General features: G+C 72.3%; 51 protein-coding genes and 1 tRNA gene (1 of these 52 cut by a window edge). 24 read left to right on the top strand and 28 right to left on the bottom strand.

Features of this window, described 5'->3' with window-relative positions; genetic code table 11:
• Nucleotides 1–73: 73 nt before the first annotated feature.
• The 3 genes from ACZ601_RS32000 to ACZ601_RS31990 all read right to left on the bottom strand — a co-directional run bounded on the left by ACZ601_RS32000 (nt 74) and on the right by ACZ601_RS31990 (nt 2,285).
• Entirely contained in the window at nt 74–913 is an 840-nt protein-coding gene (locus tag ACZ601_RS32000; protein ID WP_469544548.1) for an SCO1664 family protein, read from the bottom strand.
• Nucleotides 877–1,467, bottom strand: a complete 591-nt coding sequence (locus ACZ601_RS31995) for a DUF3090 domain-containing protein (RefSeq protein WP_123528141.1) — start codon at nt 1,465–1,467, stop codon at nt 877–879. The genes ACZ601_RS32000 and ACZ601_RS31995 overlap by 37 nt, the downstream gene beginning before the upstream one ends.
• Nucleotides 1,468–1,574: 107 nt before the next feature.
• The gene (locus ACZ601_RS31990; RefSeq protein ID WP_327336116.1) at nt 1,575–2,285 is read right to left on the bottom strand and encodes a histidine phosphatase family protein; all 711 of its coding nucleotides are present in this window, start codon (nt 2,283–2,285) and stop codon (nt 1,575–1,577) included.
• Between the two features lie 59 nt (nt 2,286–2,344).
• On the opposite strand from ACZ601_RS31990, the gene corA reads away from it, so the two are divergent.
• Nucleotides 2,345–3,340 carry a magnesium/cobalt transporter CorA gene (gene corA / locus ACZ601_RS31985; protein WP_440574983.1) on the top strand — a complete coding sequence of 332 codons (996 nt, stop codon included), beginning with the start codon at nt 2,345–2,347 and terminating at the stop codon, nt 3,338–3,340.
• Between the two features lie 15 nt (nt 3,341–3,355).
• Here corA and ACZ601_RS31980 read toward each other — a convergent pair whose 3' ends face one another.
• Together ACZ601_RS31980 and ACZ601_RS31975 are read right to left on the bottom strand one after the other, a co-directional pair.
• On the bottom strand, nt 3,356–4,144 hold the full coding sequence (locus tag ACZ601_RS31980; protein ID WP_469544544.1) for a ferritin-like domain-containing protein: 789 nt from the start codon (nt 4,142–4,144) through the stop codon (nt 3,356–3,358).
• 235 nt (nt 4,145–4,379) lie between these two features.
• Complete coding sequence (locus ACZ601_RS31975; RefSeq protein WP_469544541.1) at nt 4,380–5,429, bottom strand: LLM class F420-dependent oxidoreductase; 1,050 nt, start codon at nt 5,427–5,429, stop codon at nt 4,380–4,382.
• Between the two features lie 140 nt (nt 5,430–5,569).
• On the opposite strand from ACZ601_RS31975, the gene ACZ601_RS31970 reads away from it, so the two are divergent.
• Both ACZ601_RS31970 and ACZ601_RS31965 read left to right on the top strand, forming a co-directional pair.
• Entirely contained in the window at nt 5,570–6,553 is a 984-nt protein-coding gene (locus tag ACZ601_RS31970) for an aldo/keto reductase (RefSeq protein WP_440574966.1), read from the top strand.
• On the top strand, nt 6,550–8,778 hold the full coding sequence (locus tag ACZ601_RS31965; RefSeq protein ID WP_469544538.1) for a helix-hairpin-helix domain-containing protein: 2,229 nt from the start codon (nt 6,550–6,552) through the stop codon (nt 8,776–8,778). The genes ACZ601_RS31970 and ACZ601_RS31965 overlap by 4 nt, the downstream gene beginning before the upstream one ends.
• 82 nt (nt 8,779–8,860) lie before the next feature.
• Here ACZ601_RS31965 and ACZ601_RS31960 read toward each other — a convergent pair whose 3' ends face one another.
• Nucleotides 8,861–9,532, bottom strand: coding sequence for a hypothetical protein (locus ACZ601_RS31960; protein WP_469544536.1), 672 nt, complete (start codon nt 9,530–9,532; stop codon nt 8,861–8,863).
• A gap of 47 nt (nt 9,533–9,579) precedes the next feature.
• On the opposite strand from ACZ601_RS31960, the gene ACZ601_RS31955 reads away from it, so the two are divergent.
• Nucleotides 9,580–9,768 (top strand): DUF5703 family protein, encoded by a 189-nt coding sequence (locus tag ACZ601_RS31955; RefSeq protein WP_024493806.1) that lies wholly within the window; start codon nt 9,580–9,582, stop codon nt 9,766–9,768.
• Between the two features lie 74 nt (nt 9,769–9,842).
• Here ACZ601_RS31955 and ACZ601_RS31950 read toward each other — a convergent pair whose 3' ends face one another.
• From ACZ601_RS31950 to ACZ601_RS31940, 3 genes are all read right to left on the bottom strand, one after another.
• A complete protein-coding gene (locus ACZ601_RS31950) occupies nt 9,843–10,649 on the bottom strand; it encodes a chaplin (protein WP_469544534.1) in 807 nt (268 codons plus the stop codon).
• 138 nt (nt 10,650–10,787) lie between these two features.
• Nucleotides 10,788–11,021, bottom strand: coding sequence for a chaplin ChpH (gene chpH, locus ACZ601_RS31945; RefSeq protein ID WP_024493808.1), 234 nt, complete (start codon nt 11,019–11,021; stop codon nt 10,788–10,790).
• Between the two features lie 142 nt (nt 11,022–11,163).
• Nucleotides 11,164–12,498 carry a M20/M25/M40 family metallo-hydrolase gene (locus ACZ601_RS31940; RefSeq protein ID WP_469544531.1) on the bottom strand — a complete coding sequence of 445 codons (1,335 nt, stop codon included), beginning with the start codon at nt 12,496–12,498 and terminating at the stop codon, nt 11,164–11,166.
• A gap of 184 nt (nt 12,499–12,682) precedes the next feature.
• On the opposite strand from ACZ601_RS31940, the gene ACZ601_RS31935 reads away from it, so the two are divergent.
• Nucleotides 12,683–12,770, top strand: a tRNA-Leu gene (locus ACZ601_RS31935).
• A gap of 185 nt (nt 12,771–12,955) precedes the next feature.
• On the opposite strand, the gene ACZ601_RS31930 is transcribed toward ACZ601_RS31935, so the two are convergent.
• Nucleotides 12,956–13,678, bottom strand: a complete 723-nt coding sequence (locus tag ACZ601_RS31930; protein WP_440578592.1) for a flavodoxin family protein — start codon at nt 13,676–13,678, stop codon at nt 12,956–12,958.
• A gap of 224 nt (nt 13,679–13,902) precedes the next feature.
• Between ACZ601_RS31930 and ACZ601_RS31925 the strand changes: the two genes are divergently transcribed.
• Nucleotides 13,903–14,862, top strand: coding sequence for a DUF5996 family protein (locus tag ACZ601_RS31925; protein ID WP_469544529.1), 960 nt, complete (start codon nt 13,903–13,905; stop codon nt 14,860–14,862).
• Nucleotides 14,863–14,937: 75 nt separating this feature from the next.
• Nucleotides 14,938–15,414 (top strand): VOC family protein, encoded by a 477-nt coding sequence (locus tag ACZ601_RS31920; RefSeq protein WP_469544528.1) that lies wholly within the window; start codon nt 14,938–14,940, stop codon nt 15,412–15,414.
• A 52-nt stretch (nt 15,415–15,466) separates the two neighbouring features.
• Here the strand turns inward: ACZ601_RS31920 and ACZ601_RS31915 are convergent, their stop codons facing one another.
• On the bottom strand, nt 15,467–19,429 hold the full coding sequence (locus tag ACZ601_RS31915; protein ID WP_469544526.1) for an AAA domain-containing protein: 3,963 nt from the start codon (nt 19,427–19,429) through the stop codon (nt 15,467–15,469).
• A gap of 151 nt (nt 19,430–19,580) precedes the next feature.
• Nucleotides 19,581–20,315, bottom strand: coding sequence for a dienelactone hydrolase family protein (locus ACZ601_RS31910; RefSeq protein ID WP_469544524.1), 735 nt, complete (start codon nt 20,313–20,315; stop codon nt 19,581–19,583).
• 328 nt (nt 20,316–20,643) lie between these two features.
• On the opposite strand from ACZ601_RS31910, the gene ACZ601_RS31905 reads away from it, so the two are divergent.
• The 3 genes from ACZ601_RS31905 (at nt 20,644) to ACZ601_RS31895 (ending at nt 23,970) form a co-directional block, all read left to right on the top strand.
• Nucleotides 20,644–21,711 carry a hypothetical protein gene (locus ACZ601_RS31905; protein WP_469544522.1) on the top strand — a complete coding sequence of 356 codons (1,068 nt, stop codon included), beginning with the start codon at nt 20,644–20,646 and terminating at the stop codon, nt 21,709–21,711.
• Between the two features lie 134 nt (nt 21,712–21,845).
• Nucleotides 21,846–22,931, top strand: a complete 1,086-nt coding sequence (locus tag ACZ601_RS31900; RefSeq protein WP_469544520.1) for a hypothetical protein — start codon at nt 21,846–21,848, stop codon at nt 22,929–22,931.
• A gap of 103 nt (nt 22,932–23,034) precedes the next feature.
• A complete protein-coding gene (locus ACZ601_RS31895) occupies nt 23,035–23,970 on the top strand; it encodes a pseudouridine synthase (RefSeq protein WP_469544518.1) in 936 nt (311 codons plus the stop codon).
• Nucleotides 23,971–24,012: 42 nt separating this feature from the next.
• Here ACZ601_RS31895 and ACZ601_RS31890 read toward each other — a convergent pair whose 3' ends face one another.
• From ACZ601_RS31890 to ACZ601_RS31880, 3 genes are all read right to left on the bottom strand, one after another.
• A complete protein-coding gene (locus ACZ601_RS31890) occupies nt 24,013–24,642 on the bottom strand; it encodes an MBL fold metallo-hydrolase (protein ID WP_469544516.1) in 630 nt (209 codons plus the stop codon).
• Nucleotides 24,642–25,727, bottom strand: a complete 1,086-nt coding sequence (locus tag ACZ601_RS31885; RefSeq protein WP_440573359.1) for an S-(hydroxymethyl)mycothiol dehydrogenase — start codon at nt 25,725–25,727, stop codon at nt 24,642–24,644. The genes ACZ601_RS31890 and ACZ601_RS31885 overlap by 1 nt, the downstream gene beginning before the upstream one ends.
• Nucleotides 25,728–25,812: 85 nt before the next feature.
• A complete protein-coding gene (locus ACZ601_RS31880) occupies nt 25,813–26,514 on the bottom strand; it encodes a FadR/GntR family transcriptional regulator (RefSeq protein ID WP_440573360.1) in 702 nt (233 codons plus the stop codon).
• 143 nt (nt 26,515–26,657) lie between these two features.
• Here ACZ601_RS31880 and ACZ601_RS31875 point away from each other — a divergent pair, with 143 nt between their 5' ends.
• The gene (locus ACZ601_RS31875) at nt 26,658–27,167 is read left to right on the top strand and encodes a gluconokinase (RefSeq protein ID WP_469544513.1); all 510 of its coding nucleotides are present in this window, start codon (nt 26,658–26,660) and stop codon (nt 27,165–27,167) included.
• An 11-nt stretch (nt 27,168–27,178) separates the two neighbouring features.
• Nucleotides 27,179–28,576, top strand: coding sequence for a GntP family permease (locus tag ACZ601_RS31870; protein WP_469544511.1), 1,398 nt, complete (start codon nt 27,179–27,181; stop codon nt 28,574–28,576).
• Here ACZ601_RS31870 and ACZ601_RS31865 read toward each other — a convergent pair.
• Both ACZ601_RS31865 and ACZ601_RS31860 read right to left on the bottom strand, forming a co-directional pair.
• Complete coding sequence (locus ACZ601_RS31865; protein ID WP_469544509.1) at nt 28,538–29,242, bottom strand: cytochrome b/b6 domain-containing protein; 705 nt, start codon at nt 29,240–29,242, stop codon at nt 28,538–28,540. The genes ACZ601_RS31870 and ACZ601_RS31865 overlap by 39 nt on opposite strands.
• On the bottom strand, nt 29,184–29,948 hold the full coding sequence (locus ACZ601_RS31860; protein ID WP_469544507.1) for a molybdopterin-dependent oxidoreductase: 765 nt from the start codon (nt 29,946–29,948) through the stop codon (nt 29,184–29,186). The genes ACZ601_RS31865 and ACZ601_RS31860 overlap by 59 nt, the downstream gene beginning before the upstream one ends.
• Before the next feature lie 110 nt (nt 29,949–30,058).
• On the opposite strand from ACZ601_RS31860, the gene ACZ601_RS31855 reads away from it, so the two are divergent.
• The gene (locus ACZ601_RS31855) at nt 30,059–30,502 is read left to right on the top strand and encodes an ASCH domain-containing protein (protein ID WP_469544505.1); all 444 of its coding nucleotides are present in this window, start codon (nt 30,059–30,061) and stop codon (nt 30,500–30,502) included.
• Between the two features lie 6 nt (nt 30,503–30,508).
• Here ACZ601_RS31855 and ACZ601_RS31850 read toward each other — a convergent pair whose 3' ends face one another.
• Nucleotides 30,509–31,759: an FUSC family protein gene (locus tag ACZ601_RS31850; protein ID WP_469544503.1), complete on the bottom strand. Its 1,251-nt coding sequence runs from the start codon at nt 31,757–31,759 to the stop codon at nt 30,509–30,511.
• A 102-nt stretch (nt 31,760–31,861) separates the two neighbouring features.
• On the bottom strand, nt 31,862–33,517 hold the full coding sequence (locus ACZ601_RS31845; protein ID WP_469544501.1) for an FAD-binding dehydrogenase: 1,656 nt from the start codon (nt 33,515–33,517) through the stop codon (nt 31,862–31,864).
• Between the two features lie 217 nt (nt 33,518–33,734).
• On the opposite strand from ACZ601_RS31845, the gene ACZ601_RS31840 reads away from it, so the two are divergent.
• The 6 genes from ACZ601_RS31840 (at nt 33,735) to ACZ601_RS31815 (ending at nt 37,482) form a co-directional block, all read left to right on the top strand.
• Nucleotides 33,735–34,628, top strand: coding sequence for a DMT family transporter (locus ACZ601_RS31840; protein WP_469544500.1), 894 nt, complete (start codon nt 33,735–33,737; stop codon nt 34,626–34,628).
• Between the two features lie 111 nt (nt 34,629–34,739).
• Nucleotides 34,740–35,369, top strand: coding sequence for a TetR/AcrR family transcriptional regulator (locus tag ACZ601_RS31835; protein WP_469544498.1), 630 nt, complete (start codon nt 34,740–34,742; stop codon nt 35,367–35,369).
• A gap of 45 nt (nt 35,370–35,414) precedes the next feature.
• On the top strand, nt 35,415–36,188 hold the full coding sequence (locus ACZ601_RS31830) for a glucose 1-dehydrogenase (RefSeq protein ID WP_469544496.1): 774 nt from the start codon (nt 35,415–35,417) through the stop codon (nt 36,186–36,188).
• A gap of 34 nt (nt 36,189–36,222) precedes the next feature.
• Nucleotides 36,223–36,735: an NUDIX hydrolase gene (locus ACZ601_RS31825; RefSeq protein ID WP_469544494.1), complete on the top strand. Its 513-nt coding sequence runs from the start codon at nt 36,223–36,225 to the stop codon at nt 36,733–36,735.
• Between the two features lie 43 nt (nt 36,736–36,778).
• Nucleotides 36,779–37,174 carry a YidH family protein gene (locus ACZ601_RS31820; RefSeq protein WP_123528100.1) on the top strand — a complete coding sequence of 132 codons (396 nt, stop codon included), beginning with the start codon at nt 36,779–36,781 and terminating at the stop codon, nt 37,172–37,174.
• The gene (locus ACZ601_RS31815) at nt 37,171–37,482 is read left to right on the top strand and encodes a DUF202 domain-containing protein (RefSeq protein WP_469544492.1); all 312 of its coding nucleotides are present in this window, start codon (nt 37,171–37,173) and stop codon (nt 37,480–37,482) included. Before ACZ601_RS31820 ends, ACZ601_RS31815 begins: the two co-directional genes overlap by 4 nt.
• A gap of 80 nt (nt 37,483–37,562) precedes the next feature.
• Here the strand turns inward: ACZ601_RS31815 and ACZ601_RS31810 are convergent, their stop codons facing one another.
• The gene (locus ACZ601_RS31810) at nt 37,563–38,498 is read right to left on the bottom strand and encodes an NADP-dependent oxidoreductase (protein ID WP_469544490.1); all 936 of its coding nucleotides are present in this window, start codon (nt 38,496–38,498) and stop codon (nt 37,563–37,565) included.
• Between the two features lie 36 nt (nt 38,499–38,534).
• On the bottom strand, nt 38,535–39,173 hold the full coding sequence (locus ACZ601_RS31805) for an NADPH-dependent F420 reductase (RefSeq protein WP_469544489.1): 639 nt from the start codon (nt 39,171–39,173) through the stop codon (nt 38,535–38,537).
• Nucleotides 39,174–39,283: 110 nt separating this feature from the next.
• On the opposite strand from ACZ601_RS31805, the gene ACZ601_RS31800 reads away from it, so the two are divergent.
• The gene (locus ACZ601_RS31800; protein WP_440573374.1) at nt 39,284–39,625 is read left to right on the top strand and encodes a winged helix-turn-helix transcriptional regulator; all 342 of its coding nucleotides are present in this window, start codon (nt 39,284–39,286) and stop codon (nt 39,623–39,625) included.
• A gap of 73 nt (nt 39,626–39,698) precedes the next feature.
• Here ACZ601_RS31800 and ACZ601_RS31795 read toward each other — a convergent pair whose 3' ends face one another.
• Nucleotides 39,699–40,988, bottom strand: a complete 1,290-nt coding sequence (locus ACZ601_RS31795; protein WP_469544487.1) for a glucarate dehydratase family protein — start codon at nt 40,986–40,988, stop codon at nt 39,699–39,701.
• Between the two features lie 155 nt (nt 40,989–41,143).
• Between ACZ601_RS31795 and ACZ601_RS31790 the strand changes: the two genes are divergently transcribed.
• Both ACZ601_RS31790 and ACZ601_RS31785 read left to right on the top strand, forming a co-directional pair.
• Entirely contained in the window at nt 41,144–42,172 is a 1,029-nt protein-coding gene (locus tag ACZ601_RS31790; protein WP_469544484.1) for a phosphotransferase family protein, read from the top strand.
• A gap of 8 nt (nt 42,173–42,180) precedes the next feature.
• Nucleotides 42,181–43,395 carry an acyl-CoA dehydrogenase family protein gene (locus ACZ601_RS31785; protein WP_469544482.1) on the top strand — a complete coding sequence of 405 codons (1,215 nt, stop codon included), beginning with the start codon at nt 42,181–42,183 and terminating at the stop codon, nt 43,393–43,395.
• 33 nt (nt 43,396–43,428) lie between these two features.
• Here the strand turns inward: ACZ601_RS31785 and ACZ601_RS31780 are convergent, their stop codons facing one another.
• Complete coding sequence (locus tag ACZ601_RS31780; RefSeq protein ID WP_469544480.1) at nt 43,429–48,033, bottom strand: HEAT repeat domain-containing protein; 4,605 nt, start codon at nt 48,031–48,033, stop codon at nt 43,429–43,431.
• Nucleotides 48,034–48,107: 74 nt separating this feature from the next.
• A complete protein-coding gene (locus ACZ601_RS31775) occupies nt 48,108–48,272 on the bottom strand; it encodes a hypothetical protein (RefSeq protein WP_469544478.1) in 165 nt (54 codons plus the stop codon).
• Nucleotides 48,273–48,346: 74 nt separating this feature from the next.
• Here ACZ601_RS31775 and ACZ601_RS31770 point away from each other — a divergent pair, with 74 nt between their 5' ends.
• Nucleotides 48,347–49,237 (top strand): LysR family transcriptional regulator, encoded by an 891-nt coding sequence (locus tag ACZ601_RS31770; RefSeq protein ID WP_469544476.1) that lies wholly within the window; start codon nt 48,347–48,349, stop codon nt 49,235–49,237.
• Between the two features lie 4 nt (nt 49,238–49,241).
• On the opposite strand, the gene ACZ601_RS31765 is transcribed toward ACZ601_RS31770, so the two are convergent.
• The 3 genes from ACZ601_RS31765 to ACZ601_RS31755 are packed head-to-tail and all read right to left on the bottom strand — an operon-like array spanning nt 49,242 to nt 52,296.
• Nucleotides 49,242–49,835 carry a TetR/AcrR family transcriptional regulator gene (locus tag ACZ601_RS31765; RefSeq protein WP_440573381.1) on the bottom strand — a complete coding sequence of 198 codons (594 nt, stop codon included), beginning with the start codon at nt 49,833–49,835 and terminating at the stop codon, nt 49,242–49,244.
• 41 nt (nt 49,836–49,876) lie between these two features.
• Complete coding sequence (locus ACZ601_RS31760; protein ID WP_469544473.1) at nt 49,877–51,535, bottom strand: AMP-binding protein; 1,659 nt, start codon at nt 51,533–51,535, stop codon at nt 49,877–49,879.
• The gene (locus ACZ601_RS31755) at nt 51,532–52,296 is read right to left on the bottom strand and encodes an SDR family oxidoreductase (protein WP_469544471.1); all 765 of its coding nucleotides are present in this window, start codon (nt 52,294–52,296) and stop codon (nt 51,532–51,534) included. The genes ACZ601_RS31760 and ACZ601_RS31755 overlap by 4 nt, the downstream gene beginning before the upstream one ends.
• A 184-nt stretch (nt 52,297–52,480) precedes the next feature.
• On the opposite strand from ACZ601_RS31755, the gene ACZ601_RS31750 reads away from it, so the two are divergent.
• Nucleotides 52,481–53,767, top strand: a complete 1,287-nt coding sequence (locus ACZ601_RS31750; protein ID WP_469544469.1) for an exo-beta-N-acetylmuramidase NamZ family protein — start codon at nt 52,481–52,483, stop codon at nt 53,765–53,767.
• A 125-nt stretch (nt 53,768–53,892) separates the two neighbouring features.
• Here the strand turns inward: ACZ601_RS31750 and ACZ601_RS31745 are convergent, their stop codons facing one another.
• Nucleotides 53,893–55,536, bottom strand: partial view of a penicillin acylase family protein gene (locus ACZ601_RS31745; RefSeq protein ID WP_469544467.1) — the 3' portion only. 1,197 nt of this gene lie beyond the right edge of the window; 1,644 of the gene's 2,841 nt are visible here — the last part of the coding sequence; the start codon falls outside the window, past its right edge; it ends in the stop codon at nt 53,893–53,895.

Below are 55,536 nucleotides of genomic sequence, written 5' to 3'. Positions count from 1 at the left end.
ACACGGAGACCGGACCCGCACCCGGGCGGGTGCGGGCCGGGGAGCCCGGCGGGGCCGCCCGGCCGGGCCCCGCCTACACCGGCGGCCACGGAATGGCCGGCCAGCCCCCGCTCGGCTCCCGGTGGAGCCCGGTGGACCGCAGCCCCGCGACCCGGGCCCGCAGCGCCTCGATCTCGGCCGCGGTGATCAGTTCCTCCAGCCGGGTGACCAGGGCCGCCCCCGGCTCCAGCCCGGCGGCCAGCCGGTCCAGCACCTCGACGGCCTCCGCGGGCAGCGGCTCGCCCGCCCAGCCCCAGAGCAGGGTGCGCAGCTTGTCCTCGGCGTTGAAGGTCACACCGTGGTCGATGCCGTACAGCCGGCCGTCGGGCGCGGGCAGCAGGTGCCCGCCCTTGCGGTCGCCGTTGTTGATCACCGCGTCGAGGACCGCGAGCCGCCGCAGCCGGGGATCGTCCGCGTGCACCAGCAGCGCGGTCTTCCCCTCCCCCACTTCGGCCAGCGCCACGGCCTTCCAGCCCTCGCCCGGCTCCTCGTCCTCGACGAGCGCGAGCAGCCCCGGATCGTCCTCGCCCTGCGGCGCCGCCTCGATCCACAGCTGGCACATGCCCTGGCCGTACGGACCGTCCCGCAGCACGGTCGGCGGCACCAGGCCCCAACCGGTCGCCTCGGAGACCTCGTAGGCGGCCACCTCGCGCTGGGCGAGCGTGCCGTCGGGGAAGTCCCACAGGGGCTGTTCGCCGGCGACCGGCTTGTACACGCAGTGCGCTTCCTCGCCCTCGTAGGCGACCGAGCAGTACAGCACCGCGTTGGAGGCCCCCCGAACCTGTCCGAGGACGGTGAGCTCGCCCTTGCCGAGCAGGGTCATCCGCCCGGCGTCGGTCAGGCCCCGCGGCGGTATCCGTTCTGGCGCGGGCATACGTGTCCTTCCGGATCGAGCGGGAGGCTGCACAGCGGGCACGGGGGGCGGCCCGCGTTCACGACGTCCAGGGCGCGTTTGGCGAAGGCGCGGGCCTGGGCACCGCTGAGCCGGACCCGGAGCATCGGCGGGCCGTTCTCCTCGTCCTGGAGCAGCCGCTCCTCGGCCTCCGCGAGGTCCTCGACGGATTCCGCGTCCAGCTCGACCAGGGCCTGCGCCTCGACGATCATGCGCTGTTCCTCGCCGTCCCAGGCGAGGGCCATCGTGCCGACGCGGAACTCCTCCTCGACGGGGACGTCGAGTGGAGCGGTGTCGGTGACGTCCATCGGGGCCACGGCGGGCACCGGGGAATTGCCCCCGGTGCGGCGGACCACTTCGTCGAGCAGTTCGTCCACCCGCTCTGCGAGGGCGGCGACTTGGGTCTTCTCCAGGGCCACGCTGGTGACACGTCCGCCTGAGGATGCCTGCAGGAAGAACGTACGACGTCCAGGCAGCCCGACCGTACCGGCCACGAAACGGTCCGGGGGGTCGTAGAGGAACACCTGACGGGACACGTCCTGTCTCCCTTGTGATTTGACGCGGATGGGGGGTCGGCCGGGGCCCGGGAGAGAGTTCTCCCGGAAAGGCGCCTACGGCGCGTCCACCCTACTGCGCGGAGCGATCACGGTGCTCCAGCGCCGCCCCCGACCGCGGCATCGGCCTCCGTACCGGCGGCCTTCGTCTCGTCGGGGGACGGTTCGCGCGGGGCAAGGGGGGCGAGATCGCCGGTGTCGCCCAGCCTCAGCAGGAAGGGCCGCAGCCTGGTGTAACGGATCGCGGTGACCGAGCACGGGTCGGCGTGGACCCGCTGGAAGAGGTCCAGGTGCATGCCGAGCGCGTCGGCCACGAGGGACTTGATGATGTCCCCGTGCGAGCACATCACGTAGACGGCGTTCTCACCGTGCTCCGCCTCGATCCGCGCGTTCCACTCCCGGACCGCGTCGACGGCGCGTGCCTGCATCGCCCGCATGGACTCACCGCCGGGGAAGGCCGCCGCCGACGGGTGCTGCTGCACGACCGTCATCAGCGGCTCGTCGGTGAGTTCGGCGAGCTTGCGGCCCGACCAGTCACCGTAGTCGCACTCACTGATGCGCTCCTCGGTGTGCAGCGGCAGTTCCGGCCGGGCGTCGAGCAGGGGGCGCAGTGTCTCGCGGCAGCGCTGCAGGGGGCTGCTGACGGCCGCGACGAGCGGCAGCGCAGCCAGCCGTGCGGGGAGCGCCGCGGCCTGCTCCGCGCCGCGCTCGTCGAGTGCGACGCCGGGGGTCCGGCCCGCGAGGACCCCGGCCGTGTTGGCGGTGGAGCGTCCGTGGCGTACGAGGATCAGGGTGGGCATACCGGCCAGGGTAGGCCGACGCCCCGGCAAAGGTGCGCCCGGGACCTGGGCAGGGCACAATACGCGCCGTGATTGTGGACTGCGCCATCTACCGGGACGGGCGCCGCACCGACGGCCCCGCCGACTTCTCCGACGCCCTCGAAGAGGCCCGGTCCACCGGTGACGCCTTCTTGTGGATCGGTCTGCACGAGCCGACGGAGAAGGAGTTCGAGCTGGTCAGCAGCGAGTTCGGACTGCACCCGCTGGCGGTGGAGGACGCGCTGGCCGCGCACCAGCGGCCGAAGCTGGAGGTGTACGACGACTCGCTGTTCGCGGTGATCAAGCCGGTCGTGTACGACCACGAGAGCGACACGGTCAGCGCGGACGAACTGATGGTGTTCATAGGCGACTCGTTCGTCGTGACGGTCCGGCACGGCGAGGGTGCTCCGCTCGCCGCCGTGCGCCGCCGGCTGGAGGCCGAGACCGATGTGCTCAAGCACGGGCCCACCGCGGTGCTGTACGCGATCAGCGACGCGATCGTGGACCACTACATCGATGTCGCGGGCGAGCTCCAGGTCGACCTGGAGGAGCTGGAGACCGAGGTCTTCGCCCCGGCCGCGACCGGCGACTCGAAGAACACCGCGGCCCGCATCTACACGTTCAAGCGCCAGGTGCTGGAGTTCCGCAGGGCGACCGTTCCGCTGGGCGCCCCGCTGGCCCGGCTGGCGAGCGCGGGGGTGCCCTTCGTCCATGAACAGTCGCAGCCGTTCTTCCGGGACGTCCAGGACCATCTGACGCGCGCCAACGAGCAGGTGGAGGGCCTGGACCGGCTGCTCTCCGACATCCTGTCCGCGCACCTCGCGCAGATGGGGGTGCGGCAGAACGACGACATGCGCAAGATCTCGGCCTGGGCGGCGATGGCGGCGGTGCCGACCATGGTCGCCGGGATCTACGGCATGAACTTCGATCACATGCCGGAGCTGAAGTGGGTGTGGGCGTACCCGGCGGTGATCGTGCTGATGGCGGGCGTGGTCCTCGGCCTGTACCGCCAGTTCAAGCGGCGCGGCTGGCTCTGACCCGGGCCTCTCCGCTCAGCCGTACTCGGGCGCCGGGACGGCCGGACCGCCCAGCGCGTCGCGCCGCTCCGGCGGCGCCAGGCTGACCATGCGCCGCCAGCCCACCAGGCGCTCGTACGCGTAGACGGCGTGGATTCCCGCCGCCAGTACCGCGGCCTTGGCCCTCGGCCAGCCCAGGATGCGGCCCATGTGGTCCATCACGGCGAGGCTGACGTCGCGGTAGACCCGGATCTCACCGAGCGCGCACTCGCGCAGGACGCTCTGGATCGTGCGGCCGTGTCCGGACCGGGCGAAGCGCAGCAGTTCCTCGTGGCAGTACGCCAGGTGGTTGTCCTCGTCGTTCGAGATCATCCTGACCGCGCGGCCCAGCTCCGGGTGGTCCGCGAAGTACTTCCGCAGCAGCCGCATCTGCTCGGAGGCGCGCTGTTCGGTCACCCGGCTGTGCGCGAGGTAGGTGATGATGTCGCGCTCGGCGAGCGGCTCGTCACGCCCCAGCAGCTCATGGGCGAGGCCGATGCCGTCCTTCTCCAGGAGCATCGTGTAGTCGGTCTCGTGGGGGACCTCCACAGGCGCCAGACCGCGCTTCCTCAGGAGGGCGTTGAAGATCCTGCCGTGCTTGTCCTCATCGGCTCCGTGCCGGGCGATCTTGGGGGCCAGGGCGCGCTGGCTCGCGGGGACGAGAGCCGCGATACGGCCGTTCTCCCAGCCTCCCTGGGACTCCCCGCCGGCGGCGATGGAGCAGAACAGCCGGAACGACTCGTCGTCGTCGAGAATCTCCTGGAACAGGTTCTTTGCCGAGAGCATCACTGCCACCTCCGTGCCGGCGTCCGCCGAGCGACAGTCAAATGCGCCCGGCCCCGGCGGGCAACAGGAAGGCTCACGAACTGGGCCGAACGTGCGAGCCGCGCAGCGCCCGGCGAACCGTTTCCGCACAGGCCCCGTAACCCGACCGCCCCGGCCGCGTTGTTCCGCGTGACGGCCGTGGCGGGGAGCCCCCGAGCCCCCACCACGGCCGTAGTGCTGCCCGGGGGCGGGTTCGCTACGCGAGTCCGGAGCGCTCCAGCGCGTCCGTGCCGGCGCGCAGCGCGGCGATCCGCTCGTCGAGCGTGAAGCCGGCCGGGGCCAGGGTCAGGGTGGTGACGCCCGCGGCCGCGTAGGCCTGCATCCGGTCGGAGATCCGCTCCACCGGGCCGAGCAGCGTGGTCTGGTCGATCAGCTGGTGCGGAACGGCGGTGGCGGCACCGCTCTTGTCGCCGGACAGGTACTTCTCCTGGATCTCGGCGGCCTCCTTCTCGTACCCCATGCGCTGGGCGAGCTGGTTGTAGAAGTTCTGCTTGGGGCTGCCCATGCCGCCGACGTACAGCGCGGTGTACGGCCGGAACATGTCGGCGAGGCCCTTGACATCATCGCCGACCGCGAGCGGCAGGGTCGGGCAGACGTCGAAGCCCTCCATGGTCTGGCCTGCCTTCTCCCGGCCGGCCCGCAGATGCTTGATCGCGGTGTCCTCCAGGTGCTCTGCGGAGGGGAAGATCAGCAGTGCCCCGTCACCGATCTCACCGGTCTGCTCCAGGTTCTTCGGGCCGATCGCGGCGATGTACACCGGGATGTGCTCGCGCTCCGGGTGGATGGTCAGCTTGATCGGCTTGCCCGGCCCGTCCGGCAGCGGGAGCGTCCAGTGCTGCCCCTCGTACGAGAGCCGCTCGCGGCTCATCGCCTTGCGGACGATCTCGACGTACTCGCGGGTGCGGGCCAGCGGCTTGTCGAACTTGACGCCGTACCAGCCCTCGGAGACCTGCGGCCCCGACACCCCGAGGCCGAGCCGGAAGCGGCCGCCGGAGAGCGAGTCGAGGGTGGCGGCCGTCATCGCCGTCATGGCGGGCTGGCGGGCCGGGATCTGCATGATCGCGGAGCCGATGTCGATGGACTCGGTCTGCGCGGCCACCCAGCTCAGCACGGTCGGGGCATCGGAGCCGTAGGCCTCGGCCGCCCAGCAGACGTCGTAGCCGAGCCGGTCGGCCTCCTGCGCGACGGCGAGGTTGTCCCCGTCCATACCCGCGCCCCAGTAACCGAGATTGATGCCGAGCCGCATAGCCGCTCCCCTTACTGATCAGTAACGTCTCTGTGCTCCGGACTCTAGCGCGCGGGAACACGATCCGGCAGGGGTGACCCGGGCCCCGGTTGTCCACAGCCCCGCACCGAGTGGAGCCATGGCCAGTAATCTCAGCGCCCATGGAGCAGAGGCATCTCGGCCGCACCGGCCTTCGAGTGTCCCGGATCGGGCTCGGCACCCTCACCTGGGGCCGGGACACCGACGAGCACGACGCTGCCGAGCAGCTCAAGGCCTTCTGGGAGGTGGGCGGCACCCTGGTCGACACGGCGGACGTGTACGGCGGCGGCGAGTCCGAGTACCTGCTCGGGCGGCTCGTCGAGGGGCTGGTGCCGAGGCGCGATCTGGTCATCGCCACCAAGGCCGGCAGCGTGCCCGACCCGTACCGCAGATTCGACGGTTCGCGCGGGCATCTGCTGGCCGCCCTCGACGCCTCGCTGGCCCGGCTCGGCACGGACTACGTGGATCTGTGGCAGGTGCACGCCTTCGATCCGGTGACGCCGCTGGACGAGACGCTCCAGGCACTGGACCTGGCGGTGTCCAGCGGGCGCGCCCGCTACGCGGGAGTGTCGAACTTCTGCGGCTGGCAGCTGGCCAAGGCCGCGACCTGGCAGCTCGCCTCGCCCGGTCTGCGGACCCGGCTGGCCAGTACGCAGATGGAGTACTCGCTGCTGCAACGGGGCGTGGAGCGCGAGGTGTTGCCGGCGGCGCTCGACCTCGGGGTGGGGCTGCTGCCGTCCTCGCCGCTGGGCCGTGGCGTGCTGACCGCCAAGTACCGCACCGGCACCCCGGCGGACTCGCGCGGCGCCTCCGAGCTGCTCGCCCCGTTCGTGGAGCCGTATCTCGACGACCCCGCGAGCCGCATCGTGGACGCCGTGGCGACCGCCGCCGACGGGCTGGCCACGACGCCGCTGCAGGTGGCGCTCGCCTGGGTGAGGGACCGTCCGGGCGTGGTCGCCCCGATCGTCGGCGCGCGCAACGCGCACCAGCTCACGGAGGCTTTGTCAGTGGAGACGCTTAGTCTTCCTGACGAGATCTGCCGCGCGCTCGACGATGTGTCGGCGCCCGTGCACCGCTATCCCGACCAGGACTGGAGCACGCTGTGACTGCGCTTCCCCGGGGGGAGACCCCAGGCTCCCCGGCCCCCGACGACGAAGACGTCGTCGCGGACGTCTCCGTGCCCTCGCCCACGGAGGAGGCCCCCGCAGAGGAAGCCCCTGCGGAGGAGGCCGCCGCAGAGGAGGCCCCCGCCGGGGCCGACACGGCCGCCGACAGCGACACCGCCGCACCGGTCCTCTCCGAGGCGGAGGCGGAGCTGGCGGCCCAGCGCGAGCTGCTGGAGCGGATCGAGAAGCGCAAGGCCGAGAAGGACGGCCCCATCCCCGCCGGTACGAAGCTGAGCGGACCGGCCGCCGACCTGCTGGCGGCCGTACGCGCCGTGGAGAGCGGCGAGAAGCCGGGAGCCGCGTTCTTCGACGCCCCCGCGCCCGCCACCCCCCGCAGGCCCGCCCCCGCCCCGGTCCGGGAGCGGGCCCCGGAGCCCGTCGGCGCGGACCGGGGCGCCGCCCCGGAGGCGGTCGCCGCCGTGGCCGCCGTGCTGGCCTCCGGCGGCGCCCCGGAGAACCTGGCCGCCCCGGCCGCCGGGAGGCTCGGCGCACACGCGGACGATGTCCTGCGCGAGGACCCCTGGCAGCTGCTCGCCCTTCCCGGCGTCGGCCCGGAGCAGGCCGACGGCTTCGCACGGGCGCTGCTGGGCGCGGAGTGCGGCCCGGACGACGAGCGGCGCACCGACGCCCTGATCGGCTGGCTGCTGGAGCGCGCGGCGCTGCGGGGCCACACCGCGCTGGACGCCGCGGAGGTGCGGGCCGCGCTCACCGGACGGGCGGTGACCGACCCGGAGGCCGCCGTGGAGCACGCGGTCGGCGAGGGCGTCGTCCTGGTCTTCCAGGACGACGAGGAGGACGGCGAGGAGGGCGGCCCGGAGGAGGCGGCGCAGGAGGAGGCGCCAGCAGCCGCCGACGCGCCCGCCGGGGACCGGGAAGCGGGCCCGCAGGAGCCGGTGCAGGTGTTCCTGGGCCTCGACCGCTACGCCCTGGCGGAGGAGAGCCTCGCGGACGGGCTGGCCCGGCTGGTGAACGCGGTCGAGAAGGACGCCGACTGGTCCGGGGCCGCCGAGTCGGCGCCCTCCCCCTCGGCCGCGGAGCTGATCCGTACCGCCGCGGCCCACGGGCTCGTCGCGCACACCGGTGGCGAGGCGGCGAGGGCCGAGCCCGCCGCGCTGATCGCCGCGGCGAACGGCCTCGGCCTGCGGGCCCTCGGCACCACCCACAGCACGGACGGCGCGCGGCGGCTGGCCGAGGCGGTGGGCGACCCCTCGGCGGCCGTCACGCTGGCCGGGCTGCTCTCCGGCGCCGAGGGCCCGGGACGGGACGAGGAGGGGGCCCTCGCCGTCGACCTGCTCGTCGTGCTGGACGCCCCGCAGGTCGACGTCGAGACCGGCGCGATGCTGGTGGAGGCTCTCGCGGACGGGGCCCGGCTGGTGCTCAGCGGCGATCCCGGCGTGCTGGGCTCAGCGGGTGCGGGCCGGGTCTTCGCCGATGTGCTGGCCGCCCGCGCGTGCCCGCAGATCGTCTCCCGTACGCCGGACCCAGGGCCGATCGGGGAGCTCGTCTCCGGCATCGGCATCGGGGAGCTGAACCAGGTGGCGGCGCCGGGCCGGGAAGTGGTGATCGTGCCCGTGCGTGACGCGGGCGAGGCGGTGCACCGCACGGTGCAGCTGGTGGCCGACTCGGTGCCGCGCGCCATCGGCGTCCCGTCGTCCGAGACCCAGGTGATCACCGTGGGCCACGGCGGGTCCGCGGGCACCCGGGCGCTGAACGAGGCGCTCAAGCAGCGGCTCAACCCCGGCCCCGGCCGGTTCGGCGGCTTCGACCCCGGCGACCGGATCGCCCATGTCCCCGCACCGGGCAGAACGGTGCCCGGCGTGGTCGTCTCGGCCGACGCGGAGGGCCTGCACCTGGACTGCGCGGGGACCCCGGTCGTCGTGCCGCAGGAGCGGGTGGAGGCGTCCGTACGCCATGCCTGGGCGCTCAGCGCCCATCAGGCAGCCGGTATGCGGTGGCCCGCGGTGGTCGTCGTACTGCCGGGTGACGCCGCGCAGGGGCTCAGCCGCCCCTGGGTCTATACCGCGTTCGGCCGGGGCGAGCGGCACCTGTCCGTGGTGCACGGGGTGGATCAGGCGCTGCCGCGCGCGGTCGCCCAGTCCCCCGCGCAGGACCGCACCACCCGGCTGCGCACCCTGCTGGAGGCATCCGAGGCGTCCGAGGGGTGAGACCCGGCGAGGGCCGGGCGGATGGCGTCACGCACGCATCCGCCCGGCCCCCGGGCACTGGCTCCGGCAGAGGACGGACCGGTCAGGAGCCGCCCCGCGCCATGCCGTCGAGTTCGCCGTCCAACTCTCCGTCAAGCTCGTCCTCGTCGAAGACGGCACTGACGTCGAACCGGCAGACCACCAGTTCCGGATCCGCGTCGTCGAAGGGCGCGCCCAGCCACTCCCCCGGCTCCGGCAGCTCGTCCGCCGCCGCGACCCACAGGGTGGAGTCACCCTCCTCAAGGCCGAACTCCAGGTGCCGGGACGCGATCTCGTCCGCCTCGTACTCCCCGAAGAGCACCCCGAGCGCCGCGTGGACGCTGCTGCCGGCCGCGGCCGTGCTCTCGGTGTCCCGGACGTCCGGGTCCAGGTCGGCGAGGCGCTGCGCCTGGGCGAGCAGCCGCTGCGGCTCCACCACCGCGTAGTCGCGGCGGATCAGCACGCTGAGCGCGTTCGGCTCCTCTGGACCGCTGTAGGGCGGCAGGGAGTCCCCGGCGCCCGGAATCTCGAAGGGGGTGACCTCGTCGTGGCGGTCGTAGAGGAGTTCGTCATAGACCTCCGCCGCAGCGGCCAGTGCGTTGAACGCGTCATAGACAGCGGGGTCGTCGTCCCCGGACCGGCGTTCGACCGCGTCGAGGTGACGGTCGAGCGCGACCTTGACCGCATCAGCGGCGGCGCGTACCTCGGCAGCGGATGGCTGCGCAGCATCAGACATAGAGCAGACGCTATCCGTACCGGGGGTCTGCCCGCACAATAGATGCGATGCCGGAATACGAATTTGTCGACGTGTACGTGCCGCGCGGGCTGTCCCGGAAGGAGACGACCCGCCTGCTGACCGACCATGCCGAGTACGGGCACTGGGAGTTGGACCGACTGACACTGCGCCTGGACGGCAGCCGCCGGGTGCGGCTGCGTCGGCGGATCATCCGCCAGCTGCGGGCCACCTGGTGAAACGGAACGGGCCCCGCTGCTCGCGGGGCCCGCTCTCTGGTCCAGCCTGACCAGCCTGATTCAGCCGAAAGAACCTAGGCGGCGGCCTTGGCGCGGCGGTACAGCACCGTGCCCGCGCCTGCGAGCAGCAGGCCCGCGCTGGCCGGGATCAGCAGGTCGAGCCCGCCCGATCCGGTGTGTGCGAGCTGCGGAGTGCCCTCGGGCATGCTCTGCGGCTCCGGCGCGTTCGGGACGGTGCGGGGTCCGGGCGTCGGTGGCGCCTTGGGGTGGGTGACCGGAGTCACCGGAGGGGTGACCGGCGGCGTGACCTGCGGCGTGCTCTCGTTCTCGCAGTCGTTGCCGAAGCTGGGGTTCAGCAGCCCGACGATGTCGATGCTGTTGCCGCAGACGTTCACGGGGATGTCGATGGGGGCCTGGATCTGGTTGCCCGAGAGCAGACCGGGCGAGCCCTGCGCGTAGCCCTGTGCCGTTGCCCCGCCCCCGTTGTCCGTGGGGACGGCACGGTGCTTGCCGGTGCCCGTCCGCGCCTCCTGGCCACGGTCCTGCGACGCGCGGCTGCCGGTGGCCCGGCTGTCCGAGGCGTGGCTGCCCGAGGCGGTACCTGCGGACGATCCGGTCCGGCCTGCGGCCGCACCCCCAGAACCGTTTCCGCAGGCGTTCCCGAAGGTCGGGTTGATCAGTCCGACGACGCTCACGGAGTTACCGCAGACGTTCACCGGTACCTCGACCGGGATCTGTACCGAATTCCCTGAAAGCACCCCCGGGGAATTCGACGCACCGCCGGACGCTCCCGCGTCGGCGTGCGCGTAACCGCCACTGAGCGCGAGTACGCCGCCCGCGGCCGCCATGGTGATCAGGCCTTTACGCGTGACCTGTCGCATAGGTTGTTTCCTGCCTTCTACCTTCCGGAATACCCCCGGACTTGAGCGTTCGGAGGCAAAGGACCCGGCGGCCCCGGAGCACATGGCGCGCGCTCCGAGGCCGACCGGGCTCAAACCCTTGCGGGTTGACGTGCGACGTCAGGCGTTGACGCAGGTGTTGCCGAAGGTGGGGTTCAGCAGCCCGATCACGGAGACGGTGTTGCCACAGAGGTTGACCGGGATGTGGACCGGAACCTGGACGACGTTGCCCGAGAGCACGCCGGGGCTGCCGATGGCGGCACCCTGGGCGCCCGAGTCGGCGACGGCCATACCGGCGCCCGCGAGCACCAGACCACCGGTGACAGCCGCAGCTGCGACGATCTTCTTGATCATTGTTCCTCCTAGTTGGCAAGTGCGGTCCCAGCCGCGGACCGCACCACCTGTAACGAGGAGAAAGCAATCGGGCTACGAGCAGAAAGCCCCTTTCACTCGTTCCGGTCTGTACGTACACGCTGTCGAATCACTCGGCGCGGAGTCAGCTGTTGTCGATGAAACGGTCGAGGACCCGGACGCCGAACTTCAGGCCGTCGACCGGCACCCGCTCGTCCACGCCGTGGAACATGCCCGCGAAATCCAGCTCCGGGGGGAGCTTCAGCGGGGCGAAACCGAAGCAGCGGATGCCCAGGTCGTCGAAGGACTTGGCGTCCGTACCGCCGGAGAGCATGTACGGGACGGCGCGGGCGATCGGGTCCTCCGCCTTGAGCGCGATCTGCATCGCGTCCACCAGGGAGCCGTCGAAGTCGGTTTCGAGGGCCTTGTCGCCGTGCACGTCCTCGCGCTTGACGCGCGGGCCGAGGATCCGGTCGAGGTCGGTCAGGAACTCCTGCTCGTACCCCGGCAGGAAGCGGCCGTCGACGTGGGCGGTGGCCTGTCCCGGGATCACGTTCACCTTGTAGCCCGCGCCCAGCATGGTGGGGGCTGCGGAGTTGCGCAGGGTGGCCCCGACCATCTTGGCGATGCCGCCCAGCTTGGCCAGCGTGGCGTCCATGTCCTCGGGGTCCAGCGGGGTGCCGAGCGCGTCGGACAGCTCGTCCAGGAAGGACCGCACGGTCTTGGTCACCCGTACCGGCCACTTGTGCCGTCCGAGCCGCCCGACCGCCTCGCACAGCTCGGTGATCGCGTTGTCGTCGTTGGTCATGGACCCGTGACCGGCCGTGCCGTCCACGGTCAGCCGCATCCAGTGCATGCCCTTCTGCGCGGTCTCCACGAGGTAGAGGCGCAGGTTCTCGTTGACCGTGAAGGAGAAGCCGCCGACCTCGCCGATCGCCTCCGTGACGCCCTCGAACAGGCCGGGGTGCTTGTCGACGAGATACCGGGCCCCGTAGGTGCCGCCCGCCTCCTCGTCCGCGAGGAAGGCGAGCACGATGTCCCGCGGGGGCTTGCGGCCGCTGCGCATCCGCTCGCGCACGACCGCGAGGGTCATCGCGTCCATGTCCTTCATGTCGACCGCGCCCCGGCCCCACACACAGCCGTCCGCGATCTCCCCGGAGAAGGGGTGGTGCGTCCAGTCGTGGGCGTTCGCCGGCACGACGTCCGTGTGGCCGTGGATCAGCAGCGCCGGCTTGGAGGAGTCCTCGCCCTCGATCCGCGCCACCGTGGAGGCACGGCCCTTGTGGGACTCGAAGATCTGCGGCTCAAGCCCGACCTCCGCGAGCTTCTCGGCGACGTACTCGGCGGCCAGCCGCTCACCCGGCCCCGAGTGGTCCCCGTAGTTGCTGGTGTCGATCCGGATCAGGTCACGACAGAGGTCCACGACCTCATTCTCGGCGGTCTCACCCGAGCCCGTCCGGGCCGTTTTGGTCTCGCTCACGCTGGTTCCTTCCACTGTCGCTGTGGTGCTCCCCCTCATCCTCCCGCGCCCGGCCCGCACACCCAAGGCCCCCCACCCCTCGTCATCCGCCCTTCACACAGACCGGGCCGTGATCGAGCACCTCCCAATGTTTGCTATGGTTTTCCACGTCGGAACGGGCAAGGGCCCGCGAGACAGACACCTTGTCCGGGTGGCGGAATGGCAGACGCGCTAGCTTGAGGTGCTAGTGCCCTTTATCGGGCGTGGGGGTTCAAGTCCCCCCTCGGACACCATGGTCAACTGACCAAATGAAGCCGGTCAAAGCGACACTTTGTCGCTTTGACCGGCTTTGTTGTTGTGCAGAACGTGATGAGCAGGCGCGGGCGTCGACCCGGGCGCGCCAGGTCTGTGGGAGCTCGCGCTCAGATCAACCGCTGCTGCCAGTCCTCGGGTACCGCTCCGGCCGGGCGGGGGTCCGTCAGCTGCGGTGCTCCGGGTTGGGGGCGTCGAAGCGGCAGCCGGCGTTCCACTCGGGGCGCTGGTTGCCGTACACGGGGATGCCTCCGGCGTGTTTCAGGAGGGCGGCGAGGTGCATGAGGTTCCAGGCCGCGAAGGTGGTGTTCCGGTTGGTGAAGTCGTTCTCGGGGCCGCCGGAGCCGGGATCGAGGTAGCTGGGTCCTGGGCCCGCCTCGCCGATCCAGCCCGCGTCGGCCTGCGGGGGGATGGCGTAGCCGATGTGCTGAAGGCTGTAGAGGATGTTCATGGCGCAGTGCTTGAGGCCGTCCTCGTTGCCGGTGATCAGACAGCCGCCGACCCGCCCGTAGTAGGCGGACTGGCCCGCGTCGTTGAGTTCGGCCGAGTTGGAGTAGAGCCGTTCGATGACGTGCTTCATCACGGAGCTGTTGTCACCGAGCCAGATCGGTCCGCAGAGCACCAGGATGTCGGCGGCCATCACCTTGGCGTGCAGACCTGGCCAGGCATCGGTGGCGGCGCCGTGCTCGGTCATGTCGGGCTGGACGCCGACCGCGAGGTCCCAGTCGACGGGGCGGATCACCTCTGTGCGCACGCCTGCCGCACGCATCACCGCGGTACTGCGGTCGATCACTCCCTCGGTATTGCTCGTCTCCGGTGACGGCTTGAGGGTGCAGTTGAGGTAGAGGGCGCGGAGGTCGTCGTAACGGGGCGCATTGGCGGACGGCACGGGTGCGGGTCCCTTCGCGGTGGCTGGTGACATCAGCCTGGAAGACCGGGAGGCGGAGGGCCATCGCAGTGCGGCGAACGCAGTACGCCCCCAGCGTCCCGCACCCCGCACCCGGCACCCGGCACCCGGCGCCCAGCGGATGCGGCCCCGGGCACTGGGCGCGAGAGTGGATCCACGTGTCCTCGGCCGTCCGGGTCGGGGCGGGCCTCCGGGAGGCACCTCCGATGGACTTGTTTCCTCCGCTGCCCAGGGAGTCCTGGGCCCCGACGAAGGAGACGCTGCACCGGTTCCTGCAAATCGTCGGAAAGGTACGGCTGGCGGCCAGCGTCCGGCGCAACCACTGGTGGAACGTCCCCTTCCACCTGACCGGAGACGGCATCACCACCCGGCCCAGCGGCCCGCTCGGCGACGGCACCGTGTTCACCGTCGACTTCGACTTCACCACCCACCGTCTCCGCGTTCTCACCCTCGCCGGGCGTCAGGTGTCGTTCCCCCTGATGGGCCTGTCAGTCGGTGACTTCTACCGCGAGTTCACCGGCGCGCTCGCCCACCTGGGCATCAGCACGCTCCCGGAGCACCCGTATCCCTTCGACCTGCCCGACGCCGCCCGGCCGTTCGCCGAGGACGACGAACACGCCGCGTACGATCCGGTCGCCGTGACCCGCTACTGGACCGTCCTCACCCAGGTCATGCTGGTCCTGGAGAAGTACGCGGCCGGATACTCCGGGAAGACCAGCCCTGTCCACCATTTCTGGCACACCTTCGACATCGCCGTCACCCGGTTCTCCGACCGGCACGTGACGCAAGGGCTGTCCGTCGATCCCGTGACCCGTGAGGCGTACTCGCGTGAGGTGATCAGCAGCGGTTTCTGGTTCGGTGACGAACGGTCCTACCCCGAACCCGCCTTCTACTCGTACACGGCGCCGGAACCCGACGAAATGCGGCGGCAGCCGCTGGAACCGGCAGCCGCGCGGTGGACGGAGAGCAACGGTTCGCACCTCGCCCTGCTGCCCTACGACGACGTGCGCACCGCACCCGACGCGCCCGCCGAGATCCTCCAGTTCTACGACACCGCGTACGCGGCCGGCGCGCGCTTGGCGGGCTGGCACACCGACCGGCTCTGCCCGGGGGGCGTGACCGACCCCCAGGCACCGGTCGCGGCACGTCCTCGGCCCGGAACGTGACCCGGGAATCAGCCGGCCATGGACGCGGCTCCGGTCGGCCGGCGCAGATCCGACCACGAAGCAGGGATGTGAAACATGTCCACTGAAGGCTTTCCCGCACCCGAGTCAGGAATGCTCCTCAGCTACTTCCTCAGCGTCGCCGACGTACCCCGCTCGCGTGCCTTCTACTCGGACGTCCTCGGCGGCGAGGTCGTCCTCGCCGAGAACCCCTGCACGGTCCGGCTGGCCAACAGCTGGATCATCATGAATCCCGGCGGCGGGCCCACCCCCGACAAGCCAGGCATCACCCTGCGTCCACCGCAGGACGTCACCAGCACATCCTGTTTCCTCAACATCCGGGTGGCGGACATCGAGGCCGTCTACCGCGACTGGGGCGCCAAGGGTGCTCAATTCATCACCGGACCGATCGACCGGAAGGCCGAGATCCGCTGTTACCTGCGCGATCCGGACGGCTACCTGATCGAGGTCGGTCAGGCCACCGGCATGCTGCACGGTGTCTACGCCGACCCGCCCCCCGGGCGGCCGAACCGCACCGAAGGCCCCTCAGTGTGAGTGTGCGCCGGCCGCGCAGCGCGACTCCTTCGGCCGATATGCGGGTTGGTGGTCACTCGCCGTCCGGTGGCCAGGTCGCCCGGTCACTGACGTGGTCGAATTCCGCCAGTTCGCGAGCGAGGACGTCGAAGTGGGTGAGCGGGGCCCACAGGCCGCGCTCACCGATGACGTAGAGGCGGCGCTTGGCGCGGCTCGCGGCCACGTTGAGCAGGTGCGGGCTGCCGGCCGCCCACTCGCGTGCTCCCCGACGGCCGCCGCCGAGCACGAGGACGACGACATCGGCTTCCTTGCCCTGTGCCCGGTGGACAGTGGCGCAGCGTTCGTCCAGGAGTTCAGCTGTCCAGCCTTCGCGGCCACGGCAGACCTTCTTGCACTCCGCGACGAGGGCGCGGAACGGGGCGATGACCCGGATGCGCTCGACGCCGACGCCGTGCCGCTCCAGGAGATCGAGGACGAACTCGAACGCACGACGGTCGCGTACGCCCCACGGGGAGTCGGCCGGGCGGGCGGGGTCATCGGTGTTGAGCCAGCGGCTGGGCAGCAGCCCGTCCCGTTCGCTGTCGGGGAACGCCTGCCGCGCCGTGCCGTGGACCATGAGGCCGCCGTACGCGACCTCATTGCTGACGGTGAACATCGGCTCCTCGCAACGGCGGTGGACACGTAGCGGTGAACCCACCCAGACGTGGCCGTCGTCGCTGTCCGGTGCCGGCAGGTAGGTGCCGTAGCGGTTGGTCCGGTCGGCCACGGCCTGGGCCGAGGTGGCCGAGGGCAGCCACCGCTCGTCGACGCCGTAGGCGCGCAGCAGCCTGCGCTGCAGAGCGGTGGGCATGGTGACGACGGGCTCCAGCTGGAGCGGATCGCCGACCAGCACGGCACGGCGGGCACGCCACAGCGCGCCCACGGCGGCCTGTGGCGTGGCCTGCCCGGCCTCGTCGACGAGCAGCCAGCCGATCGACTCCCGGCCGAGGCGCGCGAACATGCTGCCGACGGAGGAGAACGTGGTGGACACCACGGGCACCACGAGGAAGAGGGTCTGCCAGGCACGCTCGACCTCTTCGTCGGGCAGCGGCCCATTGGTTCCGGCCATCAGCTCCATGAGTACCTGGAGATTGCCTCGGACCTTCTGCGCGGCCCCGGCCACGAAGGCGCGGTGCAGGTCGAGAGCGCGCAGGAACAGGTCGCTGCGCGCGGTGGACCACGCCTCGTCCGACCAGGGGGAGCCGAGTTCCTGGACGGCCTCGTCGTCATGCTGCCAGCCGAGCGGCAGTGAGGGCAGGTCCGAAGCGGCCCGTCGCAACGCGTTGTGGCGCCGGTTGAGCTCGGTCATGGCGGCCCGCAGGTTACCCAGGGCTGTGTCGACGGCCTGCCGGGCCTGCCGCAGGGCGGTGTCCGCCGCGATCTGCCGGGCGTGCGCGGTCCGCTCTCGCGCGCGGGCGGTGGTGAGACCGGCGGCCGCCTCGTCGGCTGCGGAGGCGGACTGCGAGATCCGGCCCACGGCCAGGGACTCGGCGTGAACGGCCGCGGCGACCTGCGCCATGGAGTCGTCGAGGGCGGCGCGGTGCTGGACGAGCAGTTCCGTGATCTCGGCCTGGGTACGCTCCTGCCGGCGTTGGGCGGCCTGCCGGTCGGCAGAGCTCTGCAGGAGGCGCCGCAGCCCGCCTCGCAGGCCCGGCTCGACGGTCTGTGGTGCGTCCTGGCGGGAAGTGAGCGCGGTGACGTAGTCGCGGTGGTGGGCGGCCAGTTCGCGGGCGGCCGACACATCCGCGCGGGCGGCGCCCAGCTCCTGCCGGGCTCGTGGCACGTGCTCGGTGGCCGCCCGGTGCCGGGCCTCGGCGGCCTCGGTGGCGCTCCGGGCTTCTTCGGTGACGGCGGCGGCCCGCTCCACGGCGTCCGTCGCGGCGGTGACCTGCCGGTCCGCGCGGGGTACGGCGGCTTCCAGGTCCGCGATCCGCTGCCCGGCCGAGGGGGAGTCGACGGCTGCCAGTTCCGAGGCCAGGTGGGCACGCTCCGCACGCAGGCGTTCCACCTCGTCCCGGGCGGCGCGGAACGCGGTGACGGCGTCGGACCACGACGGCACAGGCTCGGCGGGTCCGGCCGGTCCGGCGGGTGCGCCGCCTGCCGCCGAGGCGGCGGGGCGCCGGCTGCCGGGCGGAGTTCTCGGCGGAATCCAGTCACTCAGAACGGCCCGCATACCGCGCAGTGGTGGCCGTCCTTCCTCGGAACGGGCGGCGGCCTCCCGCTCGGGCAGCCGGCCCCACCAGAACCGGTCGCCGAACTCCTTGCGGTTGGTCTTGTTCCCGAGCACCGCCGCGACCAGCCCCCACGCGGGGCCGCCGAGGAGGGCCGAGGCGAGGTCGGAGAAATGGTCGGGGCCGCCGTGCCAGTGCTCATCGAGCGCGCTGATGCCGGGCAGTTCGGCGGTGATGTTCTCGACCGCACCGTTGTTGGAGGACGCGACCACGATCTCGAATCCGGTCAGCCGGGGGTCGAGCCGCGACACGAACCGCGGGTGCGTGCCCTGGCGGTCCCTGCCCCGCCACGCCGGGCCGGCAAAGGCCTGTCCGGGCCGGTCGAACGTGGCCAGCACCGCCGCCCGCTCGACCACCAGCGCGGCGACCAGGTCACGCAGCATCGTCGTCTTGCCCGTGCCGGGCGGACCGTTCACGGAGAACATCCCGCCCCCGGTGCCCGCACGGTCGGCGAGCATTCGGTCGACCGCGAACTGCTGGCTCAGCGCGAGCGGGAACCGCGCCGGTGAGGGCCACCGCCCCGACGGAACCAGCTCCGGATCCACACCTGCCAGGACGGCTCCGCGCTCCTGGCGCACATCCGTCCGCCTCCCCACGGCAAGGGCATCGTGCTCGGTCAGATACGCGTCCAGAGCCGGGCCGATCCCCTTGCCGACCGCCCCTGCCACCCGGTCGAGATCAGGCGGAAGCAGGCTGTTCAGGAAAGGGGCCGCGGCGGACACCTTCGCCTGCGGGTCCTTGGGCCGGTGGACGAGCCTGCTGCGCACCCGGACCGCTCGGGGCCGCAGTCGGTCCCGCACCCCGCACAGGTCGGCGATCTGCGCGGTGAGGGCAACGAGATCGGCGAGCCCGAGCGCACGGGGGCCGGACCCGCCCCGGGACGCCTCCGGCGTGGTCCCGGAGTCGACCGGCGCCGGCCCGGGGGCGATTCCGGCGCTCTCCGGATCCCCGGGCTCCCCTTCGCCCGCTACGCGCCGGCGGGCCGCTGCCCAGTCGGCGGCGCGGCTCACCAGAGGTTCGGCCGCGCCCTGCAGGGCGGCGCCGGCGACCTCACCGAACAGGGCCTCGACCGCGCCGACGGCGGCGCCGCCGAGGATTTCGCCGAGCAGCCGCTGCCAGCTCGGGCGGTCGGAGCAATCCTGGGCGGCGCCGGGCCGCTGCTCGCGCCTCGTGCCGGGGGGCTGGGCGGCGGAGCCGTAGGGAATCGTGGTGGCTGTCAGTTCGTCGATCGCCGTGCCGAACGCGTCGTCGAGGTCCTCGAATCCGTCCAGCCAGCCCCGCGCGGAGGGTCCCGGATCGAAGAGCCGGCCGGTCGCCCAGGCGCAGGCGGAGATCACGGACGTGTCCTCGACCGGTCGCCCCTCGTCGTCCAGGATCAGGGCGAACATGGCGCTCTCGCCCGCCAGCGTCAGCTCGGACTGCGGCACACCGGGATCCGGATCGGTCCCCGCGGGCAGTACCGCGATCATGGCCTGCCGGAGCAGCTCCAGTTCGAAGACCCCGCAGTAGACCTCATGACGCCACATCCGGCCGCGGGGTGCCCGGCGCGCGCCTGTGTCCGGATGGTCGCCGTCCCACGGCAGGAGCGCCGGTACCTGTCCCGGCAGCGGCGTCAGATCGACGATGTACTCGTCGCTCGGCCCGGACCGTGCGGCGGAGCGCCGTCGGGGCAGTGCCGGAATGCTCGGCGGACCGAACAGCTCGATGGCTCGCCAGCACTCCAGCAGTGCTTCCCGGCGGTGGTCCCGCCCCTGTCGGCTCCGCACCCCCTGCCCCCCGTCACACGCGCGGCCCCCGGCCACTCCCATTCGCTGATCGGCTGTCGGTCGAATCTACCGGACCCCAGAAGGGCAGGTCCCGGCATGTTGTGGCGCGGGCAGCAGAGCGACGCGGCCGCACCTCACCCGTTCCGGCGACTCAGCCGACGTTCAGGGAGCCGCCCAGGAGGGGCAGCAGCCGGTCCCAGTGGCGCCGCAGCCCCGAGGCGCTGAACGCGTCGGTGTCGGACATGGTGAATCCGTGGACGGTGCCCGGGTAGATCTCGGAGGTGAAGCCGGCTCCCGCGGCGTCCAGGGACCGGTTCAGCTCGTCCAGTTCCTCGGGCGTGATGTCGCCCTCGGCGTGGCCGAGGTGGACCTGGGCTGCGACCGTGGAGAAGAGTTTCGGACCGTCGGCGCCCACGGGGGCGTGGAACGCGGCGACGGCGGCCACCTCGTCCGGGTGGGCCGCGGCGGTACGCATCGCGAGCAGGCCGCCTATGCAGTATCCGGTCACGCCGACCGGGCCGTCACTCACCTCGGGGCGGCCGGTGAGGAACCCCAGGTAGGCATCGGCGTCGCTGCGGGCGCGTTCGGCGGTGTGCGCTCCGATCAGGGGCATCACCTGGGCCATGATCCCCGGCCGGGCCTCTTCACCGATGTGCTCGGGAAGTCCGATGACCGGCGTGGGGCCGTGCCGGTAGAAGACGTTGGGGACGAGCACGTAGTACCCGTGTCCGGCCAGTTCGACCGCCATGTCCCGCAGCACGGGCCTGATGCCGAAGCCGTCCGGGTACATCAGCACCCCGGGGTGCCGCCGGTCGCTGTCGGGGAAGGCGGCGAAGGCGTCGGCCAGGCCGTCCGGGGTGGGGATCCGGAGCATTGTGGTGAGCATGGGTTCTCCTGTCGTGGTTGACGTGTCGAGCGGTGAGCGGCACGACAGGAGGCGGGGCCCGCGCGGCAGCGCCGGGTCCCCGGTCGGACAGCGGGCCGGCGGCGGCCCGTACGGCGCTCAGAGGAGCGCCGGGTAACCGATCCGTGTGTGGCGCGAGGCCGTCCCGGTAGTCATGGTCACGCAGCCTAGTCGACGCCCCTTGTCGAGTTGTCGAGACCGTTCACGGCTCTGCTGAGACGGTTCACGCCTCGCCGATGACGACGTAGCATCGGGCGTTCGCGATGATCTTCGTGGTTCGCAAGTCGCAAGTTCGCAAGGGGGAATTGCCATGGTCAGCGGGGGCAGACGGCGGGTCGCGGTCTGGGCCGGCGTCGTCGCCGGCGCGGTGCTGGTGTCCGGCACCGGGCTGTGGGCGACGGACAGTTGGCCGTTCCGCGCTTCCTACTGCTGGGGCGCGTGGGAGCAGAACAGCGGCGCGTCGTTCCTCGGCGACGAAGCGCTCGGCAAGTCCGGCTCCGAGCGGCGGGCCACCGAGTCCGCGCCGCCCTCGGCCGGCCGGCCGCACGGCACCTGCACTCTGGCGGTGACCTCGGAGGTCGAGGACAGCGACTCGGACGAGCCGCTCACCTTCAAGGAGCAGATCACCCTGGAGTACGGGCCGGTGCCCGAGGGCGCCAAGGAGCGCCGGGACTGGATAGCCCAGTACTTCCACGGTTCGGCCTCGCCGCTCCCGGACGGGCTCGACGGGCTGGCCGCCGCCGACCGGGCCATGCTGGTGCTGCCCGCGGAGTGCGACGCGGACGGACGGCCGTCGGCTGTGACGATCCGGAGCGAGAGCACGGGCGACGGCCACCTCGGCAAGGTGGCCATGCCGTTCGCGATCGGCAACACCGCCGAGGTCGGACGGATGCTGCTCGACGCCGCCAACACCACGATGAAGAAGGCCGGTTGCGCACCGGGCAAACCGCTGCGCACGACGTCGCCCCTGGTGACGGTGGCGGAGGACGACGAGCGGGCGGGGAATCCGCTGTGCCGGATACCCGGGATGTCCTTCGACTTCGGTCAGGGTTCGCGCTACCAGCAGCAGGTGGGCGCGGTCACCGACCGGCTCCAGACCTGTTCGGTGGTGTGGCAGACGCCGCGGGCGCCCGACGAGCCGTCGGCGCAGTATGTGATGGCCCGCCGGCCGCGCCTGATCGCACTCTTCGACGGCCTGCCCGCCGGCTCGTCCCACGGTCTGCTCCGCACCACCTGCGGTGGACGTCCGACGGTGTTCTACGGACACGTCGACACCGGTCTCCAGGACCGGGGCAGACCCAGCGACCGGCGGGTGTTCGACCGCTTCGCGGAGTCCGTCGGCAAGCGCATCGGCTGCGGGGACGGTGAGGACGCGTGAGCGAGGACCAGCACGTGCCGGTCGAGGACGCCGAGAACTCTGCGAGTCCTGAGAGCCCTGCGATTTCTGAGAGCCCCGAGACCTTTGAGAGCCCTGCGAGCGCCGGGGACGTTGGCAGCGGACGTCCGTCCTTCGTGCGCCGCCTCCTCAGGAGCCGTACCGCCCGTGCGGTCACCGCCGCCGGACTGGCCGGCGCGCTGCTCGGCGCAGGTGCGGTCGCCTGGCGCACCGATGCCCTGCCGCTGCTCGGGCCCGCTCCCTGCTGGGACTCGCTCGGGGACGCCAGTGTGTCCGGGCTCTTCGGGGACCGCAGGATCGAGGTCGACGAACAGTCGCTGGGCAACGCCCGGGAGGGTGACGGCCTGTCGTACGGGCAGTGCCGTATCACCAGTTTCAAGGACGACCGCGCCCTGCGTCAGGTGACCGTCAACGTGCACCAGTTGGACGGGCTGCGGGGAACCGACTCGACGCGCTGGCCCCAGGAGTTCCTGGCGGCCGGCATGGTGTCGCTGGGCGAGGAACTCCCCGGGATGGTGTCCGCGTCACGCGGCTGGCTGGCGCTGCCGCAGGGCTGTACGGGGCGCGGCGACTTCTCCGGGCCCACCGTGGTGGAGATCGGCATGGGACGGGCGGGCCTCGACTTCTCTTCGGACCTCGCGACGGAGGACCGGGCCGCCCTCACCGATGCCCTGGTGGACGCCACCAACGGGGTCATCCGGTCCTTCGGCTGCTCGGGCAGCTACCCGTCACCGCGCGCGCTGCCGTCCGTCGACACCTGGCAGGACACCGACGCGGCCGCGCTCTGCGGCACCAAGGGGTTCGTCCTGCCGAAGGCGTACCGCAAGGAGCTGCCCCGCACCAGGATCGGTGCGGGCGGCGTCGGGCCGGCCCGGATCTGCGAGGTCGGCAGCGACGACCGGGAGCAGGTGGTGCGGATGACGACGGTGGTGGACCCGGCGCTGGCCGAAATCTTCTCCTCGGACTCGCTGCGGTCCGGTGCCTCCGTCAAGGGCACCACGGGGTACGGAAAGACGACCGGTGGCCGGGCGGTGTACCGGGCGTCCTGCCAGACCGGTCCCGTGGTGTTCGTGGTGGAACAGCTGCGGCAGACAGCGAAGGGCGGCTTCACACTCACGGATGAGCTGCTGCCGGGCTATGTCGCGGCGGAGGCGGAGCGCATCGGCTGCGGCCCCCAGAAGCTGACGCTCCCGTCCGCCTGAGAGACGGCATGCCGGACGGGCCCCGTCGGCGCGCGGGGCCCGTCCGCTGTGGAAGGATTCTCCGCACCATGAGAACCAGCACCCGGGCGCCGGGCGGCCCCCGGTGAGGGGGCGCTCGAAGCCGCCGCCGTCGCCGTTGCCGCAGCGCGACGGGATCGATCCGGTCCGGGTGCGGCTCCCCGACGACCCCGGCGAGCGGTGGCCCACGGTGCGTGATCATCTGCTGGAGCGGTTCGGCGGCGCGATCGGCGCGGACCGGCTCGACGCCATGCTCGCGGCCGGCCGGTTCGTCTCGGCGCGGGGCCCGGTGACGGGCCGGGAGCCGTACGCGGCGGGCCGGTACCTCTGGTTCCACCGGGACTTCGCGCCGGAGGAGCCGGTGCCGTTCCCGGTCGGTGTCGTGCACCGGGACGAGCACCTGGTCGTCGCGGACAAGCCGCACTTCCTGGCGACGACGCCGCGCGGCCGGCACATCACCCAGACGGCGGTGGCCCGGCTCCGCCGCGAGCTGGGCCTCCCCCTGCTCCAGCCGGCGCACCGGCTGGACCGGCTGACGGCGGGGCTCGTGCTCTTCGTCGTGCGGCCGGAGGAACGGGGCGCCTACCAGACGCTGTTCCGGGACCGGCTGGTGCGCAAGGAGTACGAGGCGGTGGCGCCGTACGACGCGCGGCTCGCCTTCCCGCGCACCGTGCGCAGCCTCATCGTCAAGGAGCGCGGGGTGATCGCCGCCCGCGAGGAGCCGGGCGAGCCGAACAGCGAGAGCCGGATCGAGCTGCTGGAGCACCGGGAGGACCTCGGGCGCTACCGGTTGCTGCCGGCCACCGGGCGGACGCATCAGCTGCGGGTCCACATGAACAGCCTGGGGCTGCCGCTCGTCCACGACCCGGTCTATCCCGTGGTCGAGGCGGAGGGGGCGCCGGACGACTGGTCGCGCCCGCTCCAACTGCTGGCGAAAGTGCTGGAGTTCACCGATCCGGTCACGGGAGAGCCGCGCCGCTTCGAGAGCGGGCTGCGGCTCTCCGCGTGGCCGAGGGGGTGAATCTTCCGGGCTCAGTGGCCACGGGGGATGTATCTCCCGGGCTCAGTGGCCGCGGGCGATCCATTCGTCCAGGTGCGGGGCCTCCGCACCGATGGTCGTGGAGTCGCCGTGCCCGGTGTGGACAGCGGTGTCCGGGTCCAGGGCGAGCAGCCGGTCCCTGATCGAGGCGACGATCGTCGGGAAGTGGGAGAACGACCGGCCGGTGGCGCCGGGCCCGCCCTGGAAGAGCGTGTCACCGGTGAAGACGGTGGACAGTCCGGGGGCGTACAGGCAGACGGCGCCCGGGGCGTGTCCCGGTGTGTGCAGCACCTTGAGGACCGTACCGGCGATCGTCAGCTCCTGTCCGTCGGCCAGTTCGCCGTCGGGGGCCCGGTCCGGGTGGGTCTGCTTCCACAGCGGCAGGTCGTCGGGGTGCAGCAGGACCGGTGCGCCGGTGGCGTCCGCGAGCGCCGGGGCCGCGTCGATGTGGTCGTTGTGCGCGTGGGTGCAGATGATGGCGCGCAGCGTACGGCCGTTCAGCGCGGCCTCGATGGCGGCGGCGTCGTGGGCGGCGTCGATGACGACCGCCTCCGTGTCGTCACCGACGATCCAGACGTTGTTGTCGACGTCCCATTCGCCGCCGTCCAGGGCGAAGGTGCCGGAGGTGACCAGGTGGTCGATGCGGGCGGTCATCAGAGCACCACCACCGAGCGCAGGACGTCGCCGTCGTGCATCCGGCCGAAGGCCTGCTCGATGTCGCCGAGTCCGATGGTCTCGGTGACGAACGCGCCGAGGTCGATCCGGCCCTGCTGGTGGAGGTCGATGAGCATCGGGAAGTCGCGCGAGGGCAGGCAGTCGCCGTACCAGGAGGACTTGAGCGAGCCGCCCCGGCCGAAGACGTCCAGGAGCGGGAGTTCGAGCTGCATCTCCGGGGTCGGGACACCGACCAGGACGACGGTGCCGGCGAGGTCGCGGGCGTAGAACGCCTGCTTGTACGTCTCCGGGCGGCCGACCGCCTCGATGACGACGTCGGCGCCGTTGCCGTCGGTGAGGGCGCGGATGGCCTCGACCGGGTCCTGGGCGCGGGAGTTGACGGAGTGCGTGGCACCCATCTTCTTCGCCGTCTCCAGCTTGCGGTCGTCGATGTCCACCGCGATGATCTTCGCCGCTCCGGCGAGCCGGGCCCCGGCGATCGCCGCGTCACCGACGCCGCCGCAGCCGATGACGGCGACCGAGTCGCCCCGGCCGACCTGACCGGTGTTGATGGCGGCGCCGATGCCCGCCATCACGCCGCAGCCGAGGAGTCCGGCGACGGCCGGGGCGACCTCGGGGTCGACCTTGGTGCACTGGCCGGAGGCGACCAGGGTCTTCTCCGCGAAGGCGCCGATGCCGAGTGCGGGTGACAGCTCCGTGCCGTCCAGCAGGGTCATCTTCTGCTTGGCGTTGTGGGTGTCGAAGCAGTACCAGGGGCGGCCGCGCAGACAGGCGCGGCACTGTCCGCACACCGCGCGCCAGTTGAGTACGACGAAGTCGCCCGGTGCGACGTCCGTGACGCCCTCCCCGACGGACTCCACGACACCTGCGGCCTCATGGCCGAGGAGGAAGGGGAACTCGTCGTTGATGCCGCCCTGTTTGTAGTGCAGATCGGTGTGGCACACGCCGCACGCCTGGATCTTCACGACGGCCTCGCCGGGGCCGGGGTCCGGGATGACGATCGTCTCGACCCGTACCGGCTCGTTCTTTCCCGGTGCGATGACCCCTTGTACGTGCTGCGCCATTCCCGTGGTCTCCCTTTCCCGACTTTCACTGAGATCGATCACCGACAACCGTATCCCCGCGGGGGTGCCCGGCGGGGCCGTCCGGTCAGGGCGCGAGTACGTCCAGCTCGTGCAGGGCGCCCACGGCGATCTCCTTCGTCAGCCGCTCCGCCTGCGCGGCGTCGCCCTCGCGCACCGCTTCGGCGAGCCGGACGTGGAGGGTGACGGCCGCCGGGTCGGGGTCCTCGAACATCACCTGGTGGTGGGTGCGTCCCGCCAGGACCTCCGCGACCACGTCCCCGAGGCGGGCGAACATCTCGTTGCCGGAGGCGTTGAGGACGATGCGGTGGAAGGCGATGTCGTGTTCCAGATACCCCTCCAGCTGCTGGCCGCGCGAGGTGGCGACCATGCCGAGGGCCCGTTCGGTGAGCTGTGCGCACTGCTCCGGGGTGGCGTGCCGGGCGGCGAGCGAGGCGGCGACGGGCTCGATGGCCGAGCGCAGCACCGTCAGTGAGCGCAGCTGGCGCGGCCGGTCGGCGCCGGCCAGCCGCCACCGGATGACCTGCGGGTCGTAGACGTTCCACTCCTCGGTCGGCCGCACGGTCACGCCGACCCGGCGCCGGGACTCGACCAGGTGCATGGACTCCAGGACGCGGACGACCTCCCGTACGACCGTGCGGGAGACGTCGAAGCGCCGGGCCAGCTCGTCGGTGCGCAGCACCTGGCCGGGCGGGTGCTCTCCCGCGGCGATCTCCAGGCCCAGGGTGTCCAGCACATGCGTATGCAGCCCCTGGGCAGGTGTGGTCATGGATCAAGGGTACGGGGCACCCCTCGGGAACATTAAGTACGACGTTTATGTCACAGCATCTTGAATAAGTCGTACGTATGGGTTTCAGTAGCGCGACGGCCCGATGTCGAGGAAGACATCGAAGAGAACAGCGAGGCACCGTAATGAGCACCCCCCACGTCGTCGTGGTGATGGGCGTCGCAGGGACCGGCAAGACCACGATCGGCCCCCTGCTCGCCGCCGCACTGGGCGTTCCGTACGCCGAGGGCGACGACTTCCATCCCCCGGCGAACATCGCCAAGATGTCGGCCGGAACTCCGCTGGAGGACGCCGACCGGTGGCCCTGGCTCGACGCGATCGGCCAGTGGGCACACGGCCGGGCCGGGCTCGGCGGCGTGGTCAGCAGCTCGGCGCTGAAGCGGGCCTACCGGGACCGGCTGCGCGCGGAGGCCCCCGGTGCCGTGTTCCTCCATCTGACCGGCGACCGGTCCCTGATCGAGGAACGGATGGCGGACCGCAAGGGCCACTTCATGCCGACCGCGCTCCTCGACTCGCAGTACGCCACCCTCCAGCCCCTGGAGGACGACGAGGCCGGGGCCGCCGTGGATGTGGCCGGCACGCCCGAGGAAATCACCCAGCGAGCCGTCGCCGCGCTGCGCCGGCTCGAAGACTAAGGATCATCACCGTGACCAGTCTCAGCGTCGAGACGCTGGCAGCGGACGCCGTCGAACCGATCACCTCGGCCGGCAACGCCCAGTTGGGCATCGCCGTCCTGGCGGGCATCGCCGTCATCGTCCTGCTCATCACCAAGTTCAAGATGCACGCGTTCCTCGCGCTCACCATCGGCTCGCTGGCGCTCGGTTCGTTCGCCGGCGCCGCGCCGGAGAAGACGATCGCGAGCTTCACCGCGGGCCTCGGCTCGACCGTCGCGGGCGTCGGTGTCCTCATCGCGCTCGGCGCGATCCTGGGCAAGCTGCTCGCGGACTCCGGCGGTGCGGACCAGATCGTCGACACCATCCTCGCGCGCACGAGCAAGCGGGCCATGCCCTGGGCGATGGTCCTGATCGCCTCGATCATCGGCCTGCCGCTGTTCTTCGAGGTCGGGATCGTGCTGATGATCCCGGTGGTGCTGCTCGTCGCCAAGCGCGGCAACTACTCCCTGATGCGGATCGGCATCCCGGCCCTGGCCGGCCTCTCCGTGATGCACGGGCTCATCCCCCCGCACCCGGGGCCGCTGGTGGCGATCGACGCGCTCGGCGCCAACCTCGGCGTCACGCTGGCCCTCGGTGTGCTGGTCGCGATCCCGACGGTGATCCTCGCGGGTCCGGTCTTCTCGCGCTACGCCGCCCGCTGGGTGGACATCAAGGCACCGGAGAAGATGATCCCGCAGCGCCCCTCCGAGGAGCTGGACCGCCGGCCCAGCTTCGGCGCCACGCTGGCGACGATCCTGCTGCCCGTCGTCCTGATGCTGGTCAAGGCGCTCGTGGACATCGTCGTGGACGACCCCGAGCAGGGTCTCCAGCGGGTGACCGACGTGATCGGCTCGCCGCTGATCGCACTGCTGGCGGCCGTCATCGTCGCCATGTTCACGCTGGGCCGGGCGGCCGGGTTCACCAAGGGCCGGCTCTCCTCCACCGTCGAGAAGTCCCTCGCCCCGATCGCCGGGGTGCTGCTGATCGTCGGCGCGGGCGGCGGGTTCAAGCAGACCCTGATCGACGCCGGCGTGGGCCAGATGATCCTGGACTTCTCCGAGAGCTGGTCGATCCCCGCGCTGCTGCTCGGCTGGCTGATCGCGGTGGCGATCCGGCTCGCGACCGGCTCCGCGACCGTCGCCACCATCTCTGCGGCCGGTCTGGTCGCCCCGCTGGCGGACGGCATGTCGACGTCCCACGTCGCGCTGCTGGTGCTGGCGGTGGGCGCGGGCTCGCTCTTCTTCAGCCATGTCAACGACGCCGGGTTCTGGCTGGTGAAGGAGTACTTCGGGATGGACGTCGGCCAGACGGTGAAGACCTGGTCGGTCATGGAGACCATCATCTCCGTGGTCTCACTGGTCTTCATCCTGCTGCTGTCGCTGATCCTCTAGCGGCTCCTCCGGCACCCGCCACAGCGGGTGCTCATGGCGGGCCCACTCCCGCCCCACCGACCCGGAGCGCATGCCGCGGCGTGCCTCCGGGTCGGCGTACGCCATCGCGATGTGACCGGCCAGGACGATACCGACCGCCAGGGCCAGCCAGTCATGGACGAAGGTGGCCCCGGTCCGCCACATCAGCGGGGCCAGCCCGGTGAACCACATCAGCAGCCCGGTCCCGGCCATCACCAGCACCGCACCCGCGATCCAGGCGGCGTACAGCTTCTGTCCGGCGTTGAACTTCCCGGCGGGCCGCGACTCCGGCCGCCGGTCCCGTCGGCGCACCGCCCGCAGCCACTGCCGGTCGTGCGGCCCGAAGCGGTTGAGCCGGCCCAGATCGGCGCGCAGGGACCGCGCCAGCAGCCCCGACAGCAGCGGTACGGGAATGAGCAGCCCGGACCACTCGTGGACGGTGACCACCAGATGGCGGCGGCCGACGAGTTCGGCGAACTGCGGCACGTACAGGCAGGCGGCCGACGCCACGCACACCAGCATCAGTGCCGCGGTGGTGCGGTGCACCCAGCGCACCGGCCGGGCGAACCGACGTACCCGGCCGGACCCCTCAGGCCGTGGGGGCGTCGTCACGGCCGTTGGACCGGCCGACCCAGGCATCGACGTCATAGCCGAGCTCCTCCCAGTATCCGGGGCGTACGGAGTCCGTGACGGTGATCCCGGAGAGCCATTTCGCCGACTTGTAGAAGTACATCGGGGCCACGTAGAGCCGGACCGGGCCGCCGTGGGAGTGGGGCACCGGCTTGTCCTGCATGCGCAGGGCGACCAGCACGTCGGCGCGGCGGGCCTGGGCGAGGGTGAGGCTCTCGCTGTAGGTGCCGTCGAAGCAGGTGAAACGGATCGCCTTCGCGCCCGCCCTGACCCCCGCCGCGTCCAGCAGCGCCGAGAGCCGTACCCCCTCGAAGGGGGTCTCCGGCACCCGCCAGCCGGTGACGCACTGGACGTCCCGCACCATCCGGGTCTGCGGCAGCGCCTTCAGGGCGTCCAGGGTGTACGTGGCCGGGTGGTCGACCATCCCGTCGACGGTCAGCCGGTAGTCGGCCGCGCCCTTCGACGGTACGGAGGAGGCCACCGAGTAGTACCGGAAGCCGCCGCCGTTGGGCAGCAGGCCGGTCAGCCCGGTGGGGTCCTTGTCCGCGACCGCGCCGAGGCCCGATTCCAGGGTCCGTTGCAGGACCGGGGCGGCGACGAGACCGGCGGCGCCGAGGCCGAGCATCGTCAGGACCAGGCGGCGGCCGACGGGGGTGCCGGTGGCATCCGGATCGGGTCCGGGCGGCGCCGGATCGGGGCTGTCGCCGGGAGGGGAACTGTTCACTCCTCGATTCGAGCACTCCGCGCCGCCGGACGCCAGGGGCTGCGCGGGCACGTCACCGACCCGTCAGAATCTCCGCGCGGCGGGCGCGGGACGGATGCCAGACTTGCGCCATGCCGAACCGCGAAGCGCTCAAACCCTTCCTGCTCGCCTTCCCCGGCCCGCTGCGCGACCAGTTGGTCGCCGCGGTCCTGGACGGGCGCAAGGTGTCGACCTCCGGCCTGCTCGTGGAGTACGAGATCGAGAAGGAGGAGCTGCCTCCGGTCGGTGAGCGGTCCGCCCTCATCGACTCGGACGGCCAGGAGATCGCGGTGCTCGAAGTGACCGAGGTGCGGGTGCTGCGGCTCTCCGACGTCGGCCTCCAGCACGCGCTGGACGAGGGCGAGGGCTACGCGTCGGTCGCGGAGTGGCGGGCGGGCCACGAGCGGTTCTGGCACAGCGAGGAGATGCGGGACGCGCTCGGAGACCCGGAGTTCACCGTGGACGACGACACGATGATCGTCGCTGAGCGGTTCCGGGTCGTCGAGCGCATCGGTCCCGACGCCCCGCGCGGCTGAACGGCCTCACCCCGCCCCGGCCTCGGTCCTCTTCTCCCGGCCCGCGCCCTTCACGAGGCCCAGCCGGCGCCGGAACGTGAGCAGCCGGGGGTGGCGCTCGTGCAGGTCTGCGGAACGGCGGTCGAGTTCCTGGCCCAGCCGCTCGGCGCGCTTCTCGATGTCCAGCTCGTCCAGGATGCGGTCCACCTCTGCGAGCAGGGCCCCGTGCAGCTGCCACTTCCTGGGGTGTTCCTGGACGGCGGCCAGCAGCATGTCCGCCACCAGGTCGCGGGTGGCCCGGCTGGTGGTGAGCGCGTCGGCGAGCCGGTCCTCGGCCTCCTCCCCGCTGGCGGCCATCGGGGTGGTGATGAGCACCGAGAAGCTTTCGATGGCCCCCGCCATCTGTTCGAACAGTTCCGTGATGTGGGCGGCGACCTCGGCGGGGAACTGCGGTTCGTCGCCCCGGTCCTTGGCGAGGTCGGTCAGCGTCCTGGACAGCACCCGGACGACGACCGCGCAGATCTCCAGCGTGTCCAGTCCGGTGCGCAGCACCACGCGGTGCAGCAGCCCCTGCCGCACCCTCGGGTTGTACATCAGGCTTTCCTCGGCCTGCCGCAGGGAGGCGTCCACCTCCACGATGTCGTGGTCCAGACGGCGGGCCCGGTGCAGCCGGTCGGCCGCCTCCGCCACGGTCACCGGACGGGCGAGGTCGCTTCCCAGGTCGCGGAACATCTGCCCCATCTCGCCGGCCAGTCCGTCAATGGACGTGCCCGCGGTCTGCACCCACACGGGCGGCGCGAACAGCAGGTTGAACAGCAGGCCCACACCGGCGCCGATCAGCGTCTCGTACACGCGTTCCCACGCCATGCTGGACCGCGCGGTCTGCGAGGTGACGCCGAGGACCAGCATGGCGCTGATCGCCACCTCGGGGACGAACTCGTCGACGCGGACCAGTCTGCCGATGATCAACGCGGTGAAGATGGTCAGTCCCAGGCTCCACCAGGAAATGCCGACCAGGGCACTGAAACCGCTCGCGATGAGGACGCCGACGATGACGGCCACCACACGTTTGACCGACATGTTGACGGTGGCGTAGAGGGTGACCTGGACGACGAGCAGCGCGGTCAGCGGCGCGGTCAGGGGTGCGGGTTCGGTCAGCGTCGCGGTCGCCACGGCATAGGCGATCACCGCCGCGCCCGTGGAGCGCAGGGTCTGCGCCGCCACGGGCTCCGTGGTGCGCCGGACAAGATTGATGACGGGTTCGGCTACTCCTGGCATCTTCTTACCGTGCCCGGATTCGGTGCCCGCGCACGGTCCCGGGCACCGAACCCCACCGGACGGACGCGCGAACGCCGCGCGCGGAGCCCTGCGTGACAGCCGTCAGCCGACCGCCTGGGCCGCCGCCCGTCCGGCGGCCCGGCCGGAGAAGATGCAGCCGCCGAGGAAGGTGCCCTCCAGCGAGCGGTAGCCGTGCACCCCGCCGCCGCCGAAGCCGGCCGCCTCGCCGGCCGCGTAGACCCCGGCCAGCGGGGAGCCGTCCGGGGTGAGGACCCGGGAGGAGAGGTCCGTCTCCAGGCCGCCGAGCGATTTGCGGGTGAGGATGTTCAGCCGTACGGCGATCAGCGGCCCGGCCTCGGGGTCGAGGATGCGGTGCGGCGCGGCGGTCCGGATCAGCTTGTCACCCAGGTAGGCGCGGGCGCCCCGGATCGCGGTGATCTGGAGGTCCTTGGTGAAGGGGTTGGCGATCTCGCGGTCGCGGGCGGTGATCTCGCGGCGCAGCTCTTCCTCGTCGATGAGCCCGTCTCCGGTGAGGGCGTTCATGCCGCGCACCAGGGCGCCGAGGTCGTTCTCGACGACGAAGTCCGCTCCGTTGTCCATGAACGCCTTCACCGGTCCTGGCACGTCCGCGCGCGCCCGGCCGATCACGCCCCGGACCGACTTGCCGGTCAGGTCGGGGTTCTGCTCGGAGCCGGAGAGCGCGAACTCCTTGCCGATGATCTTCCGGTCCAGCACGAACCAGGTGTAGTCGTGGCCGGTGCGCATGATGTGTTCGAGGGTGCCGAGCGTGTCGAAGCCGGGGAAGAGCGGGACGGGCAGCCGCTTGCCCCTGGCGTCCAGCCAGAGCGAGGACGGTCCGGGCAGGATGCGGATGGCGTGCTTGGCCCAGATCGGGTTCCAGTTCTCGATGCCCTCGGTGTAGTGCCACATCCGGTCGCGGTTGATGTGGTGGGCGCCCGCCTCCTCCGTGATCCCGAGCATCAGCCCGTCCACATGGGCGGGTACTCCGGAGAGCATCTTTTCGGGCGGGGTGCCGAGCCGCTGCGGCCACTGCCTGCGCACCAGGTCGTGGTTGCCGCCTATGCCGCCGGAGGTGACGATCACCGCCTGGGCCCGCAGTTCGAAGCTCCCGGTCGCCTCCCGGCTGCTCGCGGTCCCGCGCGCCGCGCCGCTCGGCTCCAGGATCTCGCCGCTGACGGTGTCGACGGCGCCCCCGGTGCGGCCGAGACCGGTGACCCGGTGGCGGAAGCGGAAGGTGACCAGGCCCTTGGCGACGCCCTCGCGGACCCGGCGCTCGAACGGGGCGACGACACCGGGCCCGGTGCCCCAGGTGATGTGGAAGCGGGGGACGGAGTTGCCGTGGCCGTTCGCGTCGTACCCGCCGCGCTCGGCCCAGCCGACGACGGGGAAGAACCGCATGCCCTGCCGGTGCAGCCAGGAGCGCTTCTCACCGGCGGCGAAGTCGACGTACGCCTCGGCCCACTTGCGCGGCCAGTGGTCCTCCTCGCGGTCGAAGCCCGCCGTGCCCAGCCAGTCCTGGAGGGCCAGTTCATGGCTGTCCTTGATCCGCATCCGGCGCTGTTCGGGTGAGTCGACGAGGAAGAGACCGCCGAAGGACCAGTGCGCCTGGCCGCCGAGCGACTGCTCCGGCTCCTGGTCGAGCAGGATCACCGAGCGGCCCGCGTCGACCAGCTCGGCGGTGGCGACAAGACCGGCGAGTCCCGCCCCGATCACGATCACATCAGCGTCGTACGCCATGGGTTCCATCCTTGTCGGGGCGATCCGGACCCGGTCCGGCGGAAGGCCGCACCTGCCCGTGAGGTTCCTCGCGAAGTTACTGGTGCGTCAGATCTTCGGTACCGGCCGCCCCGGCGTCAACCGCCCGGTCGGCCGCGCTACGGGCGCACCCGTGGCGCCCAGGCGCTATCGTCGGAAACAATTCACTCTCTTCCGGCCTGACTTGGGGTAGAGAAGCGTGTCGGTGCTGGTTCTCGTACTCGCCGTGAGCGCGGCCTGCTGTCTGGGCTTCGGCTTCGTGCTGCAGCAGGCCGCCGCCAGACACGCCCCGAAGAGCGACTATCTGTCGTTCCGGCTGCTGCTGGACCTGATGCGGGTACGCAGCTGGCTCGCGGGTATCGGCCTGATGGTCTGCGGCATGGTGCTGGGCGCGCTGGCCCTGGGCAAGGGCGAGGTCTCCGTCGTCGAACCGCTGCTGGCCACCAATCTGCTCTTCGCGATGACCCTGTCCCGCCACCGCACCGGCCAGCGCCTGGGCCGGCAGGGCTGGGCCGGGCTCTGGCTGCTCGCGTGCGGGGTCGCGGCGTTCCTGCTGGCGGGCGAGCCGAAGGGCGGCTCTGCGGTGTCGAGCCCGCTGCGGCACTGGCTGGTGATCGGCGTGGTGGCGGGCATCGCCCTGGCGCTCACCATGTACGCGGCGCGCTCGCGCTCCGTGGCGGCCCCGGCGCTCCTCGCGGTGGCGGCCGGGCTGCTGTACGGACTCCAGGACGCGCTCACCCGGGTCAGCGGCCAGCTGATCGGGGACGACGGCTGGGCGGCGCTGGTGATGAGCTGGCAGCCGTACGCGGTGCTGGTCCTGGGGGTGACGGGGCTGCTCCTGGTGCAGAGCGCGTTCGAGACCGGACCGCTGCGGATGTCGCTGCCCGCGCTGACCGCGGCCCAGCCGCTGGCCGGGATCGCCTGTGGCATCGGCTTCCTCGGCGACCAGGTGCGCACCGATACCGGCGCGCTGGCCTGGCAGGCGGCCGGGCTCGCGGCGATCGTGACCGGGATCGTGCTGCTGGGGCTGCATCCGGCGATGCCGGAGGGACCGGTGGGCGGCCGGCGCACCAAGACCCTTGAGCCGCGCTGAAACCGGTCCGTACGCGTCCGCACTCGCCCCGTAGCGCCGGTGTCCCCTTTCTCACAGACGCGCGGCCGCCCTGTCCTGGCAATTAATAATGGCCAGCATTACAGTTGCCGTATGGCGCGAACGTCAGGACAAGAGACCAGGGACAAGCTGATCCGCGCGGCCGAGGAGATCTTCGCCGCGCAGGGCACGGACGGCGCCCAGCTGCGGGACATCGTCCGGCTGGCGGGCCAGAGCAATCCGTCGGCGGTCCAGTACCACTTCGGTTCCCGCGCCGGGCTGCTCGACGCCGTGATGGCCGGCCGCCAGGCCCGTACGGAGCAGGTGGTGGCACCGCTGCTCGACGAGCTGGCCGCCGACTGCGGCGTACGGGAGCTGCTCACCGCGCTGGTGGCGGCGGAGGCGAGCCTGCTCAGCGACGACCGGGGCCGGCGCTGTCTGCGGATCTCGGCCCAGCTGAGCCACGAAACCGGCCTGCGGACCGGCCGCCTCCACCCCGCCCTGGACGGCACCGCCTACGGCCGGCTGATCGGCCGGATCGGGGACCGGCTGGACCCGCTGCCGGAGCCGGTCCGGCTGGAGCGGCTCGATCTGGCACTCACCCTGATCGGCGCGGCGCTGGCCGACCGCGCCCGGCAGGGGCTCGACGGCACGGAGCCGCTGACCGGCCAGGGGCTTTTCCTGGCCGATCTCGTGGGGACCACCACCGCGTTCCTGCACGCCCCCGCGCCGCACGGCGCGTAAGGCACCGCACCACATGAACCACCCGCACCACATGAAGGACATGTCATGAGCGACAAGAACAACCTCAGTGACCGGACCGTCGTCATCACCGGCGCCGCCCGCGGCCTCGGGGCGGAGGCCGCACGCCTCGCCGTGGCCGGCGGCGCGAACGTCGTGATCACCGACGTACTCGACGAGGAGGGCGCGGCGACCGCCGCCGAGCTCGGCACGCAGGCCCGCTTCCTCCACCACGACGTCACCTCGGAGGAGGACTGGCAGCGCGTCGCCGCCTTCGCGCTCTCCGAGTTCGGCCGGATCGACGGACTGGTCAACAACGCCGGGGTCTCCACCGGGCAGCCGCTGGAGAGCGAGACGGTCGAGCACTTCCGCAAGGTCATCGACATCAACCTGACGGCCGTCTTCATCGGCATGAAGACGGTGATCCCGCTGATGAAGGAGAACGGCGGCGGCTCGATCGTCAACATCTCCTCGGCCGCCGGGCTGATGGGCCTGGCCCTGACCTCCAGCTACGGCGCGTCCAAGTGGGGTGTGCGCGGGCTGACGAAGGTCGGCGCGGTGGAGCTCGGCACGGCGAAGGTGCGGGTGAACTCGGTGCACCCCGGCATGGTCTACACGCCGATGACCGCCTCCGTCGGCATCCAGCAGGGCGACGGCAACTACCCCAACACCCCGATGGGCCGGGTCGGTGAGGCCGGCGAGATCGCCGAGGCCGTCGTCTTCCTGCTCTCGGACGCCGCCTCCTACATCACCGGCGCCGAGCTGGCCGTGGACGGCGGCTGGACCACCGGCCCGACCGTCAAGTACGTCATGGGCGAGTGATCGCGCCCGGGCGGCCTGCTGTTGGATGAGGTGCATGACACCTTCTGACGAGATCCTGGACATCGTCGACGAGAACGACGAGGTCGTCGGGCAGGCCACGCGCGGCGAGGCGACCGCGCGCGGCCTGCGCCACCGCTGCGCGTTCATCGAGGCCCGGGACGCGAACGGCCGGATCTTCGTACACCGCAGGACCGCCACCAAGCTGGTCTTCCCGTCCCACTACGACATGTTCGTCGGCGGGGTGGTCGGTGCGGGCGAGACGTACGACCAGGCGGCGCTGCGGGAGGCCGAGGAGGAGCTGGGTGTCACGGGGCTCCCCCGGCCCGAGCCGCTCTTCAAGTTCCTCTACGACGGCGACGAGCACAGCTGGTGGTCGTACGTGTACCGGGTCCGGTGCGAGCTGCCCGTGAAGCCGCAGGTGGAGGAGGTCGCCTGGCACACCTTCCTCACCGATGAGGAACTGGAGCGGCGGCTCGGCGACTGGCCGTGGGTGCCGGACGGCCTCGATGCCTACCGGCGGCTGCGGGCGTTCCGCGGAGCGCCCTGAACCGCCCCGCAGTGCGTACCGAAGCGGCAGATAAGGTCCGGACGTGAACGAATTCGTACAGAGCCTGCGGCTGTGGTTCGCGCCGCAGCGGATCCGCGAAGAGGGCGACACCCCGGACTACCGCTTCTCACTCGCCAACGAGCGGACCTTCCTCGCCTGGATCCGGACGGCTCTCGCGCTGATCGGCGGCGGTTTCGCGGTCGACCAGTTCCTGCCCGAGCTGTCCTGGGGCGTGCGCGCCGGTCTGGCGCTGGCGCTGCTCGCGGCCGGGGTGCTGTGCGCGCTGCGGGCCGTCAACCACTGGGTGCGGTGCGAGCGGGCGATGCGGCGCGGCGAGGACCTGCCGGTGTCCCGGTTCCCGACGCTGCTGAGTCTCGCGGTCGCGGTGGTGGCCGTGGCGATGGTGGTGGTGGTCCTGTTCGGCTGGGAGGGCCGGTGACCTCGGCCGGACGCGATCCGGGGCTCCAGCCGGAGCGGACCAGGCTGGCCTGGCGGCGCACCACGCTGTCCTGCACGGTGGTGGCGCTGCTGGCGGGCAAGCAGGCGCTGAACGGCGGGGCGAGCCCGGCGGGGATCGTCGCGCTGTCGCTGAGCGTGCTGGCCTGGCTGGGGTTCCTGCGGGTGGCCAACCGCCGGGTGCAGGGCATGGGCACCGCGCGTCCGAGGCCGCTGGGTGCGCGCGCCGCGCTGACGGCGGCGGCGTGCACGGTCGCGCTGGCCGTGTTCGCGGCCGCCATGCTGTTCTGATCCGGCCCGGCGGACACCGGTCCGGGCGGCGCGTCTGATCCGGCCCGGCGAAGACCGGTCCGGGCGGCGCGCCGGTCCCGTCAGCTCTCCCAGTCCACCGTCACGACGATCTTTCCGCGGGTGCGGCCCTCCGCGTTGAGCCGGTGCGCCTCCGCGGTCCGCTCCAGCGGGAAGACCCGGTCGACGTGGACCGTGATGATGCCCCGCTCCGCCAGTTCGGCCAGGTGGGCGAGGTCCTTGGCGTCGGGCCGCACGAAGGCGTACTTGCCGCCGTACGAGAACACCTCGCTGTCCACGATGGAGGTCAGCCGCCCATCCGCCGCGAGCGTCTCGGCGGAGGCCCGCAGCGCCTCCCCGCCCACCGTGTCGAAGGCGGCGTCGATCCCGTCCGGGGCCAGTGCCCGCAGCCGGTCCACCAGCCCGTCCCCGTACTCCACGGGTTCCGCGCCGAGCTGTCGCAGGTGGTCGTGGTTGTGCGCGCTCGCGGTCCCGATGACCCGGCAGCCCGCGTGGCGGGCGAGCTGGACGGCCAGCGAGCCGACACCGCCCGCCGCCGCGTGGACCAGGACGGTGTCACCGTCCTGGATCCGCAGCGACCGGTGGAGCACCTGGTAGGCGGTGAGGCCGGCCAGCGGCAGCCCGGCGGCCTCCTCGAAGCTCAGGCTCAGCGGTTTGCGGGCGAGGGTGCGCACCGGGGCGGCGACGTACTCCGCGAAGGTGCCGCGGCTGAGGAAGTCCTCCCGCACGTATCCGATGACCTCGTCGCCGACGGCGAACTCGTCCACGGCCGCGCCGGGCTGCACGACGACCCCGGACACGTCCCAGCCGGGGATCACCGGGAAGACCGCGTCGAGCGCGGAGTCCAGATTCCCCTGCCGCGCCTGCCGGTCCACCGGGTTGACCGCGGCGGCCCGCACCTTCACCAGGACGGTGTCGGGTCCGACCTTGGGTTCGGGCCGCTCGCCGTACTCCAGGACGTCGGCATCGCCGTATCCGCTGTAGCTGATCGCCTTCATCCTTCGACCATCGGCGCGGCTCGGGAACGGCGCAAGTCATGCGGTGGCGGCGGCGAAGGGCGGCAGCAGGCGGCGCGGGTCGATGCCGGAGTGCCAGAGCCCGATGAGGAAGGCCGTCGTCGTCTCCAGGTACGCGGCCCGGTCGAGACCGCCTGCCGTCAGAGGGGCGCATCCCAGGTCCCGTACGAGTGCGGCCACGGTCTCCAGGGCCTCCTCGTCGTCCCCGCACAGCGGAACGGCGACCGGGCCGTCGGCGAAGGCGGGCGGAGTGAGCCGCCAGACCGCGTCCGGGAGGTGGTTGAACGCCTTGATGACCCGGGCGCCGGTGGCATCGGCGATGGAGCGGGCGGCTCCGGGTCCGCCTTCGGTGGTGAGGACGAAGCCGGGCCCGACCGCGTTGGTGCAGTCGATCAGCAGCCGGCCGCGCAGCGCCCCTTCGGCGGCGCCGAGCGACGCGAGTATGCCGGGCACGGCCGCGTGGGGCAGCGCGAGAAGGGTCGCCGGACCGAAGGCCGCGGCCTCCTGGAGGCTCCCCGCGCCGCCGCCCGCCCGGGCCGCGAGTGCACGGGTCCGGTCGGGCGAGCGGCCGCCGAAGAGGACCTGGTGTCCGGCCCGGACCCACTGGGTGCCGAGGGCGTCCGCCATGTTTCCCGTGCCGAGAATGCCGATGCGCATGTCCGTCTCCCTGGATCCCGTTGGCGTAGCGTCTTGCCGGTGGAGGGGACGGTAGAAGATCCGTTGCGCACCATTCGGTGCCTGACGGGTGGCGCGGGGAGGGGAATGCTGTGGAACGGCTGCTGGCGGACTGCCGGGCGAGGCTCGGTTTCGATCTGCTCGCGAACACCTGGAACGCCGTGATCATCTGCGCGCTGGACGAGGGCCCGCGCCGCCCCGGGGACCTCCGGGCGGAGATCGGCGGGATCAGCGCGAAGGTGCTGACCGAGACGCTGCGCAGGCTGGAGGGTTACGGGCTGGTCGAGCGGCGGGCGTTCGCTCAGGCGCCACCGCGGGTCGAGTACGCGCTGACGGTGCTCGGCCGGAGTCTGCTGGAGCCGATCGGGGCCCTGGGCCGCTGGTCGGCGGAGTACGGCGACGCCTTCGTGGCCGCGCAGGGCTGGGACGACTGAGCGGACGCCTTACGCCGGGCGAACGGGACCGGGGGGAGTCCGGCCGCCGGCCCCGTCCGCCCGGCCCCGGCCCTCACCAGCGCGGGATCGACGGCGTCCGCCAGCCGGGCTCGGCCTTGCGCATCGCGGCGGCGTCGTCGCGCTCGCGCATCGTGCCGTCGTCGTCGAGCCAGCGGCGGTGCAGTGCGGCCAGCCGCTCCCGGTCCAGCTCCACGCCGAGGCCGGGGGCGTCGGAGACGGTGAGCCGGCCGTCCTCGAAGACGTGGCGGGTGGTGATGACGTCCTCGGTCTGCCAGGGGTAGTGGCTGTCGCAGGCGTAGTCGAGGTTGGGGACGGTGGCCGCGACGTGCGTCATGGCGGCGAGGCTGATCCCGAGGTGGGTGTTGGAGTGCATGGAGAGCCCGACGCCGAAGGTGCGGCAGATCCCGGCCAGTTCACGGGTGCGGTGCAGTCCGCCCCAGTAGTGGTGGTCGGAGAGGATGACCTGAACGGCGTCCTTCGCGAAGGCCTCGGGGACCTCCGCGAGGGTGGTGACGCACATGTTGGTGGCCAGCGGTACGTCCGTGCCGGCCGCGACCTCGGCCATCAGCCCGGTACCGGCCGCCGGGTCCTCCAGGTATTCGAGTACGCCCTTGAGCTGCTCGGCGACGTACAGCGAGGTCTCGACGGACCAGGCGCCGTTGGGGTCCAGGCGCAGCGGCCGGCCGGGGAACGCCTCGGCCAGCGCGCGGACCGCGGCGATCTCCTGGTCCGGCGGGAAGACGCCGCCCTTCAGCTTGAAGGAGGAGAATCCGTAGTCGCGGGCGAAGCGTTGCGCTTGGGCGACGACTCCGGCCGGGTCGACGGCCGCTCCCCAGTCGTCCCGCTCGCCGCCCTCGGGGTGCTCGGCCCAGCGGTAGAAGAGGTACGCGCTGTACTCGACGGTGTCGCGGACCTTGCCGCCGAGCAGCGCGTGCACCGGCAGGCCGAGGGACTTGCCGAGCGCGTCCAGGCAGGCCACCTCGAAGCCGGACACCACCGAGAGCCGCAGCTTGTCCGCGGTCTGGACACCGCGCAGCCCGCCCGCGTCGACCCGCTCGTCGGCGGCGCGTGAGTCCGCGCACACCTCGTCGGCGAGGGCGAAGAGCCCGTTCACATCGCTGACCGGACGGCCCGGCAGGGCGGCGGCGAGCGGCTCGGCCAGTTCGAGGTACTTGCCGTCGCCGTACGTCTCCCCGATGCCGGTCACTCCGCCGCGGGTGACGACCTCCACGACGAGGCGCGGCGTGTAGGGCTGGTGGACGCCCTGGGTGTTGAGGAGCGGCGGGTCGGCAATGAGGATCGGGGTCAGCCGGACTTCTTCGATCAACAACGCTGTATCCATACGTGAACTCTATTCAGAGATACGACTGAATACCAGAGGCTGAGCAGCCGATCACACCGGAGCGGTCACATCCGGTTCCGGGAGTTCACTGGACGACATACCGACTGGTCGGCATCATGAACACCGACCGTCCATCCATCCCGGAGGTGCGCACGATGAGCCCAGTCCACCCGCCAGGCCTCGACCTCGACCGGTTGCGCGGCCATCTCGACCGCGAACGGCCGGGCCTGGTGAACGGACCGCTGGACGCCCGGCTCATCGAGGGCGGCCGTTCGAACCTGACCTACGCCGTCACGGACACGGACGGCACCGGCCGCTGGGTCGTCCGGCGTCCGCCGCTGGGTCATGTGCTGGCCACCGCGCACGACATGAAGCGCGAGCACCGGGTGATCAGCGCACTGCACCCGACGGCCGTCCCGGTCCCGGAGCCGGTCCTGCTCTGCGAGGACGACTCCGTCATCGGCTCGCCGTTCTACGTCATGGAGTACGTCGAGGGCACCCCGTACCGCACCGCGGAGCAGCTCGCCCCGCTCGGCGCGGAGCGCACCCGGGCGGCCGTGCTCGGACTGGTCGACACCCTGGTCGAACTGCACGCTGTGGACCCGGAGGCGGTCGGGCTCGGTGACTTCGGGCGCCCCGAGGGCTTCCTGGACCGGCAGCTGCGCCGCTGGGGCAAGCAGCTGGACGCCTCCCGCAACCGCGAACTGGCGGGCATCGACGAGCTGCACGCGGCGCTCGGCCGCACCCTGCCGCCCTCCCCCGCACCGACGGTGGTGCACGGCGACTACCGCCTGGACAACGTCCTGATCGGCTCCGACGACCGGATCAAGGCCGTCCTCGACTGGGAGATGTCCACGCTCGGTGACCCGCTCACCGACCTCGGCCTGCTGGTGATGTACAGCTCCGACCTCGGGCTGCCCGAGTCACCGGTCTCCACCACCAGCGGCGCGGCCGGCCACCCCTCCCCCGCCGAACTGATCGAGCGCTACGCCGCCCGCTCCGGCCGGGACACCTCCGCCATCTCCTGGTACACGGCGTTCGCCTGGTTCAAGCTCGCCGTGATCCTGGAGGGCATCCACTACCGCTACACGCAGGGCCAGACCGTCGGCGGCGGCTTCGACCGCATCGGTGACCTGGTCCCCGTCTTCATCGCGCACGGCCTCACCACCCTCCAGGAAGGCTGATCACCCCCATGGACTTCGCATTCGACGCCCGCACCGAAGAGCTGCGCGGCAAGCTGCTCGCCTTCATGGACGAGCACGTCCACCCGGCGGAGCGGATCGCGGAAGAGCAGCGGGAGCGGCTCGCGTCGCCGTGGGACACCCCGCAGGTCGTCGAGGACCTCAAGGCCGAGGCGCGCAGGCAGGGGATGTGGAACCTCTTCCTGCCGGACGCCGAGTACGGCGCCGGGCTGAGCAACCTCCAGTACGCCCCGCTGGCCGAGATCCTGGGCCGCTCCCCGCAGTTGGCGCCGACCGCGCTGAACTGCGCGGCGCCGGACACCGGGAACATGGAGGTGCTCGCCCAGTTCGGCACCGACGCGCAGAAGAAGCAGTGGCTGGAGCCGCTGCTGGCGGGTGAGATCCGGTCCGCGTTCGCGATGACGGAGCCGGAGGTGGCCTCGTCGGACGCGACCAACATCGAGACCCGGATCATCCGTGACGGCGAGGACTACGTCATCAACGGGCGCAAGTGGTACATCTCCGGGGCGATGAACCCGGACTGTGCGATCTTCATCGTGATGGGCAAGACCGACCCGGACGGCGACGACATCCGCCGTCAGCAGTCGCAGATCCTCGTCCCGCGCGACACCCCGGGGCTGACGGTGAAGCGCGCCATGAAGGTGTACGGCTACGAGGACCACTACCACGGCGGCCACGCCGAGGTGCTCTTCGACAACGTGCGGGTGCCCGCGACGAACCTGGTGGGCGAGGAGGGCGGCGGTTTCGCCATCGCCCAGGCACGGCTGGGACCGGGCCGGATCCACCACTGCATGCGGCTGATCGGCATGGCGGAGCGCGCCATCGAGCTGATGTGCCGGCGCGCGGTCTCCCGTACCGCCTTCGGCAAGCCGCTCGCCCAGCAGGGCGTGGTGCAGAACTGGATCGCGGACGCCCGGGTCCAGGTGGAGCAGTTGCGGCTGCTGGTGCTGAAGACGGCCTGGCTGATGGACACGGTGGGCAACCGGGGGGCGCACACCGAGATCCAGTCCATCAAGATCGCCACCCCGCGTGCGGTGGTCTCCATCCTCGACCAGGCGGTCCAGCTGTACGGCGCGGGCGGCGTCAGCCAGGACTTCCCGCTGGCCGAACTGTGGGCGGCGGCACGGACGCTGCGGCTCGCGGACGGCCCGGACGAGGTGCACCAGCGGTCGCTGGCCCGCCGGGAGATCAAGAAGTACCTCTAAGGGCTGCGGTTACCGGACCGGCGGCGGACCGCGTCAGTGCTCGCCGGCCCCGATCCGGTCCAGCAGGTCCGTGTACCGGGAGCGCCGGTCGGGCCGGGCGCGGGCGGCGGCGTGCCGGAGTGCCGGGACCGCCGCCCCGCCCACCCCGGCCAGTGCCTCGGCCGCCGCGTCGCGCACGGTCGCGTGCGGGTGCCCGAGCAGTCCGGTGACCGCGGGGAACGACGGCTCCCAGCCCGCCCGGCAGAGCGTCCGCAGCGCCATGCGCACCACGTCCGGCCGGGGATCGTCCAGCAACTGCACGGTGTGGCGCAGGTACTCCGTCCGGTCGAGCATCACCCGCGCGGTGCGGTGGGCCCGCAGCCGGACCCGGGGCCGGGGGTGCGTCAGCAGTTCACCCAGCAGGTCGAGGAGGCGCGGGTCCCGGTCCGGTCCGGGGCCGTTGTGCGCCTCGGCCAGCTCGGTGAGCGCCCGGCAGATCTGCTCGGGGGCGCCGGTCGCGGCCAGGTCCATCAGCTCACGCCTGCTCCGGGGGCGCCGCGTCGCGGCGGGAAGGGCCGCGTCGCGGTCGCGGAGTGCGGCCAGGGCCGCCGCGTCCTGCCGTCCGGCGTCCGGCCCCCGCAACGGGCCGTCCACCAGGACGATCCGGTCCGCGAGTTCGTCGCGCCCTTCGGTACGCAGCCGGTGGCGGACCCGCGTGAGCGCCGGGGTGCGCAGGAGCGGGCGGCCGGTGAGCAGGTCCAGGAATCCCCAGGCCCCGGCGTCGAGCCGGTCGCCCAGCGCTTCGGCCAGCGCGTCGGCGGGGTGGGCGCGGAGCGCGTCGGTGACGGCCGCCGCCGATTCGGACGGCGTGTGCTCCCACCACCCCAGCAGCAGCGGGACGAGCCGTTCCCGCTGCCGCGGATCAAGCCCGACGGCCACGGCTGCCACCCTGTCGCGCCGGATTCCGTCGCCCCGGAGTTCGCTCTCACCGATGGCGTCGAGCGCGCTGCCGGGTCCGGCTCCGGCGGGCAGGGGGACCCGGCCGTTCAGGTGCGCGCGCAGCACCGCCGCACGGACCTCCGGCTCGGGCCACCCCGCCAGCGCCTCGGCGGCGGTCTGCCGGCGCCCCGCCTCCGCCGAGCCGAGCATGCCGAGCAGCCGCTCCCGCAGGGCCGCCGAGCGCGGCTGGTCCAGGTCGTCGGCACGGACCCGGCGTGACGGCTGCTCCGGCGCGCGGGCGGTCTCCCCGAGGGTCCAGGGCGGCGCGTCCAGGGGCTGGAGCCGGGTCATCCAGTCGATGAGAGCGTCCCGGGCCCCGGGGGCGGCCCCGTCGTGGGCCTCGATCAGGGCGGCCAGCCGGTCCCGGGAGGAGACGGCGGCGTCGTCCGCGCGGCGGAACTCCGCCAGTGCGCCCGGCTCCCGGACCGCGTCGGCCAGTGCGGAACGCCAGGCCAGGGCCGCTTCGGCCCCGGGCGCCGCGTCCGGCCGGGGCTCGGGTACGGCGAAGGCCTCGCGGAGCACGTCGGTCGCGGCCCGCCCGGGATCGGCGGCGAGGCGCGCCTGCGCGAGCGCCCGGTCGAGATCGGCGCGGACCGGTATCGCGCCGAGGCGGCGCAGCAGCGTCAGGGTGGAGCGGCCCGGCGTCGCAGGTGCGGGGGCCAGGGCGCGTACAGCGGTGACGGCGGACTGCTTCGCGGAGGCCGTCAGCAGCGGCGCCACCTCTTCGAGTACGGCGATCAGGCTGTTCCGGAAGGCATCGCGGGCGTCGGCCAGCGCGTCCAGCAGGAGCGGGGCGGACCGGGCGAGCGCCGTGAGATCCGGGCCGCTCCGGGGCCTGGAACAGAGCGCCAGCGCGAACCGCAGCACCTCGGCTCCCCGCGTCCTGTCCCGGGCCGCCGGGTACGGGGAGACCGCGTCCCCATACCCGGCTCCTTTGTACCGCGAGCCCCTGTACTGGGATTCCGCCAGTGCGAGCCAGTCGGCCAGCATCGGACGCAGCCGGTCCTCGTGGGCGAAGGCGACCCGCTTGCCCCGCGCCACGAGACGCAGTGCGGTCTCGGGGTCCCAGCCCCCGGTCGCCAGGGCCTCGGCGTCGCGGTCCGCCTCGCCGGAGGCCTCCCAGGAGGCGGCGGGCCGCACGGTGATCCCGTGCGCGGCCATGGCCGGCTCCAGGTCCGCCACCGGGCCGGTGGCCAGGGCGACCTGGCGGGACGCGATCAAGGTGAGCAGCGGTACCGCCACGGGTGACTCCTGCTCGTCCAGTGCGAGCACCGATCCTGCGGTGAGCACGCCGTCCAGCCCCGTCAGCAGCCGCTGCCGGGTGGCGTCGTCGCGGCTGTGCTCTGCGGCGGCGATGAGGGTAGCCGCGTAGGCGTCGCCCAGGACCGCGCGCAGGGCCGCGACGAGGGAGGCGCGCAGATTGGGGTTGCCGTCCTGCCCGAGCAGGGACAGGAGCTCCGGGAGGGCTTCCGGTGCGCCCGCCCTGACCAGCGCATCGGCCGCCGTCTTCCTGATGTTCATGTTCGGGTGCCGGAGGCAGGCGGAGATCGCGCCGCTCGCCCAGTGGGCCCGGAGCCGGCCCAGGGCGAGCAGGGCCTGCCGGACGGTCTGGATGTCCTGGGCCCTGGTCAGGACGGTCAGTGACGCCGAGAGTGCCTGGGCGTCCTCCCCGGTGGCGTCCTGGGCGAGCTGCGCGATGACGTGCTTGCGTACGTGCCGGTCGCGGTGGCGCAGCAGCCGGTACACCCGTGCGCGGGTGCCCGTCCAGGGGGCCCTGAGCAGCAGTTCGAGCAGGACCACCAACTCGTCGTCGGTGCGTTCGGGGTGGTCGAGGAGGTCCAGTCCCGTACTCGCGACCAGGGCGTGCCCGGCCTCCTGGGCGTCCGTGGCGCCGAGCAGGCAGACGGGCCGGATCGCGCCCCGCTCGTGGAGCCGCCGGCCGAGCGCGCTCATGGCGTCCAGGACCTCCTGCGGCACCACGGGCTCACCGGCCGGCTGTCCGTGCTCCCCGGTCCTGGGCGCCGCGTCCGGTCGCCTCGAAGCGGCCAGGCCCGCCACGATGCGCGACAGCAGGTCCGCGATGACCGGGAGGGTCGCGGCGTCGCCATGGGCGGCGAGTCGGCACAGCGCCGCCTCCGGCGCGTCCGGGTCCAGGTGGGAGCTCAGCAGCGCCAGTTCGGCCGCGTCCGGTCCGCCGAGACCCGCCGCGACGCGCGGCGGCAGATCGACGGGGTCGAGCCGGGCGAGCAGGGCGCGGCGCACGGCCGGATCCCGGTTGAGCTGCCAGAGCAGTTCGAGGGCCCGGCCGCGTACGGGGCGCAGGTGGGGCGCCGTCCTGCCGGTGGTGAGACCCAGTCCTTCGCACAGGGCCCGTGCCGTCGGATCGCCGCCGATCGCTTCCAGGGTGTCCAGGGCGGCGGCCGGCGCAGAGGGAAGCAGGGCGATCACGGCTTCTTCCGCGTCCGTGTGGCGCAGGGCGCGGATCGCGTCGAGGAAGGGCACGGGTGAGGGCGCCGAGGGCAGTACCCGGGTGACGGCGTCCCCGGCCGGGAGGTCGCCCGCCCCCTGCCCGGCCAGTGCGACGAGCAGGGCGAGCCGTCGCGGCCAGCCCGGATCCGCGGCCGGGGCGTCCGTCAGCACCTTGAGCGCTTCGTTCCGGGAGGTGTAGAGGAGGGTTGCGACGTCGCGGGCCGGGATCGAGTGATCGGCCAGGGCCAGGCCGACGAGTGCGTGAACCTGGTCGTCGGCCGGGAAGTACCCCCGGCGGTGGAGGCCGCGCAGGCAGGCCACGGCGGGGCCGCCGAGCAGCAGGGGATCGCGGGCTGCGGTGGCCGTCAGAGCGCCGATGTCGTCGCGGTCCGCCAGCTCACCGAGCAGCTCCATCCCGCTCCGGCGCAGGGCCGGCGTCAGCCGGGGATCCTCGACCACATCGCGCAGCAGATCGCGATGGCCGTGGCGGGCGGCGGCCACCAGGGCGGCTTCGGCCACCGCGGGCCGTTCCCCTGCCGGTTCCGGGCCCAGGAACGGGGCGAGGAGGCCGGGCGGCAACGGGGACGTCGCCGCCCAAGGCTCCGCGAGGGCGCCCAGCGCGCCCGCGGCGACCGGGGCGCTGTCCGCCGCCAGCAGTCCGATCAGCTTCTCCCGGACCTTCGCCGGGGCCAGCACCCCGGTGCGCAGTCCCTCGCGGGCCAGCCGCAGTGCCTCGGCCCGGAGCAGCGGATCGCCGCTCGCCGCCAGCTCGTCCACCAGCGGGCCAGGCCGGTGCGTGCCGCTGACGGCCAGCTCGCGCACGGCCTGGTACAGGAGTTCGCCCGGGGTCTCGTCGCGGAGGACGCGGGGATCGTGGAGCACATCGGCGCGCAGCCAGGCGATGCGTACCGTCGCCGGGAGGTGTCCGGCCGTGCGCCACCGGGGCCGGGGGCGGCCCGTCAGCCGGTGGCCGAGCCGCTCGTAGAGCCGGGCCAGCAGGAGGTCGGCCTCCGGGGGGCCGGTGAGGGATTCGGGCAGCAGTCCGGTGAGTACGTCCATCTCCCCGTCGGTCGGGGGGCGGGTGGCGAGGAGCTCGGTCAGCCGGACCAGTGCCGTGTGACGCTGCCCGGGGTCCTCCTGCCCGATCTCTCGTCCCAGGGTGTGCAGCTCTTCTTCGGCCGGCGTCCGCATCGTCGGATGCTAGCCGGACGTTCCCGGGCCTCACGAACGCGTTTTCGCCCGCTTCTCCCGGCTCAGTAGCCGCCTCAGTAGCCGCCGTACGGTACGTGCTCCGCGAGTGCCAGGTCGCGGGCGAAGGCCCGCACCCGCAGCAGGCACCGTGCGAGGGCCCGGACGGTGCGTGGCCGGTGCGGTCCGTAAGCGACGGTCCACAGGGCGGGGACCCGCGTCGTTGTCTGGATGTGCGCCATGTATCCAGCGTGACCCCGTCCGCCGGTTCGGTCCAACAGATGGATTCGCTGGCTGCGATCGCTACCGTAGATGGATGGAGATTCGTCAGCTCCGCCACTTCATGGCGGTCGTCACGCACGGCAGCTTCACCGCCGCCGCCCGCGCCGAACTGATCGTGCAGTCCGCGCTGAGCACGTCCGTGCGCAATCTCGAACGGGAGCTGGGCGCAGACCTGTTCGACCGCACCGGCCGCCGGGTGGTGCTGACCGAGGCGGGCCGGGCGCTGCTGCCGTCGGCGCGGACGGTGCTCGCGGGGACGGACGCGGCGCGCGACGCGGTGGCCGCCGTCTCCGAGCTGGCCACCGGCCGGGTGCGGATCGGCACGATCCAGACGCTGACCTGTGTGGATCTGGCCGCCGAGCTCGCCGCGTTCCACCGGCTGTGGCCCGGGGTGCAGATCTCCCTGCGCGAGGCGACGACCCCGGAACTGCTGGCGGGGCTGCTCGCCGGTGAGCTGGACCTCGGCTTCCTGGCGCCGGATGCCGCCGGACTCCCGGACGGCCTCGTGGCGTTCGCCTCCTGGCAGGAGGACCTGGTGCTGATCACCGCCCCCGGTCACCGGCTGGCGACGGCCGGGCGCACCCTGATCAAGGACCTCGCCGGGGAGCCGTTCGTGGACTTCCGGGCCGGTACCGGTCTGGAGACGGCGGTGCGGCGGCTGGCCGCGCACTGCGGTCTGGAGCGCCGGATCACCTGCGACGTCACCCAGATCCGGCTGCTGGTGGATCTCGTCCGGGCTGGGATCGGTGTGGCGATCGTGCCGCGCCGGATCGGTGAGGACGCCGGGCTGCCGTGTGTGAGCATCCGGCAGCCGGAGCCGGGCCGGACGGTCGTGCTGGCGGGCCGGACGCCCCGGCCGCGCAACCCGGCGGCGGTGGCGCTGCTGGACCGGCTGGCCGGTGCAGGTGCTGGTGGTCCGGAGTGACGGATCAGGGCCGCAGCGCGCGCAGCAGCAGATCGGCCAGGTGGTCGGCGACCTCCTGCTGGGTGAGCGGGCCGTCCGGGCGGTACCAGGTGGACAGGTGGTGGACCGAGCCGAAGTGGTAGTCGACGATCAGGTCCGCCGGGGTGGCGGTGGAGAACACCCCGCTGCGCTGCCCCTCTTCCACCAGGGCCCGGAAGCGCTCGTGATAGCGGCGCCGCTCCAGCCGTACCTGCTTGTTCTTCTCGGGGCTCAGGTGGTGCATCGAGCGGAAGAAGATCGAGGCGTCGTCGAGGTTCTCGATGGTGGTGACGACGACGTCGGCCGCCGCGTCGCGCAGCCGCTGCTCCACGGGGGCGTCGGCCTCCGCGAAGGCGTCCAGGCGCTCCTGCTGGAGCCGCAGCACCCGGGCGTAGACCTCCTGGAGGAGGTCCTCCTTGGAGCCGAAGTAGTGGTAGAGCGCGCCCTTGGTGACGCCGGCCGCCTCGACGATCTCCTGGACCGAGGTGCGGTCGTACCCCTGTTCCGCGAAGAGCCGGGTGGCGGCGGCGAGCAGCCGCTGGGGAACGGGGGTGCCGCTCCCGTCCGTGGCCTTGGCCATAGCCGCCGCCTTCCTTCCGTGCGTATGTGCGTACGTGCGTACTACCGGGGTGAACGCAGTTCCCGCCTGAGGATCTTCCCACTCGCCGTCTTGGGGAGTTCGGCCAGGATCTCGACTTCGCGCGGGTACTTGTACGCGGCGAGCCGTTCCTTGCAGTACGCGCCCAGTTCGTCCGGTTCCACGGAGGAGCCGGGCCGCAGGCTGACGTAGGCCCGGACCGTTTCGCCCCGGTAGGCGTCGGGGACGCCCACGACGGCCGCCTCGCGGACGGCCGGATGGGTGTAGAGGACGTCCTCCACCTCGCGCGGCCAGACCTTGAAGCCGGAGGCGTTGATCATGTCCTTCTTGCGGTCGACGACGTAGAGCCAGCCCTGGCGGTCCATGAAGCCGATGTCGCCGGTGCGCAGTTCACCGTCCGGGAAGGCGGCCGCGGTGGCCTCGGGCAGCCGCCAGTAGCCGGAGACGACCTGCGGTCCGCGCACCGCGATCTCGCCCTGCTCGCCGAAGGGCACGTCCGCGCCGTTCTCGTCGATGATCCGCACCACCGTGTCCGGGCCCGGCACGCCGACCGAGAGGGTGCCGGAGACCGGGTCCACAGGGGCCTCCCGCTCGGGCGGTACGGAGGCGCAGGGCGCGGTGCACTCGGTGAGTCCGTAGCCGTTGCGGAGGTACGGGCCGAAGCCCGCCCGGAACTTCTCCACGAGCGCGGGCGGCAGCGGTGCGCCGCCGGAGGAGATCACCCGGAACGAGGAGAAGTGCTCGGGCGTGGCCCCGGGGGTCGCGGCGAGCGCCATGAAGGCGGTCGAGGGGCCGACGGTGTACGCGGGGCGGTGCTCCGCGAAGGCGTCGAGGACGACGCCGGGGTGGAAGCGGTACGCGAGGACGAGGGTGCCCGCGTGGGCGAGGCAGACGGCCAGCTGGCAGACCATGCCGGTGATGTGGAAGAGCGGGGCGAGCGCGAAGTAGGCGGAGCCCTCGGCTATGGGGTGGCCGGTGCGCTGGCGCTCGACGTTGACCATGATGTTGCCGTGCGCGTTCATGGCGCCCTTGGGGGTGCCGCTGGTGCCGGAGGTGTAGCTGATCAGCGCCACGTCGGTGGCGGTGAGCTCCCGGCCGGCCGGGGCGGCGAGGCCCTGCCGGGCGACGGTCACCAGGTCGTCCGCGTCCTCTGCGGCGGGCAGCCGGTCGAAGTTGAGCACCCGGTCGTCGCTCGTGGTCTGGAAGTCCAGCTCGCAGGCCGTGAGGGCGATCCGGACGGCCGGGGCGGCGGCCGCCGTGTCCCGCAGATACGACTCCCAGGCCCGGTCCGAGCAGATCAGCGCGGAGACCTCGGCGTCCTTCAGCACATGGCCGACCTCGCCGGACTTGTACATCGGGTTGAGCGGGACGACGGTCGCCCCGGCCTTCCAGGCGCCCAGCAGGGCGAGGACGAAGTGCGGCGAGTTCTGCAGCATGATCGCGACCCGGTCGCCGCGCTCCAGCCCCCGGGCGGCGAGGTGACCGGCCACGGAGTCGGAGAGGGCGTCGGTCTCGCGGTAGCTGAGGCGCCCGTCGAAGTAGGCGAGTGCCGGGTGGTCCGGGCTGCGGACCACCGAGTCCCGGAAGGCGTGCACCAGGGTGGCGGCCGGGTGGACGGGGGCCCGCTGGGCCTCGCTGAGCAGCGGCAGCCAGGGCTTCGCCGCGTAGATCGACTCGGTCATGCGCCGGTCGCCTCCCACTTCTGCTGGAGATGGTTCATGCTGCCGAGCCACTGGTCTGTGTCCTTGGCCCTGGCCCGGTAGTACGTGGCGACCTCGGGGTGCGGCAGGACGAGGAAGCGGTCCTCGGCCATCGCCGCGAAGAGCGCCTCCGCGACGGCCTCGGGCTCGATGGCGCTGGGGGCGAGGACGAGCTCCCCCGCGGAGCCGGCGGCGGTCAGCATGTCGGTACGCACGCCCTGCGGGCAGATCGCGTGGACCTTGACGCCCCGGTGGCCGTAGGTGAGGGCGAGCCACTCCGCGAAGGCGACCACCCCGTGCTTGGTGACGCTGTACGGCGCCGCGCCGATCATCGTGAGCAGTCCGGCGGCCGAGGCGGTGGAGACGAACCTGCCGCTGCCGCGCTCCAGCCAGTCCGGGAGCAGCGCCTTGGCCGCGCGGACGTGGGCCATCACGTTGACGTCCCAGGCGTCGGCCCAGACCTCCTCTGCCGCGAAGACGTCACCGGGCGAGGCGAGCCCCGCGTTGGCGCAGTAGATGTCGACCGTGCCGTCCAGGGCGTCCCGGGCGGCGTCGACGATCCGGGAGGCGTCCCCGGCGACGGCGGTACCGCCGATCTCCTCGGCCAGCGCCTCGATCCGGTCCGCGTCGAGGTCGTTGACCACGACCCGGGCGCCCTCGGCCGCGAATCTGCGGGCCAGGGCGGCTCCGATGCCGCCTCCGGCCCCCGTGACCACTACGCCCGCGCCCTGCACCGTACTCATCGGTCCCGCCTCTCTCAGCCGACTTCCCCAGCAGACTAACCAGTCGGTATGTCGTCGGGGAAGGGGCTGGCGCTCCTCATGCGTCACGCCCGCCACATCGGTCACGTCCGGCTCGTTCCCTGCGGCCCGGGTGCGCGCTAGCGTGCGTGACCATGACAGACGTCGCGATCATGGAGGTAGCGGAATGAGCCTGACCAGGCGTGGTTTGCTGGCCGCGGGCGGTGCCGTGGGGGCCCTCGCGGCGACGGCTGCTCCCGCAGCCGCCGGTACGTCGCACGGCAAGGGACACGGGCACGGGGATGGACACGGAGGCGGGCACGGCGGCCTCCGTACCGGCTTCGACCGGCTCTCGGCGGACGGCTACGCGCTGCTGAAGGGGCAGCGGGTCGGCATCGTCACCAACCCGACCGGGGTCACCTCCGACGTACGCCACATCGTCGATGTGATGCACGCGGACGGGCGGGTGAACCTCACGGCCGTCTTCGGCCCGGAGCACGGCTTCCGCGGCACCGCGCAGGCGGGCGGCTCCGAGGGCCGGTACGACGACCCCGCGACCGGGCTCCCGGTCTACGACACGTACCTCAAGAGCGGGCAGCCGCTGGCCGACGTGTTCACGGAGTCCGGCGTCGACACGATCGTCTTCGACATCCAGGACGCGGGCGCCCGCTTCTACACGTACATCTGGACGCTGTACGACTGCATGGAGGCGGCGGCCCTCGCGGGCAAGAGGTTCGTCGTCCTGGACCGGCCGAACCCGGTGTCGGGGCGCGCGGCGCTGGGACCGGTCCTCGATCCGGCCTTCGGCACCTTTGTGGGGCGCCGGGAGATCGCCCAGGCGCACGGCATGACGGTCACCGAACTCGCCCTGCTGTTCAACGGGGAGTTCCTCGCGGACCGTCCGGCCGAGCTGGAGATTGTGAAGATGTCGGGGTGGTCGCGCTCGGACTTCTTCGACGCGAGCGGTCTGCCGTGGGTGCCGCCGAGCCCCAACATGCCCACGCCGGACACGGCGCTCGTCTACTCGGGCACCTGCCTGTTCGAGGGCACGAACCTCTCCGAGGGGCGCGGCACGACGCGCCCGTTCGAACTGCTGGGCGCGGAGGGCATCGACCACACCTGGGCGGCCGCCGCCAACGCGCTCGACCTGCCCGGAGTGTCCTTCCGCGAGGCGTACTTCGCGCCGACGTTCTCCAAGTTCGTGGGGAAGACGGTCGGCGGGGTGCAGGTCCATGTGCGGGACCGGGAGGTCTTCGACCCGGTGCGCACCGGAATCGCGCTGCTGGTGACGGCGAAGCGGACGTGGAGCGGGTTCGCCTGGCGGTCGGACAACTGGATCGACAAACTCACCGGCAACACCCGGGTCCGCACCATGATCGACGCGGGTGCGGACACGGATGAGGTCGTGGGGGCGTGGGCGAAGGATCTCGCCGCGTTCCGGGCCGTGCGGAAGCGGTACCTGCAGTACCGGTGAGCGATCCCGGCCGGGCGGACCGTTGTGCGCGGGCCCGCCCGGCGGACCGGTTCCGTCCTCAATCGCCGGACGGGCTGGAATGGCCCGTCCGGCGGGACGAGGTGCCGGGATGGTCCCCGGATCGCTCAGCGGTGTGCCGGGAACTCCACCACCTGCTGGTACGTGGGGCGGTTCTGCCAGTGGATCGCCTTCTGCGCGATCCCGCCCAGCGCCCGGTGGATGATCGAGTCGGTGCACCACTGCTCACCGGCCTTGCAGTTGGCGTCGGCCGGGTAGACCTCGGCCGCCGGCACCGCCGCCGCCTGCTTCAGCGAGGACAGCAGCGCCGCGCGGCAGCTGCTCAGATCGCCGTTGCCGCAGTAGGTCCTGGCCAGCGGCCCCTTGACCGGCTGCCCGAGCACCTGGCGCAGGTCCTTGTCGGCGAAACCCCACCAGCCGTACTGGAAGGCCGAACCGCTGTGCGCGCCGCTCGGTCCGTGGCTGGCCGCCGGGGACTCGTCGGTGGCGAGGTTGGCGGTCAGCGCCCCGTACAGGTCGTCACCGAGCCCCGGCCTGAACTCCGCATCGATCAGCTTCGGCCACCACGCGTCCATGATCCGCACCGCGTCGGCGTAGGTGTACGCGTGCGAACCGGGGCTGCTCTCCTTGCGCTGGGCGCCCGCCGCCCGCCAGGAATCCAGCTGCTGGACCACCCCGTTGAGGTCCGGGTCCGTGACCGGCTGGGAGCGGATCACCTTCAGCAGTTCGGGCAGCAGCTGCTCGCCGCGCAGATCGGTGAGCGCGGCGTCCGCCATCGCCCGGGTGAGGGAGGCGCGGGTCACGCCGCCCTCCTCCACCAGCTTCGACACCCGCTCGTCGAGCAGATCGGCCCGGTGCACCGCGCTGAGCCCGAAGCCCGCGGAGGCGTACCCCTCGGCCTGCTTGTTGTTCCAGGACACGTAGTAGTCCTGGCCGCTGGAGTGCGGGTGCTCGGCGAACGGGGTGTAGTCGGCGGTGTTGGCCGCCCGGTCGTAGCCCTGCCACTCGTACGCCTTCTCGGCCTTGATGGGCAGTGCCGGGTCGACGCCGGGGGCGCGCACCGGGTTCATGCCGCTGTTGTAGAAGGCGGCGGTGCGCGAGTCGGCGTAGAACCAGTTGAAGGCGTAGTCGATGTTGCTCGCCGCCCGCTGGAAGGAGGCGGCGTCGGTCACGTAGGAGGGGTCGTTGAGCATCTGGAAGCCGATGATCGAGTCGGCCTCGTGCCGGTAGGTGGTGCGCAGCGAGGTGTACGCGACCGGCTTGCCGTCCACGGTGGCGCGGTGGGTGACCACTCCGTAGCCGGTGCGCCACACCTGCATCCGGTAGGAGCCCTTCGCGGTGGAGTCCGCGACGGTGGGGCTCCAGGAGTTGGTGCGCTCCAGCTTCTCCATGGCGGTGCAGTCGCCCCGGTAGAGGTAGTGCGTGGAGTTCTTGGTGGGCGTGGAGCCGTCGGGCTCGCAGAGTTCGACGGTGTAGGTGTCGGTGATGTCCTGGCCCGCGGAGGTGGCGCTCCAGGCGTAGTCCTGGCCCCGGCCCATCTGGATGTACATGCCGACACCGGCGAAGGAGACGCCGCGTGCGCTGATGCCGGGGCCCTGGATCTCCTGGAGCATCATCAGCTGCGGGGCGAAGTAGCCGGTCTGCGGGCCGAACACGGCGATCGGGTTTCCGCTCGCGGTGCTCTTGCCGGAGACCAGCAGGGCGTTGGACATGCCGCGCTTCTGGGCGCCGGAGCCGGAGCCGGGGAGCGA

Source organism: Streptomyces sp. NPDC104307 (genome assembly GCF_055584045.1).
This window is presented reverse-complemented; position numbering and strand designations above follow the sequence as displayed.

Excerpts from the sequence above, each read along its gene's own strand:
- ACZ601_RS31810 (WP_469544490.1), bottom strand. The coding sequence starts at position 38,498 with ATGAAGGCGATCAGCTACAGCGGATACGGCGATGCCGACGTCCTGGAG.
- ACZ601_RS31775 (WP_469544478.1), bottom strand. The coding sequence starts at position 48,272 with ATGGCGCACATCCAGACAACGACGCGGGTCCCCGCCCTGTGGACCGTC.
- ACZ601_RS31805 (WP_469544489.1), bottom strand. The coding sequence starts at position 39,173 with ATGCGCATCGGCATTCTCGGCACGGGAAACATGGCGGACGCCCTCGGC.
- ACZ601_RS31760 (WP_469544473.1), bottom strand. The coding sequence starts at position 51,535 with ATGACCGAGTCGATCTACGCGGCGAAGCCCTGGCTGCCGCTGCTCAGC.
- ACZ601_RS31830 (WP_469544496.1), top strand. The coding sequence starts at position 35,415 with ATGAGCGACAAGAACAACCTCAGTGACCGGACCGTCGTCATCACCGGC.
- ACZ601_RS31765 (WP_440573381.1), bottom strand. The coding sequence starts at position 49,835 with ATGGCCAAGGCCACGGACGGGAGCGGCACCCCCGTTCCCCAGCGGCTG.
- ACZ601_RS31925 (WP_469544529.1), top strand. The coding sequence starts at position 13,903 with ATGGACTTGTTTCCTCCGCTGCCCAGGGAGTCCTGGGCCCCGACGAAG.
- ACZ601_RS31845 (WP_469544501.1), bottom strand. The coding sequence starts at position 33,517 with ATGGCGTACGACGCTGATGTGATCGTGATCGGGGCGGGACTCGCCGGT.
- ACZ601_RS31910 (WP_469544524.1), bottom strand. The coding sequence starts at position 20,315 with ATGCTCACCACAATGCTCCGGATCCCCACCCCGGACGGCCTGGCCGAC.
- ACZ601_RS31865 (WP_469544509.1), bottom strand. The coding sequence starts at position 29,242 with ATGACGTCGATGCCTGGGTCGGCCGGTCCAACGGCCGTGACGACGCCC.
- ACZ601_RS31850 (WP_469544503.1), bottom strand. The coding sequence starts at position 31,759 with ATGCCAGGAGTAGCCGAACCCGTCATCAATCTTGTCCGGCGCACCACG.
- ACZ601_RS31770 (WP_469544476.1), top strand. The coding sequence starts at position 48,347 with ATGGAGATTCGTCAGCTCCGCCACTTCATGGCGGTCGTCACGCACGGC.
- ACZ601_RS31975 (WP_469544541.1), bottom strand. The coding sequence starts at position 5,429 with ATGCGGCTCGGCATCAATCTCGGTTACTGGGGCGCGGGTATGGACGGG.
- ACZ601_RS31990 (WP_327336116.1), bottom strand. The coding sequence starts at position 2,285 with ATGCCCACCCTGATCCTCGTACGCCACGGACGCTCCACCGCCAACACG.
- ACZ601_RS31920 (WP_469544528.1), top strand. The coding sequence starts at position 14,938 with ATGTCCACTGAAGGCTTTCCCGCACCCGAGTCAGGAATGCTCCTCAGC.
- chpH (WP_024493808.1), bottom strand. The coding sequence starts at position 11,021 with ATGATCAAGAAGATCGTCGCAGCTGCGGCTGTCACCGGTGGTCTGGTG.
- ACZ601_RS31885 (WP_440573359.1), bottom strand. The coding sequence starts at position 25,727 with ATGGCGCAGCACGTACAAGGGGTCATCGCACCGGGAAAGAACGAGCCG.
- ACZ601_RS31980 (WP_469544544.1), bottom strand. The coding sequence starts at position 4,144 with ATGCTCTCGGCAAAGAACCTGTTCCAGGAGATTCTCGACGACGACGAG.
- ACZ601_RS31960 (WP_469544536.1), bottom strand. The coding sequence starts at position 9,532 with ATGTCTGATGCTGCGCAGCCATCCGCTGCCGAGGTACGCGCCGCCGCT.
- ACZ601_RS31825 (WP_469544494.1), top strand. The coding sequence starts at position 36,223 with ATGACACCTTCTGACGAGATCCTGGACATCGTCGACGAGAACGACGAG.
- ACZ601_RS31875 (WP_469544513.1), top strand. The coding sequence starts at position 26,658 with ATGAGCACCCCCCACGTCGTCGTGGTGATGGGCGTCGCAGGGACCGGC.
- ACZ601_RS32000 (WP_469544548.1), bottom strand. The coding sequence starts at position 913 with ATGCCCGCGCCAGAACGGATACCGCCGCGGGGCCTGACCGACGCCGGG.
- ACZ601_RS31950 (WP_469544534.1), bottom strand. The coding sequence starts at position 10,649 with ATGCGACAGGTCACGCGTAAAGGCCTGATCACCATGGCGGCCGCGGGC.
- ACZ601_RS31755 (WP_469544471.1), bottom strand. The coding sequence starts at position 52,296 with ATGAGTACGGTGCAGGGCGCGGGCGTAGTGGTCACGGGGGCCGGAGGC.
- ACZ601_RS31780 (WP_469544480.1), bottom strand. The coding sequence starts at position 48,033 with ATGCGGACGCCGGCCGAAGAAGAGCTGCACACCCTGGGACGAGAGATC.
- ACZ601_RS31880 (WP_440573360.1), bottom strand. The coding sequence starts at position 26,514 with ATGACCACACCTGCCCAGGGGCTGCATACGCATGTGCTGGACACCCTG.
- ACZ601_RS31835 (WP_469544498.1), top strand. The coding sequence starts at position 34,740 with ATGGCGCGAACGTCAGGACAAGAGACCAGGGACAAGCTGATCCGCGCG.
- ACZ601_RS31795 (WP_469544487.1), bottom strand. The coding sequence starts at position 40,988 with ATGGATACAGCGTTGTTGATCGAAGAAGTCCGGCTGACCCCGATCCTC.
- ACZ601_RS31970 (WP_440574966.1), top strand. The coding sequence starts at position 5,570 with ATGGAGCAGAGGCATCTCGGCCGCACCGGCCTTCGAGTGTCCCGGATC.
- ACZ601_RS31890 (WP_469544516.1), bottom strand. The coding sequence starts at position 24,642 with ATGACCGCCCGCATCGACCACCTGGTCACCTCCGGCACCTTCGCCCTG.
- ACZ601_RS31750 (WP_469544469.1), top strand. The coding sequence starts at position 52,481 with ATGAGCCTGACCAGGCGTGGTTTGCTGGCCGCGGGCGGTGCCGTGGGG.
- ACZ601_RS31905 (WP_469544522.1), top strand. The coding sequence starts at position 20,644 with ATGGTCAGCGGGGGCAGACGGCGGGTCGCGGTCTGGGCCGGCGTCGTC.
- ACZ601_RS31785 (WP_469544482.1), top strand. The coding sequence starts at position 42,181 with ATGGACTTCGCATTCGACGCCCGCACCGAAGAGCTGCGCGGCAAGCTG.
- ACZ601_RS31955 (WP_024493806.1), top strand. The coding sequence starts at position 9,580 with ATGCCGGAATACGAATTTGTCGACGTGTACGTGCCGCGCGGGCTGTCC.
- ACZ601_RS31790 (WP_469544484.1), top strand. The coding sequence starts at position 41,144 with ATGAGCCCAGTCCACCCGCCAGGCCTCGACCTCGACCGGTTGCGCGGC.
- ACZ601_RS31855 (WP_469544505.1), top strand. The coding sequence starts at position 30,059 with ATGCCGAACCGCGAAGCGCTCAAACCCTTCCTGCTCGCCTTCCCCGGC.